Raw genomic sequence first — 57,671 nt, forward strand, 5'->3', positions numbered from 1 at the left:
CCTTAGTTATGGGCTATTGGTTAGCACCTGCATCATAACGGAGGGTCCTTTTTTATGCAATAGGCTTCATTCTGTTCTCACAGGAATGCTCCTGCGGGATTAGCGGGACAGGTGAGCCTCCTGGAGCGGAAATCAACCACTACTCTCATCGAAAATGTTTATGAAAAAAGCACAACATAAAAAACACAGGGGAAACACCCCCTGTGTTCGTTAAATCAAAAGATCATTGCTGCAATCCAACCAAATAAGATCAATGGAATATTGTAATGGAGGAACGTCGGGACAACTGTGTCCCAAATATGATTGTGTTGTCCATCAGCATTCAATCCTGAAGTTGGTCCAAGCGTACTATCGGATGCAGGTGATCCTGCGTCACCAAGAGCAGCTGCTGTTCCAACAAGTGCAATGGTCGCCATTGGACTAAATCCAAGCTCCATTGCAAGAGGTACATAAATGGCTGCAATAATCGGAATGGTTGAAAAGGATGAGCCGATTCCCATCGTAATGAACAAGCCAACAATTAACATAAGTAGTGCAGCGAGGGCTTTATTATCACCGATAATACCAGATGCCTGTGTAACAAGAGTTTGTACGTCTCCTGTTTGTCTTAGTACTTCTGCAAAACCATTAGCCGCAAGCATAACAAAACCGATAAAAGCCATCATCTTCATACCTTCTGTTAAGACAGCTTCAGATTCTTTTAGGCGAATACTTCCTGTTACATAAAGGACAATTATTCCTGAAAGCGCACCGAGAATCATCGACTCAGTCGGAATCTGCACTGCTAGGGTAACGATGACAGAAATGGCAGCAAAAAGAATTGAGCGTCTCGAATAAACGTGTTTCTCTGGAAATTCTTCCTGAGAAATAGAAAGCTGTTTGTACGTTCTCTGACCACGGTATGAAATGAATACGGCAATCAGTAGGCCAACTACTAAGCCCGCTGTTGGTAGTAGCATAGCAGTTGGGATGGAAGATAATTCGATCTCCATTCCACTATCCGCCATATTAGACTGCAGAATTTCATGAAATATTTTCCCGAAACCAGCAGGTAGCAGAATATATGGTGCAGTTAAACCGAATGTTAGTACTGAGGCTACCGCCCTCCGATCAATACCAAGTTCATTTAATACTTGTAAGATCGGTGGAATAAGAATCGGAATAAAGGCAATATGAACTGGAACAAGGTTTTGCGAGAAACATGAAATCAATAGAATAATGAATAGAATGAGAACCTTTGCTAGTCCTTTCTTACGATCGCCTCCCTGGCGATTAACTAATTTAAGTGCACGATCGACAATTAGTTCTGGTAACCCAGTACGGGTCAGACCTACAGCAAAGCTTCCAAGTAAAGCATAGCTTAGAGCAACGGTGGCTCCGCCTCCGAGCCCAGAACTAAATGCGTTAATCGTATCGTCAAGAGACAAACCGCCAAGTAAGCCTCCAGCAATCGCTCCTATGACAAGAGAAATAACAACATGTATGCGAAATAGGCTTAGACCTAGCATGATTAGAACAGCTATAATAACGGCATTCATAACGTAACAACCTTTCAACTAATCCTTTAGTTTGGTAAATCACTAATAAGTTAACATGCTGGAGTAATTGTGTCAATGGAATCACCTGATGTTGTTCTGAGTTCAGATAAATCAGCAAATTCTTAGGACATTAAAGTACAGAGTCTACACAATATGGTATAATTGACTGATAATTTCTGTTGCAATACTCGTTTGATCTGCGTAAAAGGGTTAAGCGTTATCGGTTTTACATAAGCTCTCTCACTCGATTGGACTGGAGTAACTTAGGGTAAACCACACATAGGATCAGTTTAGAAAGGAAGATGTTGTCACTCATGGATATTTTGTTTAACTTCCCACTCTGGGCAGCGTTATTTGGCGTCTTCTTTGCCCAATTTCTTAAAGTACCAATCTATTTTGTTGCGACAAAACAAATCAATTGGTCGCTAATCAATTCTACAGGTGGGATGCCAAGTTCTCATTCTGCTGCCACCACAGCGCTCGCAACAGGTGTCGCGCTTGAAGCTGGACTTGACTCGCCCGTTTTTGCAGTAGCGGCCATGTTTAGTATTATCGTGATGTTTGATTCTACAGGTGTTAGAAGACAAACTGGAGAACAGGCAATCGTTCTAAACCAGCTTGTTCTGAATTTCAATAGATTTGTATCAGAAGCGAAGAACTGGCAACAAAAGCAAGAACGAGAAAAAATTGAAGAATTAAAAGAACTTTTAGGTCATAAACCGATCGAAGTTCTTGTAGGTGGTTTACTCGGTATTATCGCTACTATTATTCTTTATTATGCCCTTCAAATTGGTTAGAAAGGAGACCATTGATGCGAATTGTTTCTCTCTGTCCAAGCAATACGGAACTTTGTGCTTTTCTAGGAATCGCGGATCAACTCGTTGGCGTTGATGATTTCTCAGATTGGCCAGAACAAATAACGGAATTACCGCGACTAGGTCCCGACCTTTCAATTGATATGAATAAAGTGGAAGAATTGAAACCAGACCTTATTCTCGCTTCTCTAAGCGTGCCTGGTATGGAGAAAAACATTGAGGCCCTCGATCAATTAGGGCTTTCTTATACGGTTTTGAATCCAAATTCTCTTGAAGATATTTGTGATGATGTTGTTACACTTGGCGAGTTAACGAATAAACAAAAGGAAGCGCGCTCCTTATCGCAACGTTTTAAGAAAGTCATTCAAGAATATAAAGAAATCAGTGATTCGATTGAAAGCAAGCCTGAAATCTACTGGGAATGGTGGCCGAAGCCTATTTTTACTCCTGGCCAAACGAACTGGCTTACTGAAATCAGTGAACTCGCTGGTGCTAAGAATTGTTTCCGTGATGTCGAGCTTGCATCCGTTCAAACAGATTGGAACGATGTTGTGAACCGGAAGCCTGACCATATATGCCTTGCTTGGGTTGGAGTAAGGAAGAATAAAGTGAATCCTGCAATTGTGAAGAAGCGAGAAGGATGGGAGAAGCTCAATGATTGTCCTATCCATGTTCTCGAAGAGTGGCTATACTGTAGACCATCTCCACGTCTTATCACAGGTCTCATCAAGCTTGCTGCCATTCTTCACCCTGATCGCTATCCGGCATATGAGGGCGAAGATTCATTCCTTCTCACCTAATCACATACAACAAAACGACGGAGGCTGCCTCCGTCGTTTACTTTTTCATTATACATATAGAATCATACCTACTTTTATTCTACCTTTTTCAGAAGCTCTTGCCTGAAAACCTGCATCGATTCTTCCTCATTCATTAATTGCAGCGCTTCTTCTGTTAACGTACCCTTCCCTTTTTGAATAAGGTACACATTAAGCGTCTTTTTACCCCATTCTTCATACACATCTTGAACCGTATCGTAGTACAGATCAATTCGATCACCCTTTATAGCACTTCCTGTATCTGCGACAACACCAAATCCATATTCAGGAATAAACAATACACTTCCAATTGGAAAAACAGAAGTATCTGCTGCAATTGTCGAATAAAGATCTCGTTTTACTTTCACACCGGAATACGTTATGCCGTATGCAGGATGATCTGGTGTCTTACCCGTTGACTCTTTTCCAGCAGTATATCCTGTTGCCGTCACTTTATGTGCAGGATACTGTGTCCAATCTTGAGATGTATCAAGACTTTGAGGTTTGTCTTCCTCGCTTAGTACAGCCTGATCTCGAAACATCCACTTTGTCGCCTCGTTTAGCGACACACCGGATAATAATAAATAAGTTGATAACAAAGCTGCTGCAAATAGACCTGTGAAAAACAAGCCTTTTATCATCAGCACAAAAACACGCACGTTCTTCACTCCTCTCATGGTCTATTCATTTCCAGAGAACAGTGAAGCTATTCATCAATTTACGAGTGGATCAAGCTCGTCTAGCTAAAAATGATTCTAGTGAACACATACTAATATGGTACCCACCAATATTTAGACAAATAAAAAAAGCTTCTGCCAGCTATTGGCGAAGCTTTTAGAACATTTGATAACCTCTAACACGAAGCATGCGTATGGCAACGCCTGCAAATACAGCTCCTACAAGTCCTGCTGATAAGATAATCGCGTCTGCACTACCAAGTGAGAGAAGATCAGTACCCAACGCTTTAAAGGCAGTACCTGGCATTGAGAAGTATTGGAAAAATGAAACGTTATCAATAATCATAATAACAATAATTGGATAGACAACCGCCATGATCCATGTTGAACGTAGCAGCATGTTAAGCAGAAATCCGATTCCAAAGAAAAGTACAATAAATAATAGCATTGAGATAATCAGCTGTGGAATAGCCATTACTTCACCCCCGTTTAATCATTGTTAGTTTACTGGATTCTTTCCAGTTAGTCAATGAACGGGAGGTGAACGGTTCCAACAGAAAAGCTAAGCGCAATCTGCGCTTAGCTTGTTGGATTATGCTTTTGCCCCACTTCCCGAACAGCTATCACATGTTTCTGATCCGCCTAGAAGCAGTTGAAAATACCCCTTCCCCTGGCAATAAGGACAGTCTGTTGCTTTCCCTTTATCCTGCTGTCTTCTCAATTCAACCACTCCTTTTGTTTCAATTTTCTGATAATATACCAAGAATCATTGAAAAAGAAAAACCCCAAATTTGCTCGTGATTGCTTGTGTAAGCGGATACATATTATATTATCAGAATATTTCGTCCTTTATCTAATCATTACTCTGATTTGATAACAATTTATAGGAGGTGTAGCCGAACTGAGCTCCAGGGTTCATTTCGGTGATGAATTCCTGCAATCCATTTAAAAAAGGAGGAATCATAGAAGAGGTTGCAGCGTCTGTTAGTAGCTCTTGCTTTGTTCGAAAAGAGCTCTCTTCAATCTCAGTTGCCTCTGACGCTAGTGTTCCTCCAACCATTCGCATATGAAATACAATTAAATTATCACTTACCTCATTCGAAATAACACCTGACCTAATTCCTGCAATACTTACCGTCTCTGCAATAATACCTGTTTCTTCAAATACTTCACGGACCGCAGCTTCGTCTACTGTTTCACCTGCATCTACAAAGCCTGCAGGAAACGACCACTGCCCCTTCAATCCACCGTATTTCTTCTTTACAACAAGGTATTTCCCCTCAGATTCAACAATACCAGCAGCGGCAAGCCAAACCTTTCCTCTTTCAGTCAAGATCGATTCCTCCCTGGCATATTCGATATCGTTCGAACATAAGCTGTACCATAGCCCCTATTCCTTTGAATAGATTAGAAAAACTGGCATATCGCCATTTCCTTTCTGGCGATAGCCTTTGTTTTTCTAGTACTGTCATTCCAAAAAAAATGCATGACTCTTGTAAAGTATGAAAAAGGCAAAGACATAATGTCTTTGCCCTCTTTATCCTGCAATCTTAAAATAACTTTAGTTTACCTTTTTTCCAGACAAGCCCTGGTCCACCCAGCATGAATAAATAACGGTTGTCGATAATTTTCTTCATAGCTGAAGCTGTTGAACCGTAAAGCTTCTTGTTTCCAACTTTACCGATTGCTTCACCTTTACCAAGTGAAGCTACTGTTCCCTTAATATCCGGAGTGAAGCTTTCAAGCTCCTTACCACGTACAAGGTTAAGTAGGTTCTTGGAAACCGTTCCAGCTGCTTGAATCGCTACCTGCGCAGTTGGAGGGAATGGACGATTAATTTCTTCGTTGATAAGAAGCGCACAGTCTCCTACAACAAAAACGTTATCGTAATCAGGCGTACGCTGGTCTTTGCGAACAGGTACACGACCACGGTTCGTTTCGAAGCCAGAATCCGCAACGATAGAGTTACCTTGAACGCCACCTGTCCAAACAACAGTTGCAGATTTTACTTCTTCGTCTTCACCAAGGATAACGCCATCTTCTGTTACTTCTTTAATCATTGTGTTCGTACGGAATTCAACGCCTTTACGCTCAAGAAGGTTCATCGCATATTCAACGAGCTCTTCATCAAACCCTGGAAGAACCGTAGGAGATGCTTCGACATTAATGATCTTTACACGGTCACGTGGAATATCGAACTCTTTACAAAGTTCAGGAACACGCTCTGCAAGCTCACCTACGAATTCAATTCCTGTGAATCCTGCACCACCAACGATAATTGTTAGAAGATCATCACGACGCTCTGCTTCGTTGTTATAGCTTGCGAATTGGTATTCAATGTGCTCACGGATTTTGCGAACAGAGTTCACACTGCGAATGCTGAATGCATTTTCCTTAAGACCTTTAATACCAAACGTTGCCGGTTCGAAACCTAGAGCAAGTACAAGATAGTCATATTCGAGCTCACCGTTTGAGAGAATCACGCGTTTCTCATCAGGCTTTACTTCTACAACTGTATCTTTAACAAAATTGATTTTGTTAGCATCAATAACGTCATTAATCATAATTCGTGTTTTGTCATGATGCATTGTGCCTGCTGCTGGCTCATGAAGCCATGTTGTTTGATAGTGATAGTCATGCTTGTTTACAAGCGTTACTTCAACTTCGTTTGTACCCATTTCTTTTTGAAGACGAGCCGCTGTCATAATACCGCCGTAACCTGCACCTAAGATTGCAATTTTGGGCCTACTCACTAGTATCACATCCACCTTTTACCGATATTTTTTAGGACATAGTTAGGGATTTCCCTTAAGTGTCCAACCGTGAAACGTCATAAAACGTTAAGAATAAGGATATTATCCCTCATATAATAGAAAATAATAGGATAGATCGAGAGACATTGTTAAGGATTTCACGTTCTAGACCAAAAGAAGATATCTAGCACGCACTTTGTCATAAATATTTCAAATCTGACGCTCAATTTTAATCATATTCTTTTTTATTTTGTTTTTCAACCCTTATAATGAAACTTCAGGCGTGTTTTCACGTTAGGGGTTTAGTTCCGTTTTTATTATGATTATAATAATGAAAGCACAACGATTAAATTCAAGGGGGACTGACAATGACAGACCAGCAAGAACTTTATGATATTACGATTATTGGCGGGGGTCCTGTCGGATTATTCACTGCATTCTACGGTGGTATGCGCCAGCTTCGCGTCAAAATTATCGAAAGTATGCCACAGCTTGGAGGGCAGCTCTCTGCTCTTTATCCTGAAAAATATATTTATGATGTTGCAGGCTTTCCGAAAGTACTCGCTCAAGATCTTGTCGATAATTTAAAAGAGCAAGCGAACCAATTTAATCCGGAAGTCGTTCTAGAGCAATCTGTTGAAGAAGTAAAGAAACTTGACGATGGCTCACTTTATTTGCGTTCTAATACAGGTGAGGAGCATTACACACGCGCGGTTATTATTACTGCAGGCGTTGGCGCCTTCCAACCTCGTCGTCTTAAAGTAGAAGGCGCAGATCACTATGAGGGGAAAAACCTTCACTATTTCGTGAATGACCTAACTAGATTCGCTGGCCAGAAGGTCCTCATTGCTGGTGGTGGAGATTCCGCCGTAGACTGGGCTAATATGCTCGAACCAATCGCTGAAGAAGTAACGCTCATTCACCGCCGTGATAAGTTTAGAGCACATGAACACAGTGTTGAGCAACTAATGAATTCATCCGTAAACATCCAAACTCCTTATAATATAAGCGAGTTCATTGGAGATGGTGAACGAATTAACCAGGTTGTACTTGAGCAAGTTAAAGGGGAAGAAACGATCACGAAAGACGTCGATACTGTTATTGTGAATTACGGCTTCATCTCTTCTCTTGGACCAATTAAAGAATGGGGTCTCGACATCGAGAAGAACTCGATCGTTGTTAATTCCAAAATGGAAACGAATATTGCTGGTATATACGCTGCAGGTGACGTAGCTACATACGATGGCAAAGTGAAACTGATCGCTTCTGGATTTGGTGAAGCACCAACCGCTGTTAATAATGCAAAATCCTATATGGATCCAGATGCGAAAGTTCAACCACTTCACAGTACAAGCTTATTCGATAAGAAGAAGTAATTTAAACGCGAGGAAGGGATAGTTATGGACGAAATTATTTTTATCATAGTCATGGCTGCAGGTCTTGGGTATTCCCTATTCCATAGCTTAAAAGAAACACCTAAACCGGATTGGAAATCTGTTAAAGACAACCTCTTCCATTCTTCACACTAAAGGTAATCATACATTCAAAATCGCACTGTGAATCCACAGTGCGATTTTTGTTATTACTTTAACGTTCTCTTAAGCGCCCAGCAGTTAACATCCCTGCAAGAAATGAATATGTTTGAACTGCTATTGCTACGTTGCAAATGGGAATTAAGTAGCTTCTTTATAATTGGCTGTTTTCGTAGATATTATTGTTTTGATTTGCTTTTGAAATTGTTATAAAAACCAACACATCGCTATTTGGAGAGGAAATGACGCCTCTCCTTTAGCTAACAAAAACACCCCCAAAAGTTAGTTTTCTACTCTAACTTTTGGGGGTCGATACCATTTACATAATCGTAAACGCACTCTTTTTTTCCTATATACAATTATTCATCAAAACGATGACTTCCGCTTTTAGTTACAGAAGCATTTCTTGATATGTATTACCAGCCAAGTCCAACTTTAGTCGTAAGTATAGATTCACCAGAATCTCCATGTAATGAAATTTCATAACGACCAGGTTTGTTTGAATAGGCTAACGTTTGTTTCTTGAATTCAACATTAGCACGATAGCGCACCTCAATACTCTCCGTTTCAAGATCACCTGAATCTTCTTCACGTATCTTTAATAAAAACAAAGTATATCCCCCCATAACAAGAATTAATACGTTAATTCTATCACCAGGAGAGCACTTGAGATATGAAAAATAGTTTACAATAAGTCCACTATTTTCCATGAAAATTAATTTCACACTGATAATTTTCAAAGGATTATTCTTTCGAGATAGCGGGTACTAGTCATACTAGTTGATATAAGATTTTAAGGAGGAGAATGTGTCATGAATAGACTACAAAACAAAGTTGCCGTTATTACTGGCGGTGCAACAGGAATAGGCAAAGCAACAGTGGAGCTTTTCTCAAAAGAAGGTGCAACGGTTCTATGTGCTGATATTAATAAAGAAGAACTGGAAACGACAGCGAAGGAATTAAACAAAGACGGCGGCAACGTTAAACCGTTTCAAGTAGATGTTTCTGATGAAGATAGCGTTACACGTTTCGCGAATCAAGTGAAAGAAGAGTATGGCACGATTGATGTGTTATTCAATAACGCAGGTGTGGATCAAGAAGGTGGTAAAGTTCACGAATACCCTGTTGAACTATTTGATCGCATTATTTCAGTTGACCTACGCGGGACATTCTTAACAAGTAAATACCTAATTCCACTTATGCTTGATCACGGTGGTTCTATTATCAACACCTCTTCTATGTCAGGTCGAGCAGCAGACCTTGATCGCTCTGGATATAACGCAGCAAAAGGTGGCATTACAAATTTCACGAAAGCGATGGCGATTGATTATGCTAGACAGGGAATTCGAGTCAATTCCATCTCTCCTGGTACAATTGAAACACCGTTAATTGATAAACTCGCTGGATCTAAAGAGGAAGAGATGGGCCAGAAATTTAGAGATGCAAACAAATGGGTTACTCCTATGGGACGATTAGGACGACCTGATGAAATGGCAAAAGTAGCTCTCTTCCTCGCTTCAGATGATAGCTCATATGTAACAGGTGAAGATATCACAGCTGATGGAGGAATTATGGCTTACACATGGCCAGGTAAGATGCTGATTGATAAAGAATGGAAAGAAGAAACAGAATAAAGCCTACCAAAAACCCCGACCTCCTATAAAAGGAATCGGGGTTTTCGTTAAACTTCTAAGCCCACCACATCTCAGTCGGTTGTTCTTCAATTAGTACAGATTGAAGGTTCTTTACAGCTCGCTGGAACCCTTCTTCAATCGACATAAGTGGATCTTCATGTTCAATACTAACGACATGATCATAGCCATACATGCGGAGTGCGCTCATCATATTAGACCATTCCTGATTGCTATGGCCACAGCCGACAGATCGGAACGTCCATGCGCGTGATTTCACTTCACCATACGGTTGCATATCAGTTAATCCATGCATGTTTACATTATCCTGATCGATATACGTGTCCTTCGCATGGAAATGATGAATGGCATTCTCTTTACCTAGAATCTTAATGGCTGCGACAGGATCAATTCCTTGCCACCACATATGACTTGGATCAAGGTTTGCACCAATTGCATCACACGTCAGCTCACGAAGCTTTAACATCGTGTACGGTGTATGAACAAGGAAACCTCCATGAAGCTCAAGACCAATCTTTACATTATGATCTTTAGCAAACTGGCCCCACTCTTTCCAATATGGAACAAGCTTCTCTTCCCACTGCCATGTCAGCACATCAGAATACTCAGCAGGCCATGGTGTGACTGGCCAGTTCGGAAACTTAGCCTCCTCATGATCTCCTGGTGTTCCTGAGAAACAGTTTACGACTGGCACATTCATGAGCGAAGCAAGCTTCACTGTTTTCACGAACGTATCATGACACTTCTCAGCAAACTCCTTATCTGGAGAAATAGGATTGCCATGACAGCTAAAAGCACTAATTTCAAGTCCTCTTGCCTGTACCTTTTCAAGATATTCTGACCGCTTTCCTTCGCTGTCCAATAACTCATCAAGATTACAATGAGCATCTCCAGGATAGCCGCCTGTTCCAATCTCAACCGCTTTTAGACCGGATGCTTTCGCATGATCGAGCATCTCTTCAAATGATTTATCCGAAAATAGAACAGTAAATACGCCGAGTTTCATCGTCTCACTCCTATGATTTCAAAATGGTATTACAATTGAACGCTTCTACCTGTAGCACAGCTTTCATAGATTGCTTCAATAACCTGAGAAACGGTTCGTGCTTCTTCTGCACTCACAATTGGTTTCTCAAGACCGAGGCAACTGTTTACAAAGTTTTCCGCCTGTGGCAAACCTGGATCTTCTTCACCAGGCACCCACTCGCTACTGCTGTTTAACAGCATGCCATACTGTGCTTTGTTCAGTTGAAAAGGAAATACCTCAAGACCACCATCGCTACCAGAAATACTAACTGACTCTTTATCTTCAGCAATATTAGCTGACCACGACGTTTCAAATAACATGGAAACATTGTTATCAAATTTAATATACGCTGTCACATGATCATCCACATCGAATGTTTCATGATCAAAAGCACCCCATAAATTAACTTGTTCAGGCGTTTTACTTAATCGATTATAGGTTGTGCCTGACACTTCTACTGGCTTTGGATTTCCCATAAGCCACATGCTTAAGTCAAGAAAATGACAGCCATAGTCGATTAAGCTTCCACCACCCTGAAGCTGCTTATTCGTAAACACACCCCAGCCTGGTACTTTACGACGGCGAAGAGCTTGTACTCTCGCTACCATCGGATCACCAATTTCTTTTGCTTGAATGACCTGACGTGCTGCGCGCGGTTCCTTCATAAAACGATAATGATAGGCAATTGAAAGGACCTTACCTGACTCCTTTTCCGCTTCAATCATGCGATCACACTCTTCTACGTTCATTGCCATAGGCTTCTCACAAAGAACGTGTACGCCTGCTTTTAGCGCCTCTACAGCAAGGTCAGCGTGGAATTTGTTTGGCGTACAAATCGTTACAGCATCAACTTCTTTTAGCATATCTTCAACTTGCTCGTATACATTTGTAATGTTAAATAACACTGAAGCTTCCTTAGCTCTCTCATAGTCAACATCATAAACACCAAACAACTCTACCTGTTCGGAGAGTTGTTGGTATGAAGGGATATGACGTGACTGAGCGATTCCACCAGACCCGATAATTCCCATTCGTAATTTAGTCACGTCATCACCTCAAACTAATCATTTTCTTCGTTTCATTTGATTCAAGAGCAGCTAGAACAACTTGAAGTGATTTCATTCCTTCAAGACCACTTACAGGTGACTCTTTATCAGATACGATACTATCTACAAAACGATTAATAACATGTGAACTCGACTGACCACCCTCGTCATTCGATTGAATTCCACCAAGTTCATACTTCACAACCTCACCCGTTTGATACTGAACGACTAGTGAATTCACTGGATCATCTTCTAGACGAAGAATGGCTTTCTCTGCATAAATGATAGTTGAGTTGTCTTCTTTCGCTGTATAAGCCCAGCTTGCTGCAAGCGTGCCAATGATGCCGCTTTCTGATTTCAAGATGCAAACTGCATTATCATCAACCGTCGCAAATTCCTTTGCACTCGTTTCAACAAAAGAACCTACTTCTACAATTTCTTCACCTAGTACATAACGAATGAGGTCTGTCTTATGAACACCAAGATCTCCCATTGCTCCAATAAATGCTTTCTCTTTCTCAAAGAACCAGCTATCTTTGCCATCAACGCTCCACGCTTCTGGTCCAGGATGACCGAAAGCTGTGCGGAAACTATACACCTTTCCTACTTCACCACTTGCTAGTATCTCTTTTGCTTTTGCGTGGGAAGGAACAAATCGTTGATTATGAGCAATCATAAGTTTTTTACCGCTCTCACGGGCTGCTTCAATCATCTGTTCTGCATCTTCTCGTGAGGTTGCCATCGGCTTCTCACAAAGAACATGCTTACCCGCTTTTAGTGCAGCAATGGAAATCGGGGCGTGCAAATAGTTTGGCGTACATACACTTACTGCATCGATTTGTTCGTTCTGAAGCAATTCTTCTACACTTTCATAAGAAACTGCACCATAAAGTGCTCCAATTTCATCTGCCCTCGTTTTAACGATGTCACAAACCGCAGCAATTTCTATTAGTTTGTTTGCTGCGTATTCTGGAAGGTGGCGATGCTTTGCAATACTTCCACATCCGATAACACCAACTTGTAGTTTTCTCATAGTTTCTCCTCCTCTATCTTTCTATTATTTAGACGTAATGGTTTCGAGTGGTTTTGCATTTCCATAGACTGGTTTTGCTATGCTCGTAGGTTTGGCCCAGGCAACAGCGTTCTTCATCACTCGCTGAATATCTTCGTGATAATAGGTCGGGTATGTTTCATGTCCAGGTCTGAAGTAGAACACTTTTCCTTGACCACGTTTATATGTACAGCCGCTTCTGAAGACCTCTCCCCCTTCAAACCAGCTAACAAATACAAGCTCGTCCGGTGCTGGAATATCAAAATGCTCTCCATACATTTCTTCTCTTTCAAGCTCAATTGTCTCTCCAAGTCCTTCTGCAATTGGGTGAGTAGGATCGATTACCCACATTCTTTCCTTCTCATCCGCTTCACGCCACTTGAGATCACACCCTGTTCCCATTAGCTTCTTGAAAATCTTGGAGAAGTGACCAGAGTGAAGTACGATTAGACCCATACCATCTAGGACGCGTTGATGAACACGATCAACGATTTCATCCGATACCTCTTCATGAGCAATATGACCCCACCAAAGAAGAACATCGGTACTATTTAATACTTCTTCTGATAGACCGTGTTCTGGCTCGTCTAGCGTTGCTGTTCTCACTTCGAAGTCTTCCTTCAAGAATTCAGCAATCGCTCCATGAATGCCGTTCGGGTAGACACTTCTTACTTCTTCACTTTTTTGTTCGTGTCGATTTTCATTCCATACTGTAACGTTAAGCATATAATTCACTCCTATTTTATCTATTCTTTAACTGAACCTGATGTTAAACCAGAAACAATTCTACGTTGGAAAATGAGTACCATAATAACAAGTGGAACCGTTACCACAACAGTTGCTGCTGAGATCTCGCCCCATGGAATTGTATATTGTCCCTGGAATAGAGCAATTCCGACTGGTACGGTTTTGAACTTATCAGCTGTGTTGATCGTAAGGGCAAAGAGAAATTCGTTCCATGCAGCGATAAACACGAGTATAGCTGTTGTGAAAATCCCTGGTACCGCAAGCGGCATAATGACTTTCCAATACGTTTGCCATAGTGATGCACCATCAATCCTTGCTGCTTCTTCAAGATCAAATGGAATCTTTCTAAAGAACGTCACGAGTAACCAAATGGATAATGGAAGCGTGATCGTCGTATACGGGATAATAAGTCCCAGGTAGCTATTCGTAAGCCCTAAGTTTTTAAGAAAGATGTAGATTGGTGAAATCGTTGCAACCTGTGGAAACATCGATACTGAAAGGACTACTCCAAGAATAATTGGCTTTCCTTTAAAATTAAGACGCGCAATCGCATAAGCTGCGAAAGATGCTACAAGAACGGTATAAACGGTTGTAATGGTAGCTACAACAGTACTATTCCAAAGATAGCGCATGAACGGATAATCTACGAAAACGGATACATAGTTTTGTAGTGTTGGGTTCGATGTGAATGGATTGAACGCTCTGTCTCCAAATAGCTCAGACAGCGGCTTAATCGAGCTTGCAAGCATCCATAGAAATGGAAACATAACCAAGAAAACAAACACGACTAGAAAGACATAAAACATCGGTCCAGCTTTCTTATTCATCTGGCAGACCCTCCTTCTTCATCATAAAATACATTATCATTATTTTCCAGAACCATCTTTGATCAAATCAGATCCAAGAAGTTTAATAAAGATTCCTGAAATGATGGCCACACAGATAAAGACGACAACTGAAATAGCTGATCCTTCTCCAAAGTTCGTTTGCTTAAACATAAGGGTATAAGCATACATGGATATGGTTTCAGTTGAGTTTGCTGGACCTCCACCAGTTAATACGTAAATTAAGTCAAATACTCGGAATGCATCAAGCGTACGGAATAATAGAGCTACAAGAAGGCTTGATTTAAGTAGCGGTAGCGTAATCGTAATAAACTGCTTCCATTTATTCGCCCCATCAATGGATGCTGCTTCATAAAGGGAACCAGATATTGTCTGTAATCCTGCAAGAAGAAGTAATGCCATGTAAGGCGTTGTCTTCCAAACATCCGCAAAAATAACAGAGAACATCGCACCTGTATCTGTTGTTAATAGCATCGCCATTCTGTCAACAAGTCCAACATCTTCAAATAGCTTCGCGACAATCCCGTTTTGACCATCATATAGAAACTTCCACATAAGGGCAGCAACTGCAGTCGGGATCGCCCATGGAATAAGAATACTCGCTCGAATTAATCCTCTTCCAAGGAAAGCTTTGTTAATAAGGAGGGCAATAGCAAGTCCAAGAATAAGCTCTGCTAACACGGAGATAAATGTAAAGACACTTGTGTTCCAGAGAGAGCGCCACATCCGTTGGTCAGTTAAATTCTCTTTATAGTGTTCAAATCCGACAAAGTTAGGCTCTACCACAATCTCAGTAAGTGCTGATGATAATCCAACGATTTTGTCACCTTGCTCTAGATTGCCGTTCTCATTTATCGTTTTTAAATTATCATTTATTTCTTTAACAGACGTAGTAAAATCTTTTGCAACTGTTTCGTCGATTTCAATATACTTCATGTCGGCTGGTATATTCTCAAAGTTATCTAATTTTGCATTAATAGTGTCGTAGTTCTCTTGTGCCTCAGGCTTTTCTTTAATACCTTCGTCGAGATTCTCAAGCGTTGATTTAATCTTTGTTAACTCTTCACTTGAATTACCTTTATCAATTTCAGAGTCAATGGCTCCGACTAGAAAAGGGAAGTTCTGTAAATAACGATCTAAATCGATTTGGTAATCTAGATGAACTTCTGATTTAGTCGGCTCATTGAGCTGAAGGTCAAAAAGACTAAAATAAAAGGATTGAATAACTGGCCAAATGGAAATGGCTAGAATTAGGATAAGTGCTGGCGCAACAAGTAAGTAACCTACAACAGAATCATTCTTTTTCTTCTTCTTAGGCCGCTCCTCAACTTTGATCGGCTCTTTCGGATCGATTTCCGTTTGCATACCACCGCTCCTCTCTTAGGAAAAACATTAGCCTTCGGTCAGAAGGCTAATGTACATCACATTTACTTTTCTAATTTCTCATTCATTTCTTTCTCCATAGCAGCAGCAGCTTCTTCAGGTGTTTCTTCTCCTGCGATCGCTTTTGATACATGGATTTGAATGATTTCAGAGATTTCAGGATAGTTCGGTGCTACTGGGCGGGAAACAGCTGCTTCAAGAGCAGTTTGGAACCCTTCTTCACCAAAGAATGGGTTTGCTTCAATGATCTCTTGGTCATCGAATAGAGCTGGAAGTGTTGGTGCGTGTGAACCTACAATTGCATCAATCTTCTGTCCTTCTTCACCAGTCATGAACTTCAATAGTTCCCAAGCTTCTTGTGGATGCTCAGAGAAGTTGTTGATAGCTGACATCCAACCACCAAGAGCCGCAGCAGAACCTGCGTCACCTTGAGGAAGAGGAGCTACTTCTACATTTCCAACAATCTTAGACTGCTCTTCATCATTAGCAAGAGCGTACTGGTACGGCCAGTTACGGATAAATGGAGATTGTCCTTCGATAAACGCAGTGTGAGATTCTACTTCAGTGAACGTGTTAATGTTACCTGGAACGAAATCTGAGTTTGCAATTTCAACCAACTTAGAAATTCCTTTAATGGCTTCAGGGCTATTGATGACAACTTCGCCATTCTCATCGATGAACGCGCCACCATAAGAAGCTACGAATTCTACAGCGTTTGTAACAAGACCTTCATATTGCTTCGCTTGCATAAGGTAACCAAACTTCGTACCATCTTGACCCTTTAGGTCAGAAGCTTGAGTCATAAGATCGTCCCACGTTTTTGGAGCTTCTGAAACCATGTCTGAGCGGTAGAAAAGCATACCTGCATCAATAAACTTCGGCATTGCCCACTGCTTACCATTAAATGTTGCTGCAGTAACTGGCCCCTGGTTATAGTCGTCCATGTTAATGCTATCTTTTTGAATAAAACGATCGAGAGGGAGTACATAGCCTGCCTGCGCGAATTCCGCTGGCCAGATTACATCAAGATCTAATACATCAATCTCAGAGGATTCAGCGTTCAACATCGTTACGTATGCATCGTGCTGTGCACCAGTATCTGTTGGCATTTCACGGAATTCTACTTCGATATTAGGATTCTGCTTCTCAAATTCTTCAATCATTGCATCTGTTGCACCTGTTGCATCTTTACCACGTGCATAAACGATTTTGACTTTTTCATCGTTCCCAGAGCTTGCGTTTTCGTCCCCAGAATTAGTGCCGCTGTTTGAAGATGAATTGTTTGAAGAGCTACATGCAGATAGAACAAGAATTAGAGCCAATACGATAAAAAGCAACTTACTATTCTTCAAAATTCTCATAACAGTTTGGTCCCCCTTAAATTTGGTTGAAATCGATTTCAATATGTTGTAATCGATTTCAATAAAGATAGCGCTTACAATATTATTATTATGTTGAATCACGAATAACTAATGATAGTGGTAGTTCAATAACGGCTTGACTCATTCGTTCTCGTATACCATGCAAACATTCAATGAAAACAGCCATCGCTCTTGCGCCTATTTCATCACCTGGTTGATAGATGGTTGTTAGTTCTGGTTCAATTAAACTCGCGATTGGTTGATCATCAAACCCGAGAATAGCTAGATCCCTCGGTACATGAAGACCATGTTTACTAGCTTCCTTCACCATTGCTGATGCAACCTCGTCCCCACCAGTAAAAACGGCAGTTGGCCGATCGGAAAGTTGAAGGATCTGCTGGAATACTCGTTTACCATCTTCCATCGTGTATGTATCACGGAAGATCCATTCTGACTTCATGTCAATTCCAGCTTCTTCTATCGCTTTGAAGAATCCAAGGCGTCTGTCAAAGGACAAACCACTCGTTGAGCCCATGCAGTATGCGATTTTCGTGTGGCCTTTCTCTATCAGATGCTGAGTACCTAAATAGCTCCCCTGTACCTGATCCAGACGAACCATTGGAACAGTCGCTTCGTGATGGTATTCATTACACAAGATAATTGGTCCATATGCTGTATAAGGCTGAATATAATCCCACTCATTTTCAATAGAAGTAAAGATAACGCCATCAACTTGTTTTGTTTGCAGCAAGTTAAGAAAGTCAATTTCCTTCTTCTTACTTGATTTAGTCTGACAGATAATCAGCTGAAATCCATTTCCTTCAGCTACTCTCTCAATTCCATCTAGGATTAAAGTGAAAAATGGATTAGTCAATCTTGGAATTAAGACAGCTACTACATTCGTTTTGCGATTCCTAAGATTTCTAGCAGATGTGTTGGGAAAATACCCAAGCTCTTTCATTGCATCATGTACTAACTTGCGCTTGTCTTCAGATACGTGTGGATAATCATTAATGACGCGTGACACAGTTGCACTTGATAAACCTGTGTACTTTGCGACATCAGCAATTGTAGCCATGTTTCATCCTCCCCCGAAAGTTCAAAAGACCCTCCCTTCACTTGTAATCGATTTCATGAAATCGATTACATTTATCTTAGCTCAAGTTCACAAAATGTTCAACACTATTATTAGAATTTTTTTACATATTATTTCTGAAGTTGAATGTTTCTTAAATACTTATAGCTTTGAGTCACACTTTTAATCGGATCATAATCACAATGATCCTGCTCAACAACCCACCACTTAACGCCACTTTCCTTTCCTTGCTCAAGTACTTCTTCAATTGGTATGTTACCCGTTCCAAGAATAACAGTCTCTTCCCTCTCATCGTCCGAGCGGTCTTTCAAATGGACGACTGGCGTTCTTCCAGCAAATTTCTTCATCCATTCAATAGGATCATGTCCGACCATATTAAGCCAATAAATATCAAACTCAGCTTGAATAGATTCATCTGCTTTAAGTATGTAATACAGTTCGCTTCCATCGAGATTACGTCCAAGTTCAAAATCATGATGGTGATAACACAGCTCAAGGTTATGCTCAGCACAAACGGCAGCTGCCTTTGTCATGATGTTAGCCACTTCTTTAAAATCCTCACTTGTTCTTCTTTCAGGTGGCAACCACGGACAAACGATACGAGAATTACCAAGCGCCACTTGCTCCTTAATCACTTCGTCTAAATCATTCTCTATTCGCTCAATTGAAACATGGTGCCCAATAACAGCTAAACCAAGTTCATCCAACTTCTCCTTTACTTCTTCAGGTTTATAGTTGTATAAGCCCGCTAACTCTACTCCTTCATATCCAATACCTGCTACTCTCTCAAGCGTTGCAAAGAAATTGTTCTCACATTCATTTCTCAATGTATAAAGCTGTAACCCAACACCTATTTCGTTCATTTGTCTCTCTCCTTTTTTCAATAACCGTATAATTAGAAATAGCTTAATGCAAAGGTCTAGTGGTGACCTACTCCACATGTTTCGAGAAAACGACTTGAAACCCTTTTTAATTACAAAAAAAACTACGTTTCATTATGAACTTTCTTTGCGTGCTGTCGAATCTGTTCACCGATAACTCTTAAGGATGCACTTGATCCATATGATCCATGACTTAATCCATTTACATCACGTTTGCTACCAAGACCAATCAATTGTTCAGAAGGTTTAAAATGTAAACCTAGCAACGGAATTTTCTCTGATGAATAGTAGCCTATTTGATAAGCTGCGTCTGGAAAGTCACTCGAAAACTGAACACCTCCAAAATATGTTTCCTTTTCAAAACGCAGGATCCTTTCACAATGTTCTTTTCCTACTATTATAATTAATGAAGGCTCTAGAAAGGCTAAAAGATCGACTACCGAATTCTTTACGAAGTCTGAGTTAAGCAATTCTTCTTTCCCCTTCATTCGTCCTATTTGCTTCCGAGTTGGAAATGGGAACAAATCCATGTGGATAACACGGGTGTATGCATTAGCATCATAAAACGATCCACCCATCCCATTCATAAACGCTTCGAGCTTACCTCCGCCTTTTCTTCCAAACCAACTCTTATAGGCAGTATCAAGGTCGAAATAGGTACGATAGTAATCGATTGTTTTCTCTAATTGACAATCATCCTTTTTATATTCCTCGAGGCTCACATAACGTTCCCTTATAAAAAATTTGGCTTTTTCGTTCTCTAATAACTCGTTATGTTGATTTAAAAACTCTTTAGCAGAAGGATTTGTACCAACCGTTACGATATTCCCTGGAACGTTCTCACCACGCCAAAGTACAGGTGTAGCTCTTTCAATTAATTCATCAGAATTAGCTGATTGACTGTATTCTTGTTGATAATCAACAGCTCGTGTGAGTAAGACTTTTGCCAATTTCATTTGTGATGGGGATAAAAAAGGAGAATGTTGACTCATTTCACTCACTCCAATAAGTATTAACTAGTGTCTTTCACTTCTTACCCTCTTTCCATGTAATCATTACTATCAAATATGCTCATATGTACTAATTAACGCAAAAAAAACCTTCTCTAGTTGTAATGTGCGTACCATTACTTTCGAGAAGGTTATAATCGTTCAAAGCGTATTTAGCAATTCTCCGGCGTACCAGCGTTCGTCGCTGTTTTAAACGAAGAACCGCAGCCGCATGATGCGATTGCGTTCGGATTGTCGATGGTGAATCCGCCGCCCATCATGTTTTGTTTATAATCAATTTTCACACCATCCAATACCGGTGCACTTTCTTTATCCATAATAATCGTAACGCCGTGCTGAGCATCAAGTGCCTCGTCGTCGACATTCATTTCTGTATCAAAGCCCATGCCATAGCTTAAGCCTGTACAGCCTCCACCTTTAACACCTACGCGAAGATAAAGGCTATCGCCTTCTTCTTGCTTCATCATTTCTTTTACCTGTGCTGCTGCAGCTTCAGATAAATGGATCATATAAATCCCTCCAATCACCGTATTGCTACTATTAGTATACCTTGCCTTTTAATTGAGCTCAACAGATGACCCTTATCTTACGGGTGCGCTCAAATCTTTAGACTGATATTTATATTTCAACTGCAATATTAGATTATGCGTCTCATCGAGTTTTTGACTATACTCTAGTACTTCGGGATGATTTAAACCAAGGACCATAGCCGTTTGTGTCATTTTTGCTCGTAGAATTTCAATTTCATCATTGTATCGCTGCATTGCTTCACAGTACAAGACTTAAGTCCCCTCCCTAATCACTTCCTTCTATTATTCTACATGATTATCCTTTTATTTACAAACCTCTTCTTGACTAAACGTGTGAATAAAAGACTCCTGTTGTAATCGTTACAGCAGGACCTGTCATCCAAACGTGATTATCTTCGTCCCATGTAATGAAAAGGTCACCACCAGCAAGATGAACCGTTACTTCAGTTCCTTTAGTCGTTTTGTTATTCAACACGCCAGCGACAACGGCAGCACAAGCACCCGTTCCGCATGCCTGTGTGATTCCTGAGCCCCGCTCCCAGACGCGGAAATGAAACTCTTCGTTAGAAAGCACTTCTACGAATTCCACATTAATACTTTCTGGGAACATCTCATGATCTGTAAAATAAGGACCGGCTGTCGTAAGAGGTGCTGCTTCAATATCGTCAACAAACATAACCATATGTGGGTTACCCATTGACACACCAGTCATGCTAAGCACTTGATCCCGAAATTGCACTGGTTCATTTACCACTATATCATTTGATTCACCAGTCATAGGTAAACTGCCTCTTGTCCACTGGGGTTTACCCATATCAATTGTCACAGTCTCCACACGAGCCTTCTTGAGATGAACTTCAGCCTGTACGAGTCCACCAAGTGTTTCAATCGCAAATTTCTTAGAGGAAACAACCCCATTCTCATAGGCATATTTCGCCACACAGCGTAAGCCATTTCCACAGTTTTTACCTTCGGAACCGTCTCTGTTGAAAATTCTCATTTTTACATCAGCGTGACTAGACGGGCAAATTAGAATCATCCCATCTGAGCCAATTCCAGTATAGACATTCGAAACTTCGATGGCGTACTGCGAAAGTTTCTCTTCTGGCAAATTTTCATCAAACTGATTTATATAAATATAATTGTTTCCTAATCCGTGCATTTTTGTATAAGTTATTTCACGCAATGCTTTCACTCTTTCTATAGTTTAATGGCCTTTCCGAACAGCTTCTATTGTCCAGAAATAATCATTATCGATTTTTTCAATATTAAGCTTCCCGTTACAGCAAGGCATCACGAGCCTTGTTTTAATTTCTTCACAGCCCTGTTTGTAATCTCGATCCGTCATAGGTGTTAGGACGTTCTCACTATGACAAAACGGACATTGCGGAATATAGATATCACCCATCATACGATCGTATGGAAGTGTATGTTCAAAGCTACTCATCAGTGATCCCCTCCTGTCTTTTATTTAGACAAGTATACCGTAATCAAACGAAAAAACAATATTCGTTTGCCTATATAAATTCGTTTAGGATTACTCTTGTGTGGAGATAAGGTCCTCCGGGGGATGACTCGCTTTCCGCGGGGCATGCGTTGAGCCTCCTCAGGCTCCGCCTTCCGGGGTCTCACCTGTCATGCTCATCCCGCAGGAGTCTCGCCATCCCCCTCGGGACCTTGCCGCAGTAGGCGCTTGAACTCTTCCTTGTGACGGCCTGAATAAAAATGTGAGAAAGTGACTTTTAGAAACCCCACTTCGATGAATGAAGCGCAAATCACCCCCCTCCTCATATTGCAACAAAGTATCCGAAGAGAGCCAATAAAAAAAGCCTCTATAAAAGAGGCTTCAAACTTAGAAAATAAGCATACCAGCAATTGCTGCGTTCAACAGGTTAGCAAGCGTACCAGCAAGGATCGCGCGCATTCCAAACTTTGCAATTTCAGGACGACGGCTCGGCGCAAGACCACCAAGTCCTCCAAGAAGGATTGCAAGAGATGAGAAGTTCGCAAATCCACAAAGAGCAAAACTGATAATAGCTACAGATTTGTCAGTTAGGGTTCCTGCACCAATTTCAGGACCGAATGCAGAGAAAGCAACGAATTCGTTAAGAATAAGTTTCTGACCGATATAGTTACCAGCCTGAACTGCATCCTGCCATGGTACACCAATGACAAATGCTAAAGGAGAGAAAACATATCCGAGAATTTGTTCAATCGTAATATCTCCGTATCCGAAGAGTCCGCCAATTCCACCGAGCAAACCGTTGAAAAGTGCGATTAGTGCGATAAACGAGAGAAGCATTGCCCCTACGTTTAATGCAAGCTTAAGACCATCAGATGCACCATGTGCAGCTGCATCAATAACGTTAACGTGCTCTTCATTTCGTTCCATTTTAATTTCATTGGCTGTTTCAGATTCTTCCGTTTCAGGCATGATTAGCTTCGCCATTAATAGACCAGCTGGAGCTGCCATGAAACTTGCAGCAAGCAAGTACTCAAGTGGAACACCTAGAAGAGAGTACCCAATTAGGACTGAACCAGCTACTGAAGCAAGTCCACCTGTCATAACTGCAAACAACTCAGATTTCGTCATTTTATCAATATATGGTTTGATCACCAGCGGTGCTTCCGTTTGACCTACAAAGATATTCGCTGTTGCAGAGAGTGATTCAGCTTTACTTGTTCCAAGCGCTTTTGAAATCGCTCCACCAAGAATCTTAATAACCCACTGCATAATACCAAGGTAATATAGTACTGAGATTAAAGATGAGAAGAAAATAATGATTGTTAATACTTGGAATGCAAATATAAAACCAATGCTCTCATTCCCAATTAATCCACCGAATAAGAACGCTATCCCGTCATTCGCATAATTGATAATATCCTGAACTCTTAATGAGAGCCATTTCAGTCCAGCTTTACCAGCTTCCCATTTAAGTACAACAAACGCAAATGCAACTTGGATTGCAAGTGCACCAAGCACCGTACGAAGATTAATCGCCTTGCGGTTTGTAGAAAAGATAAGTGCGATGGCAAATAGGACTGCCATACCACCTAATCCCCATAGAATTTGCATATTTTACACCCCTCGTTAAATATTGAATCCATTTATAAGCTTAGACTACCCCATTACCAGTTATAAAATAGAAATATTATAGCAACCAGCTAAATACAGCGCTTACAAACAGTGTTTTGTCGTCTGAAAATTCGACATTTTTCGCACATTTGCGAAAATAAAAAGCCTGCTCTCTCTCTATCAGACTTCAATGAACCTTTGTCATTATAACACAGAATAAAATGAATGAAAGCCCTTAATCGCGTTCATTTAATTTTCTAATTATTTTCTCTAATAATGCTTCAGAGGTATCCGCATGAATGAGAACGCCACCTACAATCGCAAAGGATTCAGAATAGCAATTCCCACAATAACCAAGACATCCATAATCGACTAATTTTGTGTTTGGTATTTTTTCTAATTCATTCCAAACAATTTTATTCTCTCTTAAATTGCCCGCACAAAATTCAATCGTAGTCAAACTAAAGCAACTCCTTCGCTATGCATTTCAGAAATTATATTGTACATATGTGACAGTTTCGCTATACTTTTAACTGTCAGAGCAGAAAGAATGTATAGTTTTATTATAGCGCGTGTCGCTTTCTATTTTCATATTAAATCCTAGATTCTTCGTACCATTTTGATCTAACAGGGACACAGCGTTATCGAATTTTATCAAAGGGGACCTCTTATCATGAAAAGGCTAGTGCTTTTAGGCGGCGGGTACGGTGGTATGCGCATCCTACAGAAATTATTTGCATCGGAACTTCCAGAAGACCTCACCATTACGCTTGTTGACCGCAATCCCTATCATAGTATGAAAACAGAATATTACGCCCTTGCTGCAGGGACAGCGAGTGATCACCATATACGTGTACAATTCCCCGTTAATGAGAAGCTTGAAATGAAGTACGGAGAAATTTCAGGCATTAACCTAGAACAAAATGTAGTCCATTTTAAAGATGATGACGATTTACCGTACGATATGCTCGTAATTGGATTAGGCTGTGAAGACAAATACCACAACGTACCTGGTGCAGATGTTCATACCCTCAGCATCCAAACTATCGATTCTTCCAGAAGAACATATGAAGTATTAAACAACCTTGGTCCACGTTCGGTTGTTGGCATTGTTGGTGCAGGTTTAAGTGGAGTAGAGCTTGCTAGTGAACTTCATGAAAGTAGACCAGATCTCCAAATTAAATTGTTTGACCGAGGACACACAATTCTATCTGCCTTTCCAGAACGGCTTGGTAAATATGTTCAATCCTGGTTTGAAGAGCGCAGTGTTGAAGTGGTAAGTGAGTCGAACATTACGAAAGTTGAACCACAAACCCTCTATAATCATGGCGAACCGGTTCATTGTGATTCCATTGTATGGACAGCTGGGATTCAGCCAAACAAAGTTGTAAGAGAGCTAGAAGTAGAGAAAGACGCACAGCAACGCATCATACTTAATGACTTTCATGCAATGCCAGATTACAACAACGTATTTGTAGTAGGAGACTGCGCAAGCCTTCCACATGCACCAAGTGCACAGCTCGCAGAAGAACAAGCTGAACAAATCGCACTTGTCCTACAAAAACAATGGAAACAAGAAGCACCACCCGCTCTCCCCCCAATCAAAATCAAAGGTACACTTGGCTCACTAGGAAGCAAACACGGCTTCGGAGTAATGGCCAACCGCCCTCTAACAGGAAGAGTACCAAGACTTTTGAAATCCGGGATACTATGGATGTATAAGAATCATAATGGCTAGAAAAGCGGAAGTGGGCGTTTAGACACGGCAGACACTGGAACCCTATAGATTGAACACGCTTTTTGTGTTCGATTTATAGGGTGAAGTGACCGAGTGTCTGCCCACTGCAGCTGGATCACGAAAGGCGGAAGTGGGCGTTTAGCCTCGACAAGCGCTGGAGCCTCACAAAAAGAACACGGTCTTTGTGTTCATTTTGTGAGGTGAAGCGATCGAGAGGCTGCCCACTGTAGCTGGCGTTTAGAAACGCAAATGTCGAAACGAAGCCCCATCAAACAAAAGCCAGTAAGCGAAAATTCGCTTACTGGCTTTTTACTATTCAAGCTGATGCAGAATGATCTTCTAATACAGCGTATAAATCTTTTAATTTCGGGTTTCCTTCAGAAACGATTTCATTTCGTATAACGACGACGGGATAGAACAGATCTTCATCAATTACTTTTGCAGCGAATGCAGCTTCCGTGCCTGAAAGCTTACTATGGATATCTACATACCTTACAGCTATTTGTCGATCAGGATATTTGCGTTCAAGTGCAGCTCTCAACCATTCAGCTGTTTCCTCTGAAGAGGGCAGATTAACACAGCTTGCACAACGTTCTCCTGCTCCATAGACAAGTACTTCCTCCATGATGCAAAACGCCCTTTCTGTATTATCACTTTTCTATATTGTACCTTATTCATCTTAGGACGAAAAGAACCATTCGCCTTTTTCCTTTTCCAATCTTGAATGTGATCCCATTGCGTGATAAAGTTATAGTGATAATTATAATCATTCCACGTTAGCACATAGATTTTTCAGTTAATTATCAGTATAATGGGAGTATGAAGGGAGTCGATGAATGATGCAAGAACAAGTACAGGATGTATTGAATAAACTGCGTCCATTCCTACTGCGTGACGGCGGAGACGTAGAGCTTGTAGACATCGAAGAAGGCGTTGTAAAAGTACGTTTAATGGGAGCGTGCGGCAGCTGCCCTAGTTCCACTATTACACTTAAAGCAGGTATCGAGCGCGCACTTCTTGAAGAAGTTCCTGGCGTAGTCGAACTTGAACAAGTATTCTAAATCAATCAAATTCATCCCCTCCAGTAGCTGGAGGGGATTTTTTAATGTATTTCATCTTTCAATTAGGCGCTTTATTGTTGCTTTTGATTGGAGCGGAAATTAACCACTACTCTACTAGCAATAATGATTACGAAAAGAGCCTTTCATTAAGATAACCACTCAATTTTTCTCATTTGGCTTCCACGATCACCAATTAATTCTTTAAATAACATACGATATAACTCTTCCCGCTCTCCTTCTCTTCTCACGAATTCCTTAATGTTAGCAAGACTTCTTTCCTTCTCCTTTAAGTTACCCTCACTATAATAATGCTCCACTGCTTCCACATAAGGTAGTGGAAACAATAACCTTGCGTAAAGCAGATTCCAATCCATCTGATTCAAAGTGCGTCTCTCATGATAATCCCAGAGAAATGCTCGAATGGATTCGAAATCACCATTGCTTTGAGCCAATTCACTCCTAATCCACTCCGCAAGGTCTCTTGCAGGATGATCAAGAATAAAATCACTTGGAAAGAGTGCTTCAGATGTTCTTTGTGAGGCAGGTGTATATCGATTAAACGCAAGTGTTCTCACTTGAAATGGATTTGCACCGGTGTCTATTCCTGAATCTACGATATATTGAATGGCATTTTCTGATACACCAGAATAATAAGGAAACGTTTCGATGAACCACTCATCGAACTCTCTTAAGCTTTGTTGCTGATTTATTAATTCCCCTCGAAATGCCTCGAGTTGATCCATTCGAAACTGCCATCTGATTTGCCACGGTTGAATCTCGGGTAAATCACTGTAAGCTGCTAGAAGGTTCCCTCCTTTGCGGTGCAGAAGGGCCAGGCGTTGTCCATCACTTAATCTGCTATACCCACGATTGATTGGTTTTTGATAAAGTGTATAGGCCTCATTGTTAATCGTTTCAATATACTTTCCACGTCTTGATTGAATCGGTAACATAGTAGGTTCATTTTGCTGATTATAATACTGAGCAACCATCACAAACCATGGAAAGTCACCTTCCTGTTCCATTATCGTGCGCCTCAGAATATATTCAGACATATCAGCTGTTCTGACATCATACCCATTATTTCTCTGGCTTTGCTGTTCAACCACGATGCCATACTGATGAAAAAGCTCTCGTTCAAGCATGTTTACCCTCCGGCATTACGTCATTATATTCGTAACCTATGCTCGAAACGCCCAATCTGTGTATTTCTTCATGTAATATTCATTGTCATATTTCAAGTGTTCTCACCATATACTAATAAAATCAATAACCTACAATACCAATTTACTATAAAGTTAGGTGGGACAAGAATGGGCGAAAAACCTATGGATCTTGTGGAGCAAGCAGCTAGAACAAAATTAAAAGAGCGCGGGGTTGAGATTAAAGATATTGCAGACCTAGTCTACTATCTTCAGGAAAAGTATCACCCGAACCTTCAGATAGAAACGTGCGTGGAAAATATAGAAAGAGTACTGTCAAAAAGAGAGGTTCAAAACGCTATTCTAACTGGTATTCAATTAGATGAATTAACAGAGAAAAACATGTTAGATCAACCTTTACAGGATATTCTAATGAAAGATGAAGGATTATATGGTGTTGATGAAATTATTGCTCTATCCATTGTGAATGTCTATGGATCAATTGGCTTTACAAACTATGGTTTCATTGATAAACAAAAACCAGGCATTCTTGAGAAACTTAACGACAAATCAACAGGAATGTGTCATACGTATCTTGACGATATTGTCGGAGCTATTGCAGCCGCAGCATCCAGTCGCCTTGCCCACCGAGCTCAGAACCTCGAATAGATTCAAGCAACAATAAAAACGCCCCTCGAGGCGTTTTTATATTTTCCATTCATCTAACGTTTGAACTGTGTAAGTTGGTTGTTTCTCTACTGATTCCAGATGCTCTTTGGTTGTAACACCGGTATGCACAAGCAGTGTATCAAGGCCTGCATTCAGACCAGCTAGGATATCGGTTCTATAGTTATCTCCAACCATTAATGTCTCTTCTTTCGGTGTTCCAAGTTGCGCAAGTGCTTGTTCCATAATAATCGGTTCTGGCTTTCCAATAAAAATCGGCTCTACCTCAGTCGATACAGTTACAACTGACGTTAACGAACCATTGCCTGGAAGCAGGCCGCGTTCAGTTGGAATTGCAATATCACCATTTGTCGAGATAAATGTAGCACCATTACGAACAGCTAAACAGGCTTTAGCGAATTTCTCATACGTAATCGTCCGATCAATACCAACAACTACATAATCTGGATAATCGTCTTGCAACGTTAATCCTTTATCTGTTAATGCATCGCGAATTCCCTCTTCACCTATTACATAAACAGAGGCATCACTCTTCTCATTTGAAATATAACTTGCTGTTGCCATACTAGTTGTAAAAACTTGGTCTGGAGTACACGGCACCCCAAATTGTTCGAGCTTCTCAGAAACCTGTTCTTTACGTTTTGATGAGTTGTTTGTTACGAATAAATACGGAATATCTGCTTCTTGAAGTCGTTTAACAAATTCTACCGCTTCATGAATTTTCTCAGTGCCACGATACATTGTACCGTCAAGATCTATTAAATACCCTTTATACTTTTTCAACTGACTTCCTCCTAACTTTTCTAACCATAAGAAAACCGCTTCCTTTTATGAAAGCGGTTGATTAATTGGTGTTGTCACATGAAGAACAAATGTATGCTGTTTAAATAAACCATTGCTGTCCATCATCCAAAACACCTCTCAAGTTTCTAACTACACACAGTTTAGCTTATATCACTATCTCTCATCAACTATTTATGGTCTTCAGGGATAAAGGCAGATACTGCTCCAAGCTCTTCATTTAAATACGTTCTCACGTAAGTAGGAAAGCTTTCAATCGCTTCGATATTCTTACTGAGATTCTCTTCAATCGCAGAATGGTCAATATCAACATAGGATTGCATCAGAGGTTTCCTCATCAAAACAATTTGCTTCAAAGCTTTAGAACTTTCAGCAGGTATGACTTTTTCATCCGCTAAAATTTCAATGATATCTTCATAGCTGCCGGGATCCCTCATAATAAAACCATCAATAAGATTATTCCCCACGTCAATCATGCTTTCAATAAACACATGATGAAGCCTCTCTAATCCTAATTTCTCAACCGGAGTCTGAAACATACTTTCTTTGTAAAGCGCAACACCATTATCTAAATACACTAGGTGCTTTTCAATTTTCTTTCGATCAACAAAATACATGGATATCCACCTGCCTATTGAACAAATTAACAGTAATATAAATAAGGCATTTAATGCGCCTTAACGGAGTACAAGACCATAGCTTCATTTTATCATAACCTAAAATGAAAAAGCTTACATTTTCACCGCAACTTATATGAGAAACCGTAAGAATTTGATATGATAACGGTAACTAGAAAAAGGAGGGTGCTACGATGGAAGACGACAGACTCATCTACGACGAACAGGAAGCAACTGAAGCCAGGTTCGTATGCTTTATGGGAAGCAATCACCGATTTGATCTTTGCATTGTAAAATCGGATCGTTTCTATGGAAAATCTCTCGTTCTTGACATTCAGGGTGGTAAATTTGCCATTATTGGTCACGACGATCTTAATGAGCCAGGTAACCTCGAACATGCTTATTCGCTTAATGAAGAAGATGCAGAGGAACTCCGAACTTTCCTTAGAGAGAGACTAGGCGCTTAATACTTAATAATTCATCCATGCAATGAATACACTACCTCTTAAAGGTGGTGTTTATTCATGTTTGATGATGAAAACTATACAGACTTTGCCAATGTAGAAAAGGGTCGGAATTACGTGTTACCTGAGGATACTCCTGAAGGACCATATGGTTCACCAGTTAATAAGAAACTGGGGAAAACGACTCCATGGCGAGAGGGCCAGCGTTCTTACAGTGCTTTCAATTATGAGAATAAAAATCTCCACCAGAACCTCCCACGACAAGATCCTGCCTCACACCCTCCACATGATGACCCTGAAAAAGACTCTGAGAAACCATATAAAGCATAAGCCTGTTGGCTTATGCTTCTTGCTGTTGTTGCTTCTTTGGCTTTTCCTTTTTTTGCTTCTTTAATACAAAATAAGGACATCCAAAGTTACAGTATTCATATAAATAATCCAGCACAGTGCTGAACTTTGTATCAAACGTCGCTTTCTGATTACGATCCTCGAAAAATCCTTTTAGCCTCAATTGACCATATCCCCAGTCACCGACGATGTAATCGTATTTATCCAAAATTTCGCTGTATCGGGCAGTGAACGCTTCTTCGTTCCAGCCTTCCCGCTCATCTTTGACCAGCTCAAATGTATGTTGATTAACTGTTATCACTATACTTCCCTCATTTCCATATGGGCTCATTAGTATTATGATACCTTTTTTATTCGAATTGTCCAAGTAATACCAGTAAAAAAGAAACGACAATCGGTCATGATAACAGTATGGAGGTGAATGTGAGTGAAAAAGCAAATGCTGTTAATTTTGCCACTTGCACTGGGACTTGCAGCATGCCAGGGGCAAGATGCAACTGATTCTTTTGACCATGCCGATTTAACACCAGTCAAAACAGATCCTGAAGAGTACGGAATGAATATGGCTAACTCGCAGGAAAGAACAAAAAAAGGGAATTTTGGATACGTTCGTGAATCAAGAAATACAAACAATATGAATTCACAGAAAAAACCGAGAGACGTCGTATATCTTGATCGTGAGCGATTGGCAGACATGATTACGTCAATGGCAATTGTTCTTCCATACGTAAATGATGTTGCCACACTCGTAACTGATGAAGAAGTATTAATTGGTTACAACTCAACAACAAAGGACCGAGATGCTACTGCAGACCAAGTTAAGAAAACAGCCCTTTCCGTTATTCCGCGTTATTACCATGTTTACGTTTCAGATGAACAGGGCATGATCGCCGAAGTTGAGCGCTATGAGAATGGTACAACTGCAAGTGGTGAACTCGATAAAAGCATCGAGCAAACCATCGCAAAAATGAAAAAAGCACCACAAGGGAAAATCGTTAGTGAAGGCGAAAATGAGAATGGTGAAATGAAGGGCGAAATGAATGACGAGTTAAATGATACAGAAGGAAAAGAAATGATGTCGAAATAAAAATCGGCCCTGGTTAAGGGCCGATTTTGTTATGTTTATTTCTGAACGCTCGGTTCCGCTTTCTTGGCTAGCTGCAGTGCCCAGCCTCTCGATCGCTTCACCTCACAAAATGAACACAAAGAACGTGTTCTTTTTGTGAGCCTCCAGCGCTTGTCGAGGCTAAACGGGCACTTCCGCTTTTCTTGTCCAGCTGCAACTCGCAGAAACTTCGATATTTCACTCTTTCACAGGAACACAAAAAGCGTGTTCCAGTTCAAGAGTTCCAATATCTGCGTTTCTGAACGCTCGGTTCCGCTTTTCTTGGCTAGCTGCAGTGGGCAGACACTTGGTCACTTCACCCTATAACTCGAACACAAAGAACGTGTTCAATTTATAGGGCTCCAGTGCCTCCCGTGTCTAAACGCCCACTTCCGCTTTTCTTATGCCTGTTTTGCGGCGTTTACTTGTTCGTCTGCATGGTAGGAAGAGCGTACCATTGGGCCGGATTCACAGTGTTTGAATCCTTTTTCTAGCGCGATATCTTTTAACTCAAGGAATTCTTGTGGTGTCCAATACTTCTCAACTTTCAAGTGTTTTTTAGAAGGCTGAAGGTATTGGCCAAGTGTCACAATATCAACATCATGTGCACGAAGATCGTCAAGTGTTTGAATGATTTCTTCCTTCGTTTCACCAAGTCCCAGCATGATACTTGATTTAGTAGGAATTTCTGGATTCATTTCTTTCGCACGTTGAAGAAACTCGAGTGTACGACGATATTTTGCACGTGCACGAACTCTTGGTGTAAGACGTTCTACCGTTTCAATATTATGGTTCATAATGTCCGGTTTCGCATCCATTAGGGTTTCAAGTGCTTCATATTGTCCACCCATATCGGAAGGAAGTACTTCAATGGAGCAGAATGGATTCTTTCTACGAATCGCACGAACCGTTTCAGCAAAGACTGCTGCTCCACCGTCTTTTAAATCGTCTCTTGCAACTGCTGTAATAACAACGTGTTTTAAGCCCATTTGTTCAACGGAATCTGCTACACGTTCAGGCTCAGCCCAATCAAGCTCAGTTGGAAGTCCAGTCTTAACCGCACAGAATCGGCACGCCCGAGTACAAACGTCCCCAAGGATCATAAAGGTCGCAGTTTTTCGAACAGCCCAACACTCATGAATGTTTGGACATTTTGCCTCTTCACATACAGTATGTAGCTTTTTCTCACGCATCATCTTTTTAAGACCTTTGTAGTTCTCGTTTGTATTCAATTTTATTTTCAACCACTCTGGTTTACGTAGATATTCTTCTTTCTTACTCACTATTATCACCCCACCAATTCCTTTTCTGTATTAAAGAATAACATATCCAATATGTGTATTTCTAGGAAAAGTATGAATCTAATGACGATTAGGGCTTTTTACCTTCCATTATTTAGATCTAATGTTTTAGAAAATGATAACCACACTAAGAGTAATGACAATTTACGAAAGGAGAAGAAACGCTTGAGAAAATACAGTTTTCTTATCCTTATTTTTTTCTTTCTCATACCAGCTAATATTTGCTTATCTGCAGAAGTAGACGAAGATCAATTAAGAGCTGAACGAATGATGCTATTTCATAAAATGGAGACACTGACACAAGTACCCTGGTACACTTACGCAGGAATTGATCAATATGAACGAAGTATTAGACGTTCTCAGAAAGACATTCCACGTGAAAAAGGTTCTATTGCAATCCATATCCCACCTGAAAAATGGGCCGGTGCCGCTAATCCAAATCAAGGAGATGATTCTCCAGAATCCATTTCTTTCTTTGGAGGAATTGGTCTTGATGGTAATGGGGACGGGAAAGCAGTGCTATCAGATGATGAAGATCTTCTTTATACGTTAGGGCATTTCTTGCAGTCTTACGGGACAACGACCGAAGATATACGCATCGGATTGTGGGATTATTATCAGCGTGACCAAGCCGTTCGAACGATCATGAGCAATAGCGCTGTCTATCGGACATTCGAGACCCTAAAGCTAGAAAAACATGCTTTTCCTGTTCCTCTTCAAGCAAATTATAGCTATCGAAGTACTTGGGGAGACCGTAGAGGATGGGGCGGTCTACGTATCCATGAAGGCACAGATATTTTTGCATCCTACGGAGTAGCTGTTAAATCAACAAGCTACGGAACTGTTGAAACAAAAGGGTGGAATCGATATGGTGGATGGCGTATCGGCATTCGGGATATTCAAGGGAATTACCATTATTACGCTCATTTAAATGGTTTTGAAAAAGGAATTGAGAAAGGCAGCGTCCTTCAACCTGGACAAGTGATCGGCTATGTTGGAAGCTCTGGATATGGACCAAAAGGGACTGCTGGGAAATTCCCTCCTCACCTTCACTACGGCATCTACAAAGATAATGGAAGAACAGAGTGGTCATACGATCCTTATCCTTCTTTACGCTTGTGGGAACGCCAAGAACGATCACGTATAAAGTAAAAGAGGAACTAACGGCTCGTTAGTCCCTCTTTCTCTTTTTTTTATTGTTTTCTAGATACCCTCACTGCATTAAGGATACTCGCTGCAAGACCACCCCATATAATCACCATACCAACAACCATCATGAAAATTGCACTTCCGCCCATATTAACTTACCTCCTTGTACTTTTGCTGTTCTGCTTTCGCGTCCCATTTCTTTAGGCTGAATAGAATTCCAACCAGAATGGCGAAAGCTGCAACAGCCCAGCCACTGTAAAGAATAAAGCCGTTTGAGTAATCTCCGTAGTTACCAGAAGGTGTGTCAAACTGACGAAGAAGATTTGTCTTAAAGAGATCGAACATCATGTAACCAAGAACAAGTGGTGTAATGACGCCAAGACAAGCTTTCCACCAGTATTTCAACGAAATGTCTGATATACCGTTTGCGTGTGTTTCAAGTGTATTAAGCTCACGAAGCACCCATGCTACGACAACTACTTCCACAAGTCCTACGAACGCAATTCCGAACTGGTTAATAAAGTAATCTGCTGCATCAAGGAAGAACAATCCGCCTTGCGTTGCAAACAATATAGAGATAATAGAGGAAACTCCTCCACCAATTAGAACAGCTTTTGTACGAGAAATACCAAATTTCTCCGACACACCCGCTACATATGTTTCAGAAATTGAGATTAGTGAAGATAAACCAGCAAGAACAAGTGATGCAAAGAATAAGAAACCGAACAAACCGTTCAACGCTGGGAACTCATTAATAATTTGCGGGAAGACCACGAATGCTAGTCCAACTCCACCACTTACAACTTCACCAACACTAAGTCCCTGCTGCTGAGCCATAAATCCAAGCGCCGAGAATACTCCAATACCTGCTAGAAGTTCAAACGCTGAGTTACCGAAACCAGTAATAAACGCATTATTTGTGATATCGGATTTTTTAGGTAAATAACTAGAATAAGTAATCATAATAGCAAAAGCAATAGATAAACTGAAGAAAATTTGTCCGTAAGCTGCAACCCAAACGCTTCCTGACGTAATGCTGTCAAAGTTCGGTGTGAAGAAAGCATTTAGACCTTCAGCAGCTCCTGGTAATGTCACTGCACGAATAACAATAATTAAGAAAAGAACGACCAATGTAGGAATGAAAATTTTGTTCGCACGCTCAATTCCCTTTTTAACACCTGCAAGAAGAACACCAAGTGTAATGATCCAAACCGCAATGAGTGGTAGGAAAACACCTGGAACAATACTACCTGTTTGTCCTGGGTCTACAGTAAGCTTTAAGTAATCATTGAAAAGAAACGCCTCTGTATCAGAACCCCAACTTTGATTAAACGCAAAGTAGCTATAAGAAATGGCCCACGCAATAATAACGGCATAATACGTCGAAATAACAAAAGCAACAATAACGCCCCACCAACCAAGCCACTCCATCTTTTTGTTCATTCTAAAGAATGAAAGTGGTGCAGATCCTCTAAATTTATGACCAATCGTGAATTCTAGTATTAAAATCGGGATACCAGCTGTAAGTAAAGCGAATAAATATGGAATAAAGAATGCCCCACCACCGTTATCATATGCTACGGCTGGAAATCTCCATATATTACCTAAACCTATTGCTGAACCAACAGCGGCTAGAATAAAACCAGCCCTTGTTCCCCACTGCGCACGATTTTCCAAATTAATTACCCCCTTAGACAAATTAAACCCTTTTTCACTCGAAGCCTCCTTCCAGAAAAAGGTTGTGACTTTTAAGTAAATTCAGATTATTTTGTTTATAGTATATCTAGTACGAATGTCCATGTCAAAACAATCTTTTCTTTTTTTTGGTATAATTTGTTCAATTTCCGATAAAAATCTACATTTTTTTGTGAATTCATATAAAAAAGCAGGAGGAATGTCCCCCTGCTTCATTAATTTTTAGCTACTTCAACTGGTCGATTGGCATATTTTGTTTTTAACATAAAAATCATTATTCCAAAAAGAACTGCTGTAGCAAGTAAGCCAAGTATTGAGCTGCCTGTAAATCCAAGTACAAGATAACCAAGCAAGGATATACCTGCGACAAGAACTGCATAAGGTAGCTGTGTCATAACATGATCAATATGGTGGCTTCCTGCACCTGTTGAAGAAAGAATCGTTGTATCTGAGATCGGTGAACAATGATCTCCAAAAACGGCACCTGCAAGTACTGCTGCAAGTACTGGAAGCATGAAGGTTGGATCAGTTGCGGCAGCAATCTCACCCGCTATCGGTAGCATGATGCCAAAGGTTCCCCATGATGTTCCAGTTGCAAACGCCATAACTCCTGCAAGTAGAAATAGAATCGCGGGCAAGAATCCAATCACAATATGTTCATTAACAAGTCCAGCTAAATACTGCCCTGTTCCAAGTGTTCCAATTATCTCGATCAGGGTCCACGCAAAGAAAAGAATATAGACTGCTGGGAGCATAGACTTAATACCTTCCCAAATTCCTTTGCCTAGTACAGCTCCTCCCATGCGCTTCATGAAGAAGAAAATAAGTGATGTAGCAAGTCCAATTAATCCTCCGTAAAGAAGCGAGGTCGCAACGTCCGTGTTTTCAAAAATAGATAGTGCCGTAACTGTTGTATCAGTACCACTTACAGCTTGAATACCAGTCACAATCATAAAAGTAACTGTCCCTGCTATTAACATGATAATCGGCCAAGCAAGATCAGCAACGGTTCCTTTGTTGCTTTCCGGTAGACCCGTTGTCTCACCAGGTACCGCACCTTTCTCAGGATCAAGAACTTCTCCTGTTTTCTGAGCACGATCTTCATGCACTTTCATTGCCTTAAGGTTAATATCGAAATAACTCACAAAGAAAACCATAGCTAGAGCGAAAAGTGCATATAAATTCATAGGAATCATTCTCATGAACGCTTCGAGTGCTCCAACACCCGTAATACTATGTGTAGCAAGTACGCCTCCAATAAGGGCAATGATATAAGCACCCCAGCTAGAAATCGGAGAAATGATACACATTGGTGCAGCAGTAGAATCAATAATGTAAGCAAGCTTCGCTCTAGATACTTTATGCCTGTCCGTTATTGGTCTACTAACGTTCCCTACGGCAAGAGAGTTAAAGTAATCGTCGATGAAAATAATAACTCCGAAAATGGCTGTGACAACTTGAGCACCTACTCTTGTTTTCACGCGCTTCATTGCCCACTCACCAAAAGCACGGCTACCTCCTGAAATGGAGATAAAGGCGGTCATCATACCAAGTAATAGTAAGAAGAAAATAATGTACATATTCCAAGTATTTAAACCACCGCTTTCAGTATCAACAATAATACCTTTAACAATTGTATAAATTTCCTTAATGGATGCTGTAACACTCCAATTATTGATCATAAGTGCACCAAGAATAATACCTACTCCTAGAGACGGGAGCACTTTCCTTGTCACGACTACCATTAGTAATGCAACAAGCGGTGGAATAATAGATAAAAATGAGTTTTCCACGGAAACCCTCCTTATATTTAATATTAGATTGCGATAGGGGTGGGCTCATAAAGCGTTCTTCATTAAATTCTGAATGATGCAAGCCATCATTGTTCAATTTACTGTACCTGTTATATAGATAACCAATATAAGAGCACAAAAAAACGAGCAATGATAGGATTGGTCCTATCATTGCTCGCTTCACCGAGTCAATGTTAAGTGTCCACCCCGATCAGTAGTTCACCATTATAAGTTAGACTCATAATGACAGTTCGACATTTATTCAATGCCGCCCCAACAAAAATAACGTGACAATTATTATTGCTTCGGCAGATCTCCCTTTCGATGCTGATCATTGGTGTCATTCTCCCAACACGTACTAATGAGGATCTGCTCCTCTACCTCATCGTAAAAGATAAGGAACGATATTAAGTTCAGTTTAAAAGTATACCTTACTTTCGTTTTTTCTGCAATTGTAGATTATTCCAGAGACACTTCTATAAGTTGTGAGTCATGATTAAGCAACTTATTTAGAAGATAAACATTTTTCTTAGGTATCGAAATTGAACGAAATTGAAAAGCGAGTGAAACTTAGATCTCACTAGAATCAGTCAATAATCAAGCAATGAACATGATAAGTCCTTACTTTAATTGGGCTTTGGTAAAACGATCGATGGATCCCCTCCATTTCCATTGTCACCATTATAGTAATAAGGAACGTCTCCCTGAATAAATAGATCTCCGATTTTTACTGAGTTTGAAACCTCTGTATTCTTTGTAGAGAAAGGAATAATCACGTTCATTTCAACTTTAATATTGATATAGACTTCAAGATAAGTGTTGTTTATTCCCGTTTCTTTCACCTTTGTATCAATATTAGAGACAACATCTCCTATCATTTCAAATCGCACGGGAATCCTTGGTCCGAAATTTGAGAGTAGGACATTATTTGTAGCCATCCCTAGTGGTATGAAGTAAACGATTCCTTGTTGATTTTTAGTACCTTCATAATCGATATCTATATCATTTTTAAATGTTTCCAACTTATCTAAATCACCAGCTTCAACATAATTTAAATAAGTTTGAACTCGTTCTGTCGCCTCAGCAATTAAACGATTATAAACTTGTGAGTTAAAGCTATAACTTGGTACCTTATCAGAACCATTGTCATGAACCATGATTAAATTCTCAACGTCAATACCGTCTGCGATCTTCTTTGAAATGGCATCATTTATTGCTTGTGCAGCAACCTGCCGTGTTTTTGTTTCAGCAATACTTATCAAACTGGGTTCAATTCCTTTGTTTACAATCCATAATCCTTGAACAGTTGTAATGATAAAAATAATAAAAGAGATGATAAAAACATATCGAAAGGGAAGTGGTCCCTTTCTAAAGAATTTTCTACGAGTTCGAAACAAACATGAACCCTCCCTTCTCTTCTTCATGTATATGCCAAGAAGGAGAGAAGTATGGACAATTTCCCCAGAATGCCGTTTCCATAGCACAAAGTGTCTTCCGGAGTAAAAGAAAGAAGCCGTAGCACTGCTACGACTTCTTTCACATCATTTTAAGCATGGCATCTCTGCCTATTGTACCAACTGTAATGCCCCTCGCTACTGCTTCATGTGTAACAGACTCAAGTGGAGCATCTAGCAGCTGTTCGATCGTCCTTACACCTACAGCTCTTCCTGCAATAATCTTCCGGTCACTCAATTTCTCGTTAAGTAAGGCCACATCAAGTGCTCCGCACATGATATATCCATTCTCATTCATAACCGCAAGAAAATTCGTTTTCGGAAGCTGCATACTAACAGCTGTAAAAGGATGACCGTCAATCATGATCGGTGACATAGTAATCACTTCATTCTCGCCTCCTGACTTGAATGATTATCACTATATCTATATGAAAGTTTCTAGTATCTGTTCTCAAGTCTCCATGCAAGAAGATCCCTTAGCATTTCAGGTAAATAGTATTTCTTTTTGGCATGCTTCATCTGAGGATAGAATTTCCCAAACGTAAACATATCAGCTGTAGCCACAGCATATTCTTCATCAGATGCTAGCTGCTGGCCATTATGGAGAATGTCCGTTACATGTTGAAGACCATCTTCCATTAAAACAGTTTTTACTTCTAAGCCATCAAACGCCATAATACCCATTACTTCTCCTCGAAAGCCAAGCCCCTTAAAACTTAGATTCACAATGTCATCTGTCATAGCGTAGGAAATAATTTCTCGAAGCTCACTACCTTTGAGGATAACTTTACAAGGATTAACCGGATGCGGACAAATACGATGAATGTTTTCGCGAGAAATGTTGCCTTCAGAAAGCCCATCAAGTAGCATACCAGAGTTAATCATACCGATATCAGCATGACACCACTCTCTTAAGGCTGCGGCCAATTCATCGGGTAATACGGATCGTTTAAACCACTCAGCTTCTAGCGGTTGTTCCAGTCGACATACTACCTCGTCTAATAGATTTTGTGCTTTAATACTCAAATGTTGGATGTATTTTCGTGTAGGATCGTCTTCTTTACGATTACGAACAGACACAGCATATGCTTCTTTTTCAAGAACATATTCACGTTCTATATCGTAAGAAATCGTTACTTCCCCAACATAGTTGCCGTTTTTTCCGGCCTGGGTAATGAGCGTATCATTTACAACAACACCGTGCTTTAGAACATGATGAGTATGGGCACCGATGATGACATCTATCCCTGTCATCTCTCTTGCTAATTGCTCGTCATTCCCTAGCCCCATATGAGACATAAGAATAACAACGTCAGATTCCTCTCGAACGTCATTCACAAGCTCCTGAAGGTAGTTATAAGGTGAATCGATTGTCCATCCTAGAAGAGAATAGAACTGCTCATACGGGATTGTAATCCCTATGATGCCTACCTTTACACCACTCAGTTCATGAATTTTATATGGAATTGCCCACGAAGGCCTTGTACCATCTTGATGATAGAGATTGGATACAATCACTTCGAACTCTGCTTCTGTGTATAATTCCTCAAGTTCCTTCTTAGAGAACGTAATTCCTTCATTGTTTCCGATCGTAGCATAGTCATATTGAAGATCATTGAGTAACTGCACATTACCTTTCCCAACCGTTCCTTCTGTGATTGGATGGACTTTATCAGAATGGTCACCAAGATCAAGAAGTAAGTAAGGTGTTCCCTGGAGTTCATGCATCCTCTTTTTCTCTTTGATAAAAGAAGACACTTTAGACCAGTTCTCAAAGTGACTATGAAGATCATTTGTATAATAGATATTTAGTGTTTTACAAGTCAAGTCAATCTTCCTTTCCTACCCCATAGTTCCCTGCCAGATCAGTCGAATTCCAACAATGATTAACATCCATCGTAAAATAACTACAACGGTCTGGTCTGATAGCTTTTGATTAATATATGCTCCTAACTTGGCTCCAACCCACGCTCCTGGAACTAATCCGATTAAGAGAAAGCCTTCCACGTTTCCAAGTGCTAGATGGGTAAGTGTACCCGTTATGCTTGAAAGGAAGATCATAAACATTGAAGTTGCGACTGCCACCGTCATAGGGAAGCCAAATAGCAAGATCATCGCAGGAACCATTAAGGACCCTCCACCAATCCCAAACAATCCTGAGATAACTCCTACAAAGAACGAAACCACGACCGCTGCAGGAGCTGAAAATTGATAGGTTTCTTTCTTACCTTCAGAATTAGTAAAAGAACGAGTGAATTGTCCATTCAATTTCATTGGGCGTAAACGATTCCTTATCATTAATAATATGGAAACAAGCACCATAAATACCCCAAAATAGATAGAAAAATAATCTACTTCAATAAATTTATTTAACCAGGCTCCCAAAATGGCTCCTGGTCCACTTCCTAGAAAGAAGAGCGCTCCACTTTTATAATCCACACTTTTCTTCTTCATATATGCTAATGTAGATGAAAGTCCAATTGCAACAAGTACAACGATCGAACTTCCTACAATTAATTGAGGAGATAAAGGCGGTAGCCAATTTGTGTATTGATCAATGATGAGAAGTACTGGGACGATTATAATACCACCACCAAGACCAACAAGACTACCGATTGTACCGGCAGCCAGACCAATAAGAACTAATAAAATCCAGGTTATCATCTTAAAATCTCCTTATTCTTCAAAAAGATCAAGTTGCTTCGGATTTAGATTTGTATACTCTATACCAAGCATTTGAATCATCTTCTTCGCATTACCTGCAGCATGACCACCTGAATTATTGTTAAATAATATAATGACATTCTCACATTCTTCTTCCAACTGACGAATACGCTCTTTCCATTCCATTAACTCTTCATGGTTGTAATCATACAAATAACGAACGTCTCTCCAATTATGGCGATTGCCTGGATTTGTCCATCCATTCACATTTCGTCCATGTAAACGTACGAGGACTTGATTCGAATCAATCGTTTCCATAACGAGAGGAACAGATCCTTCTCCTGCCTGTGGCTCATCGCAAATTGTGTGGATAAATCCCTGTTCTTCGAGAAAACGAAGCGTTTTTTCATAGAAAGCTTCATGATACCAGGATTGATGACGAAATTCTACTGCACAAGGAATGTCCCCCATTCGTCGCTTACAGTCTCTTAATATGTCCACGTTCTCCTTATTCACATCAAACCACGGTGGAAACTGAAACAGCACCATCGCAAGCTTACCTGCTTTCTGAATAGGAGTCAGAGAATCTATAAAAGCTTGGAACATTTCTTCTCTTGTATCGAACGGTACATCTCCACGTTGATGACCTGTCATACCCTGATAAGCCTTCACTACAAAACGAAAACTTTCAGGTGTTTCATCCGCCCACTTCTGAAAATTCCTTGTAGGCTGAACAGCATAGAAAGATGAATCTACTTCAACAATTGGAAAATGGGAACCATATATTGAAAGCTTCTCATTGCTTTTGACTCCAGGTGGATATAAATCATCATGATCGCCCCATCCTGTAACGCCTATGTAAATCATGCAACCCTTCCTTTCATCTTCAATGGAACATTCGAAATTATTCAATCGGTAGTCGATATAACTAAAATACTTCTACTTCTATTTTCATGTGAAGGTAAGAAAATAGCAAGGAAGAAGCAGAAGAGCCTTTCCAAAATGCTCTTTTAAAAACATTGTTGCTATAAAAGGAGTGGTTGATTTCCGCTTCAGGATGCTCGCTTTCCGCGGGGCGGGCGGTGAGCCTCCTCGTCGCTTACGCTCCTGTGGGGTCTCACCTGTCCCGCTTATCCCGCAGGAGTCGAGCACCTTCCGCTCCAATCAACGTCGAAGTGTGTGTGTTTTCAAAACCTCTTTTAAAACAACAATCTTTTAGAAAAGAGCCTTCCAGTAAGCTTCATTCAAGATAATCATCTATTCCCGCATACTAAAAAAACGAACCGGAAAATCCGGTTCGTTTCATAATAATGCTTAACCGATTGAACCTTCCATCTCAAATTTAATGAGACGGTTCATTTCAACCGCATACTCCATAGGAAGTTCTTTCGTAAATGGCTCGATAAAGCCCATTACGATCATTTCAGTTGCTTCTTCTTCAGACACACCGCGGCTCATCAAGTAGAAGAGCTGCTCTTCCGAAACCTTCGATACTTTCGCTTCGTGTTCAAGTGATATGTTATCGTTAAGGATTTCGTTGTAAGGAATTGTATCAGAAGTAGACTCGTTATCCATAATTAGCGTATCGCACTCAACGTTCGAACGAGCGCCTTCAGCTTTACGGCCAAAGTGTACGATACCACGGTATGTTACTTTACCGCCTTGCTTCGAAATGGATTTCGATACGATTGTTGAAGATGTGTTAGGTGCTAAGTGAATCATCTTAGCTCCTGCATCCTGGTGCTGTCCTTTACCCGCAAGAGCAATTGAAAGGGTCATGCCTCGTGCGCCTTCACCTTTCAAGATAACAGCTGGATACTTCATCGTAAGTTTTGAACCAATGTTACCATCGATCCATTCCATCGTTGCATTTTCTTCCGCAACAGCACGCTTCGTAACAAGGTTAAACACATTGTTAGCCCAGTTCTGAATCGTTGTATAACGGCAGTATGCGTCTTTCTTAACGATGATCTCAACAACAGCACTGTGTAGAGAGTTTGTTGTATAAACAGGTGCAGTACACCCTTCAACGTAATGAACAGAAGAACCTTCGTCTGCAATGATAAGCGTACGCTCAAACTGTCCCATGTTTTCAGAGTTAATACGGAAATACGCTTGAAGAGGCGTATCTACTTTAACACCTTTAGGAACGTAGATGAACGACCCACCAGACCATACAGCAGAGTTTAGAGCTGAGAACTTATTGTCCGTTGCAGGAATTGTTTTCGCGAAATACTCTTTGAAAAGGTCTTCGTTTTCTTTAAGAGCAGTATCTGTATCTTTGAAAATAATACCCATATTCTCAAGATCTTCTTGCATGTTGTGGTAAACAACTTCAGATTCATACTGTGCAGAAACACCTGCAAGGTATTTTTGTTCTGCTTCTGGGATACCAAGCTTATCAAATGTTGCTTTGATTTCCTCTGGTACTTCATCCCAAGATCGCTCAGACTTCTCAGAAGGCTTTACGTAGTACGTAATTTCATCGAAATCAAGATCAGCAAGATTACCGCCCCACTGAGGCATTGGCATGCTGTAGAAATGCTCTAGCGATTTCAAACGAAAATCAAGCATCCATTTAGGCTCATCCTTCATACGAGAAATTTCTTTAACGATTTCAGGAGTTAACCCACGCTCTGAGCGGAAAATTGAAACGTCTTTATCACTAAAACCATACTGGTATTCGCCAACTTCAGGCATTTTTTTAGCCATTATATTTCCCTCCTTGACATTACACATGTCAGTGTTTGGCTGTTGTTCTCTTTCAACCATTCTAGTATGAAAAAGAAACGATGACAACACCTGGAAGCGAGTTAAGCCTCACCCTGTTCCTTGAAACCCTTCTCCATTGCTTTCCAAGAGAGTGTTGCACATTTAATTCGAGCAGGAAATTTCGAAACGCCTTGAAGTGCTTCAATATCACCAAGATCGAATTCTTCTTCGTCATACTCTTTGCCCTGCATCATATCAGAGAAAATTCCAGACAATTTCATAGCCTGATCAACTTCGAGCCCTTTGACTGACTGTGTCATCATTGAGGCAGATGCCAGGCTTATAGAGCAACCTTCTCCAATAAACTTCGCATCCGAAATTTTCCCATCATCGACTTTCAACTGTAGCTGAATTGTGTCACCGCATGTAGGGTTATTCATATTTATTTTAAGGTCGCCTTCTTCAAGCTCCCCTTTATTTCTTGGATTCTTATAATGATCCATGATGACCTGTCGATATAACTGGTCTAGATTGTTAAAAGACATTACCGAAAAACTCCTTTGCTTTTCGTAATCCTGCTACAAATGTATCCACGTCTTCTTCTGTGTTATATAGATAGAAGCTAGCACGTGCTGTAGCCGATACTTCAAGCCACTTCATTAGCGGCTGAGCGCAATGATGTCCGGCGCGCACGGCGATGCCTTCTGTGTCTAGTACAGTAGCCACATCGTGTGGATGAACTTCGTCACTATTGAAGGTTACAACGCCAGCACGATTTTCAGGTCCGTATATTGTTACGCCTTCAATTGTGGATAGCTGCTCCATTGCATACTTAGCAAGATGTGACTCATGCTGCTGAATGTTATCCATTCCAACTTCATTTAAGAAATCAATGGCTGCTCCTAGACCGACTGCACCTGCAATAATCGGAGTACCGCCTTCAAACTTCCAAGGAAGATCTTTCCATGTTGAGTCATATAGACCTACATAATCAATCATTTCTCCTCCGAATTCAAACGGATCCATCTCTTCTAGTAATTGTTTCTTACCATAAAGAACACCGATTCCAGTCGGACCGCACATCTTATGTCCAGAGAAGGCAAAGAAATCACAATCGAGATCCTGCACATCAATCTTCATATGTGGTGTGCTTTGAGCCCCATCAACAACCATAACGGCACCGTTTTGGTGAGCAATGGCCGCAATTTCCTTAATCGGGTTAATTGTTCCAAGCACATTAGAAACCTGCATAACAGAAACGATTTTCGTGTTCGCTGTTACCGTTTTTTCTACGTCTTCAAGTGCAATTGTTCCATCAGGTTGAAGAGGAATATATTTAAGAGTGGCTCCAGCTGCCTTCACAACCTGTTGCCACGGAATGATGTTACTGTGATGCTCCATCGGTGTGATAACAACTTCATCACCCTCTTGAAGATTTGCACGTCCATAGCTTGACGCTACCATATTAAGCGCTGTAGTTGTTCCGCGAGTAAAAATGATTTCTTCTGTTGAAGAAGCATGAATAAACTCACGTACCTTTTCACGTGCACCTTCATAGGCATCTGTTGCATGTGTGCCAAGCGTATGAACACCACGGTGAACGTTTGAATTAATTTCCTTGTAGTAACGCTCAACTGCATCAATCACTTGAGCTGGTTTCTGAGACGTTGCTGCACTATCAAGGTATACAAGAGGTTTCCCATTTACCTCTTGATGTAAAATGGGAAACTGCTTGCGAATGTCCTGGACATTCATCATTAATTTACTTTCCCTTCAGTAACCTCAACCGCACGTTTACGAACGCCTTCAATCGGAAGTTCGTTAATAACTGGTGCAAGGAAACCGTGGATAATTAAACGTTCTGCTTCATGGCGAGAGATCCCGCGACTTTGCAAGTAATAAAGCTGAATCGGATCAACTTTACCCACAGACGCTGCGTGACCAGCCATAACATCATCTTCATCAATTAGAAGAATTGGGTTAGCATCTCCACGTGCTTTCTCATTCATCATAAGAACGCGCTGAGTTTGCTCACCGTTTGATTTCTTCGCGCCATGCTCGATCTTTGTAACACCGTTAAAGATCGCACTTGCACTATCTTTTTGAACACCGTGTACAAGTAGAACACCTTCAGAATTTTTACCGTGGTGGAAAATCTGATTCGTGAAGTTCTGCTTCTGATCTCCGCGACCAATCGTGACCGTCTTAGAGTCAGCGTTCGAACCATCACCAATAAGGTGTGTTGTATTTGTAGATACCGTATTACCATCATTCATTTGAGCGAGTGCCCAGTCTACTTTACCGTCACGAGCAACGTTCGCACGACGATTCACGTAAGTTGTAACTCCCTTAGCAAAGTTATCAACAGAACCAAATGTTACACGAGCGTTTTGCCCTACGTGTACTTCAGCAATGATATTGGCAACAGACTCTACATCATTTCCGTAAGAAAGATAGTTCTCCACATATGTGACTGAACTATTATCTTCAGCAACGATAATCACGTGATTGAATAGACCTGCTTCAGGATCTTCTTGCCAATATAGAGCTTGAATAGGAACGTCTACTTCAACGTTACGAGGTACATATAAGAATGTTCCACCGTTTAGTAGTGCCGCATGAACAGCAGTTAGACGATTCTCGTCTACTTTCATAACGTCCTTCATGAAGTACTTCTCGACAAGGTCACCGTGCTCTTGTAGAGCTGTTTGAATATCTGTGAAAATAACTCCCTGTCCTTTCAGCTCATCAGAAAGCTGATTAAAAACAGGTGTAGCGTTACGATGCACGAGAAGATTACCTGATTGCTGATCTTTAGCAACGAGATCACGTACGTCTTTTGGAAGATCTTCCAGTGAAGAAATAGCGTCTGCAGGTACATCGTGTTTAAATGAAGTGAAGTTCCACTTATCGATTTTCGTTTTATCAGGCTTTGGCATAGGAAGGTTTTCTGACTTCTCTAAAGCCTTTAAACGCAGGGATTCCATCCATTTCGGTTCCTGACGTTTCTCTGAAAAAGATTTAATGTAATCTTGATCGAATGCAATCTTCGTATCCACTGACATTGTCATCCTCCTTACCGCTTACGCTTCTTGACCAACTGTTTCGTCTTTAATTCCAAGTTCTTCTTTAATCCAATCATAACCTTCTGCCTCAAGACGCTGAGCTAGTTCCGCGCCACCAGACTTCACAATACGACCTTGCATCATGACGTGTACTTTATCAGGTGTAATGTAGTTCAATAGACGCTGATAGTGTGTAATGATTAAGCAACCAAAGTCATCGCTACGCATAGCGTTAACGCCTTTAGAAACAACTTTAAGTGCATCGATATCAAGACCAGAGTCAATCTCATCTAGAACTGCGATTTTTGGTTCAAGCATCATAAGTTGAAGAATTTCGTTACGCTTCTTCTCACCACCAGAGAAACCTTCGTTAAGGTAACGCTGAGCGAATTCTTCTCCCATATCAAGCTCTGCCATTTTCTTGTCTAGCGTCTTGATGAATTTCATTAGTGAAATCTCATCGCCTTCTTCTCGACGAGCATTAATTGCAGAACGAAGGAAATCAGCGTTTGTTACGCCACTTACTTCACTTGGGTATTGCATAGCAAGGAAGAGTCCAGCTTTTGCACGCTCATCAACTTCCATTTCAAGTACATCTTCATTATCAAGGAAGACACTGCCTTCAGTGATTTCGTATTTTGGATGTCCCATAATTGCTGACGCGAGAGTAGATTTACCTGTACCGTTCGGTCCCATTACTGCGTGGATTTCTCCACCATTTATTTCAAGGTTTAATCCTTTAAGAATCTCTTTTCCCTCAATGGAAACATGAAGATTTTCAATCTTAAGAGTTGATGCTGCCATTTGTGAATACCTCCAATAACGTTTATACTATTCCTTCCTTATTGTAGTATCTATAAGGTGTATGTCAAGGAATGTGTGCTGAGTCATTCTCAATCTATTTTCATTCTAATTTTATAACAAATCCAAACTAATATCAAGGAACCGAAGGATCATACTTTCTAGCGTTCTCTACAAGATCTATCGCTATTCCTGAATGAGAATGAAAGGTGATTATTTTCGATTTATCCCTTGTTAAGACTACCATTTAATAGTAGACCACACAATGAATGAACTACTTTGCTCAATATAAAAAACCAGTCGGTCGACTGGTTTTTCAAGTTATGTTACTTCTGGATGCTGATTCATTTAGATAGTCTACGGTCGAATTCACTTACCATTTTAAGACTTCGACGGTGATTCATCTCACGGTCTCGTTCAATTTCCATTCGTTTGTTGAAATTCCGGCTATACTCCGCATAACCTACTCCGTGAGACTGGTACATCGCCTTTTCCATTTCAGGTGTGTGGTTTAACCGCATGGGGCTAATAATGAATCAATCCTTTCAAATCTTTTTTGCTTACAAGGATACTTTACCACGTTGAATTAGTAGCTACAAACAGCATTTACAGGGTTGAGGAAGTCTATAGAAGCATAAGTAGAGTTCTGAATTAATAAAAAACTCTTTTTCTTATTTTCTCTCTCATATCCACCCTATTTCAATATCTTCTGTATAGACCGCATATATAATAGAAGAAACTCGTTTTATTAATGCGTCATTTGACCTAGATCTTTGATGCATTCTTGAACAAGCGTAACTGCCTGACTCATCGCTGCTCCACCGCCAAAAGCAGCTGTTACACCAACCGTTTCAAGGATTTCTTGTTCAGAACATCCCTGATCAAGACAGCCCTTTGTATGGTAGATAATACAATACTCATCCTGTGAAAAAATTGAAATTCCAAGTGCAATCATTTGTTTCTCTTTCTGACTTATTGCCCCTTCTTTAAAACATGCTTCTGTAAATGCACTGTACTTCTTAGCAAGCTGAGGCATTTTCTCAGTAAACATCCCAAGTCCTTCTTTATAATCATGCAGCGCCGCTTCTGAGAAATTGTTAAATTCTTGTTCTTGCTTCAAGACGCATTCCTCCTTCTATTTATTCCATGTTAGTATGAGAAGACAAGAACTAAGCTATCCATGAAATTTTCAAGGAGTCTGTTTTATTGAGAGGTAGTGGTCGATTTGCGCTCCAATCAGCGAAATGTGGTTTTCTCACAAAACTTCTTTCAAAAACAATTTGCTTTCAGAAAGAGCTTTCCAGAAAAAGAACTAGCGAGTGTTCCCATGTGAGCGACGCCCAATTAATGGGTAGAGTATTACTTATAACCTTGGTACTAAACCTAAAAAGGAGTGGATCTCATGTCTGAAGGAAAAACGACTCGTGTTGCACTTATTGGAACAGGTTTTGTTGGAACAAGCTATGCCTTTTCTTTATTAAACCAAGAACTTGTGAATGAACTCGTGTTAATCGATTTAAATAAAGAAAAAGCAGAAGGTGAAGCGAGAGACTTGAATCATGGACTTCCTTTTGGTGCTCCAATGAAAATATGGGCCGGTGATTACGGAGATTGCACTGAAGCAGACATCGTTGTTATTGCTGCTGGAGCAAACCAGGCTCCGGGAGAGACCAGACTTGATCTGATTGATAAGAACGCTGCAATTTTCGAAAACATTGTTTCAAGTGTGATGAAGAATGGTTTTGATGGGATCTTTATCGTAGCGACGAACCCTGTTGATGCTCTCTCTTATGCAACTTGGAAGTTCTCTGGTCTACCAAAGGAACGTGTGATTGGCTCAGGTACTATTCTTGATACAGCTAGGTTTCGATACTTATTAGGTGAGTATTTCAAAGTGGATTCGAGAAATGTTCACGGCTATATTCTCGGAGAGCATGGTGATACTGAAGTGCCAATTTGGAGTCATACGACAATTGGAAGCAGACCAATTCTTTCTTTAATCGAGAACAATAGTAGTGCAAAAAACGAGCTTGATGACCTTTTTGTTAATGTACGCGACGCTGCTTATCATATCATTAATCGCAAAGGTGCTACCTACTACGGAATTGCGATGGGACTCGTTCGATTAACAAGAGCCATCATTCGGAATGAGAATTCGATTCTTACCATATCCACCCTTCTTCAAGGAGAATACGGACAGAACGACATTTACATCGGTGTTCCTGCCATCGTAAATAACAGTGGGGTAAGAGAAGTGATTGAACTAGACCTCGATCCTAATGAAAAAGAAAAATTCCATCACTCAGCACAAACATTAAAAAAAGCCATGGAGCCTATTTTCCAATATAAATAAATGAAAAGGTTCTCCACATTTGTGGAGAACCTTTTGTTCTTTATTCGTTTACTGGTACAACAGCACCGTCATACTCTTCTTTAATAAAGTTCTGAATTTCTTCAGAACGAAGAACTTCAACTAGTGTTTTGACAGCTTCTTTGTCTTCGTCACCTTTGTTAACGGTAATCACATTCACATATGGAGAATCAGAATCTTCAAGTGCAATCGCATCTTCTTGTGGATTTAATCCAGCGTCAATGGCATAGTTTGTGTTGATCATAACTGCATCGCCTTCCCCTTGCTGATAAATCTGTGGAAGAAGAGATGCTTCAACATCTGTTTTAAATTCAATATTTTTAGGATTCTCAGCAATATCTTCTACCGTTGCATCTGCTGCTTTCACACCCTCTTTAAGCGTGATAAGTCCCTGTGCTTCGAGAAGAGAAAGCATACGTCCGTGGTCAGAAACTGAGTTACTCATAATAATTTGTGCGCCTTCTGGAAGTTCTTCTAAGCTTTTATAATCTTGTGAGTACACACCGATTGGTTCAATGTGAATTCCACCAGCATTTACAAAGTCATAATTCTCGTTCTCTTCCATTTGAAGTTCCATGTAAGGAATCGTTTGGAAATAGTTTGCATCCAATTCTCCATTAGCAAGTGTTTTGTTTGGAAGAATATAATCTTGGAACGTCTTAATTTCAAGATCGACGCCTTTTTCTTTCAGCATCGGCTTTGCTTCCTCAAGAATTTCTGCGTGTGGAATATTTGATGCACCTACTACAAGCTTGTTCGATTCTTCTCCCTCGCCTGATGAACCTTCACTGTTACTGTTGTTAGCACCACATGCTGCGAGTACCGCTAAAGCAAGAACTGCTAAGATTGACAATATCTTCTTCATAACTGAATCTCTCCTTCTCTCCTCTTTATCTTTTATCTATTGCTCTTGTTGTTAAGTCTCCAGCAATCTGAAGAATAGCAACAATAACTAATATCAAGACAGTAGCAACTAACGTAACATCAGGGTTATTTCGTTGGAAGCCTTCGAGATATGCCAAGTTTCCAAGGCCACCTGCTCCAACGACACCTGCCATCGCCGTATAACTGACGAGCGCAATTGCTGTTACAGTGATACCAGAAATAAGTGCTGGCATCGCCTCAGGAAGTAGTACTTTAAAAACAATAGCACCATTTGATGCCCCCATAGATTGAGACGCTTCAATAACTCCCTTATCTACTTCTCTTAATGCAATTTCAACCATTCTGGCATAGAAAGGTGCTGCCCCAGCAATTAGTGCTGGTAATGCGGCATTAGCCCCTAACATCGTACCGATAATGTAAACGGATAGCGGGATAAGCAATATAATCAGAATAATAAACGGAATGGAGCGGAATAAGTTAACAATGCCAGCTATTATTCCATTCACAAGCTTATTTTCCCAAATATTCCCTTTAGTTGTTAGGAATAACAGAAGACCAAGAGCAATACCTAATATAAATGTTGCCAGGACAGATATGGCCGTCATATACATCGTTTGAAGTGTAGCTTCCCACATATTGTCCCAATTCACGTTTGGAAATAGTGACTCAATCATTCGAAATCACCTCCGCTTCCACACCTTGCCCACGAACATAGGCAAGTGCCTCATCTATGACAGGTTGGTTCCCTTTCATAAACACAGAAAGCTTTCCGTAAGGACCATCTTGCGTATGTGAGATCTTTCCTTGAATAATGTTCACTTCGACATCATATCTACGAATTAACTCTGTAACGAGTGGTGATCCTGTCTTGCCTTTAATAAATGTGAATTGAACAAGTTCTCCATCTTTACTAGCTGCTAGATGTGCAATCGATTCCTTCATTTCTTCAGGTTCACTCAATTGATTCACAAAGTCTTTTGTAATTTCTTCTCTCGGGTGATGAAAGACTTCTAGAACAGATCCTTCTTCAACAACATTGCCATTCTCCATAACAGCTACCCGATGACAAATTTTACGAATTACGTGCATTTCATGAGTAATTAATACGATGGTAAGTCCTAGTTTCTTGTTGATCTGCGTCAATAGTTCAAGAATGCTATCTGTCGTTTTAGGGTCAAGGGCAGATGTAGCCTCATCACACAATAGAACTTTTGGATTGTTGGCGAGTGCTCTTGCGATACCTACCCGCTGCTTTTGACCACCGCTCAACTGCGCGGGATAAGCATTTTCACGACCTTCAAGTCCAACAAGCTGGATCAACTCGTCGACACGTTTTTTACGCTTTTCCTTCGATACGCCAGATATTTCAAGCGGAAACGCAATGTTATCTCTTACTGTTCGAGACCACAAAATATTAAAGTGTTGAAAGATCATCCCAATTTCCTGTCTTGCTAATCGTAGCTTCTTTTCATTTAAAGAGGATAAGTTACTACCAGCCACCGTGACAGTACCATCCGTTGGTCTTTCCAACAGATTTAGCATCCGAATGAGCGTACTCTTACCAGCACCACTGTATCCAATGACTCCATAAATCTCTCCCTTTTCAATAGAAAGGTTTACGTTTTTTACGGCTTCCACTTTCCCAGATTTCGAAAAGAAGGTTTTATTAATGCCTTTTAGCTCAATCACATGTCTCACTTCCCTCATATAGAAAGATAATCGCTTTCGTTATCTTCATTATTTATCTTTAGCACTTATAAAGAAAAAATGCCTTCCTGCAATGAGCAGAAAGGCATGGAATAAACGATGTCTTCCTCTCATTTCTCAAAGCATATGCTTTGCAGGAATTGGCACCTTCTCAAACAGTTGTTTGACGGTTGCCGGGCTTCATAGGGCCAGTCCCTCCACCTCTCTGAATAAGAGATATAAAATTCAAATTACTTTACTGTGGTTAAGTACTAAACTGAATTTTAGCATGGGACTATGTGACTGTCAATTACTGAGCAAAAAGTCGGAATAATCTAAAATATTACGTTCATAACGGCAATGAGAAAACCATCAGCTTATTTTTCTGATGGTTTTGGCACGCTCAGCAAGCTTTTTATAAGAAGAAAATTTCTCGATATCCGCATTTCCTCCACTAATAACTGCGCCAACTCTAAGACTTTCCATCTGATTTGCTTTGCAAAGAATAGCTGCTAAGGAAGCTGCCCCCGCACCTTCAACGAGCGTTTTATGCCGCTCAAGCATAAATATGATCGCAGTAGCAATCTCCTCTTCTGATACTGTTACCATGTCGTCTACTAGCTGCTCAATAATAGGGTAGGTTAATTTACCAGCTTCTTTAACAGAAATTCCATCTGCGATTGATCGAACAGAGTGAAGGACTTTAGGCCCAGTACCCTTAAAGCGATTCCATGTTGCAGATGCTTCTGAAGCTTGCACACCAATGATTTTCACGTGTGGAAAGTACGACTTAACAGCTAATGCCATACCAGCGAGTAAGCCACCGCCTCCAACTGGAACAAGAATGGTATCGAGATCAGGGCACTGTTGCATCATTTCGAGTGCTACTGTACCTTGTCCTGCCATTACATCCGGGTCATCAAAGGCATGAACAAATGTAGCTCCACGCTCTTTTTGCTCTCGCTCTGCACCTTTGAACGCTTCATTGTAAGATTCACCTTCAAGCACAATTTCTGCACCGTACGAACGAGTTGCCTCAATTTTACTAATTGGGGTATGAACAGGCATGAAAATTTTCGCTTTAATTCCTCGTTCACTTGCAGCAAGAGCGACTCCCTGAGCATGGTTTCCGGCAGATGCTGCAACAATTCCTCTCGCTGCTTCAATATCCGTTAGCATAGATACTTTATTATAGGCACCCCGAATTTTGAAGGAACCTGTTCGCTGTAAATTCTCCATCTTCAGAAAGACATCTTTATGTGTGATTTCATTTAATGTTGTTGACTGCTGTAGAGGTGTTCGATGAACAGCTTGCAGCAAATTTTCCATTGCATTTACGACATGGACGCCATATTTCTCCTGGTAATTCCCAACGTCATTCACTCTCCTACAAATTGTTTTTCTTCATATAGTTTAATTTGATCTTCTAATGAAAGGGTTCGTGACACTTCATCCCATCCATTTAATAACATCTCTTTCCAGTAAGGATCAATTTCAAATGAATCAATCGGGCCATTCTCATCACTGACTTGTTGCTTATCTAATTCAACAAAAAGTTCATAACCGTTTCTTGCTTTAGAGAATAGTTGTGAGATGGTTTCTTGCTTTAAAGCAATCGGTAGAATACCATTTTTCACACAGTTATTATAGAAAATATCAGCGAAGCTTGGAGCGATTACAACTTTAAATCCATAATCGAGTAGTGCCCAAGGGGCATGTTCTCTTGACGAACCGCAACCGAAGTTCTTTCCTGCTACTAAAATTGAAGCATTTCTGTACTGTTCTTCGTTTAGATTGAAATCGTCACGAGGATGACCATCATCGTCAAATCGCCAGTTATAGAAAAGGAACTGCCCGAAGCCCTGTCGCTCGATCCGCTTCAAGAACTGCTTTGGAATAATTTGATCTGTATCAACGTTAACCTGTTCAAGGGGATAAACAACACCCTTGTATTCATTAATTGGTTCCAGGACTACTCACTCCTTTTACACTACTAACGGTTTTACTTTCCTTGCATCCGTAAATCTTCCTTCTATCGCAGCTGCAGCAGCCATCGCTGGACTGACGAGATGTGTTCTGGCTCCATTTCCCTGTCGGCCTTCAAAATTCCGATTTGACGTTGAGGCACAACGCTCACCTGGAGGAACAATATCATCGTTCATTGCGAGGCACATACTACAACCAGCCTCGCGCCACTCAAAGCCTGCGTCCTTGAAAACTGTATCAAGACCTTCAGCCTCAGCAGCATCTTTAACAGATTTGGAGCCCGGTACAACTAGGGCGGTTACCCCTTCATGAACTTTTCGCCCTCGAACGATCTCAGCAGCTGAGCGAAGGTCACTCAATCGAGAATTTGTGCAAGATCCAATGAATACATATTGGATTTCAATATTCTGTATCGGTGTTCCTGGTTTAAGATCCATATAAGCAAGTGCTTGTTTAATCGCTTTTTGATCACCTGGATCCTCATAATCTTCTGGAAATGGAACTCTTGCATATACAGAAGATCCCATTGAAGGATTCGTTCCCCATGTCACTTGTGGTTCAATTTCTTCAGCACCAATCTCAAGCACTTCGTCATACTCTGCACCTGGATCTGTAGCTAGCTTTTTCCATTCAGCTACTGCTTCATCAAACGCGTCTCCTGAAGGAGTGTGTCGTTTCCCTTTCAAGTAGGAGAATGTTGTTTCATCAGGACTGATGAGCCCCGCTTTCGCGCCAGCTTCAATGGACATATTACAAACCGTCATTCGTTCTTCCATTGTCATATTACGAATTGCTTCACCAGTATACTCAACGACAGCACCTGTTCCAGCATTCACACCAAACTTAGCGATTACAGCGAGGATTAAGTCTTTAGCGGTAACACCTGACCCTAAACGTCCGTTGACACGTACTTCAATCGTTTTCGGCCTTGATTGCCACAGCGTTTGTGTCGAGAGCACATGCTCAACCTCACTCGTACCAATTCCAAAAGCAAGGGCACCAAAGGCACCGTGTGTGGACGTGTGACTATCGCCACAAACAATTGTTTTTCCAGGCTGGGTTAAGCCAAGTTCAGGTCCAATAACATGAACAATCCCTTGATCTGGGTGGTTTATATCAGCAATTTCAACTCCGAATTCATTACAGTTCTCTTCAAGTTTCTCCATTTGAACTTTAGATACAGGGTCATTAATAATATGACGCGCTATCGTTGGAACATTATGATCCATCGTTGCAAAGGTTAAATCAGGTCTCCTAACGCGGCGGTTATTCATCCGCAGGCCTTCAAAAGCCTGCGGTGAAGTAACCTCATGAACAAGATGCAAATCGATATATAATAGATCCGGGCTACCTTCTTCTTCATGAACAACGTGTTTATCCCAAATCTTCTCAATAATTGTTTTCGGCTCCACACCCATCCTCCTCTTACCTTTCGTCATCAAGCGTATGCTTCCATGATGCCAGCTGTTGCATCAGCTTCTTCTAACTGATAAATGACTTTCTTAATCATGGCATCTGTTCCAAGTGCTTTTGTAGAACTATTTGCAAGGTCAGTTGTGTAGTAACCTGCATCAAGCACTTCTTTAACTGCCTTCTCAATCGCATCTGCTTCGTCATGCATTTCAAAAGAATACTTTAGCATCATAGCGCCTGATAAAATCATCGCAAGCGGATTCGCAAGGTTTTTACCGGCAATGTCTGGTGCGGAACCGTGGACGGGTTCATACATTCCAAAGCCATCACTCCGTAAGCTAGCAGAAGGAAGCATTCCTAGCGATCCGGTAATCATAGAAGCTTCGTCACTAAGAATATCGCCGAATAGATTTTCTGTTACGATAACATCAAAGTGAGATGGATTTTGAACCATTTTCATCGCTGCAGCATCGACAAGCATGTGCTCAACTTTCACTTCTGGATAAGCTTTTGCTTTCTCATCCACAACTTCTCTCCACATTCGGCTTGATTCAAGAACATTCGCTTTATCAACACTTGTTAACTTCTGACGTCGTTTACTTGCTGCTTCAAATCCTTGCTCAACAATTCGTTCAATTTCTGACCTTGTATAGTGAAGGGTATCAACAACTTCGTCTCCACCGTTTCGACGTTCACTTGGTGTACCGAAATAAAGGCCACCTGTTAACTCTCGAACGATTAACATATCAACACCTTTAATACGGTCAGGCTTAAGCGGAGATGCATCTAGTAAACTGTCAAACGCTGTAACTGGTCGAAGGTTAGCAAATAATCCAAGCTCTTTACGAATACCAAGAAGACCTCGTTCAGGACGAAGATGACCGGGAAGGCTCTC

Annotated in this window: 64 protein-coding genes and 2 riboswitches (1 of these 66 running past the window's edge); of the genes, 13 read left to right on the forward strand and 51 right to left on the reverse strand. The window is 40.7% G+C overall.

What is annotated here, in order from left to right; genetic code table 11:
* Positions 1-215 precede the first annotated feature (215 nt).
* On the reverse strand, positions 216-1,538 hold the full coding sequence (locus JI666_RS14040) for a Na+/H+ antiporter family protein (RefSeq protein ID WP_206892932.1): 1,323 nt from the start codon (positions 1,536-1,538) through the stop codon (positions 216-218).
* Between the two features lie 314 nt (positions 1,539-1,852).
* On the opposite strand from JI666_RS14040, the gene JI666_RS14045 reads away from it, so the two are divergent.
* A complete protein-coding gene (locus JI666_RS14045) occupies positions 1,853-2,335 on the forward strand; it encodes a divergent PAP2 family protein (RefSeq protein ID WP_206892933.1) in 483 nt (160 codons plus the stop codon).
* 14 nt (positions 2,336-2,349) lie between these two features.
* Positions 2,350-3,153: a cobalamin-binding protein gene (locus tag JI666_RS14050; RefSeq protein WP_206892935.1), complete on the forward strand. Its 804-nt coding sequence runs from the start codon at positions 2,350-2,352 to the stop codon at positions 3,151-3,153.
* Between the two features lie 74 nt (positions 3,154-3,227).
* On the opposite strand, the gene spsC is transcribed toward JI666_RS14050, so the two are convergent.
* The 5 genes from spsC to JI666_RS14075 all read right to left on the reverse strand — a co-directional run bounded on the left by spsC (position 3,228) and on the right by JI666_RS14075 (position 6,601).
* Positions 3,228-3,812, reverse strand: a complete 585-nt coding sequence (spsC, locus tag JI666_RS14055; protein ID WP_286170848.1) for a stationary phase survival protein SpsC — start codon at positions 3,810-3,812, stop codon at positions 3,228-3,230.
* Between the two features lie 193 nt (positions 3,813-4,005).
* On the reverse strand, positions 4,006-4,323 hold the full coding sequence (locus tag JI666_RS14060; RefSeq protein ID WP_206892938.1) for a YuiB family protein: 318 nt from the start codon (positions 4,321-4,323) through the stop codon (positions 4,006-4,008).
* Positions 4,324-4,440: 117 nt separating this feature from the next.
* Positions 4,441-4,569 carry a YuiA family protein gene (locus JI666_RS14065; RefSeq protein ID WP_161797390.1) on the reverse strand — a complete coding sequence of 43 codons (129 nt, stop codon included), beginning with the start codon at positions 4,567-4,569 and terminating at the stop codon, positions 4,441-4,443.
* Positions 4,570-4,701: 132 nt separating this feature from the next.
* Entirely contained in the window at positions 4,702-5,181 is a 480-nt protein-coding gene (locus JI666_RS14070) for an NUDIX domain-containing protein (protein ID WP_206892940.1), read from the reverse strand.
* A gap of 217 nt (positions 5,182-5,398) precedes the next feature.
* Positions 5,399-6,601: an NAD(P)/FAD-dependent oxidoreductase gene (locus JI666_RS14075; RefSeq protein WP_206892942.1), complete on the reverse strand. Its 1,203-nt coding sequence runs from the start codon at positions 6,599-6,601 to the stop codon at positions 5,399-5,401.
* Between the two features lie 368 nt (positions 6,602-6,969).
* Between JI666_RS14075 and JI666_RS14080 the strand changes: the two genes are divergently transcribed.
* Both JI666_RS14080 and JI666_RS21760 read left to right on the forward strand, forming a co-directional pair.
* Complete coding sequence (locus JI666_RS14080) at positions 6,970-7,977, forward strand: NAD(P)/FAD-dependent oxidoreductase (protein WP_206892944.1); 1,008 nt, start codon at positions 6,970-6,972, stop codon at positions 7,975-7,977.
* Positions 7,978-8,001: 24 nt separating this feature from the next.
* Positions 8,002-8,130, forward strand: coding sequence for a hypothetical protein (locus JI666_RS21760; protein WP_286170834.1), 129 nt, complete (start codon positions 8,002-8,004; stop codon positions 8,128-8,130).
* Positions 8,131-8,549: 419 nt separating this feature from the next.
* On the opposite strand, the gene JI666_RS14085 is transcribed toward JI666_RS21760, so the two are convergent.
* On the reverse strand, positions 8,550-8,744 hold the full coding sequence (locus tag JI666_RS14085; RefSeq protein ID WP_206892945.1) for a hypothetical protein: 195 nt from the start codon (positions 8,742-8,744) through the stop codon (positions 8,550-8,552).
* Between the two features lie 201 nt (positions 8,745-8,945).
* On the opposite strand from JI666_RS14085, the gene JI666_RS14090 reads away from it, so the two are divergent.
* Positions 8,946-9,767: an SDR family oxidoreductase gene (locus tag JI666_RS14090; protein WP_206892946.1), complete on the forward strand. Its 822-nt coding sequence runs from the start codon at positions 8,946-8,948 to the stop codon at positions 9,765-9,767.
* A 55-nt stretch (positions 9,768-9,822) separates the two neighbouring features.
* Here the strand turns inward: JI666_RS14090 and JI666_RS14095 are convergent, their stop codons facing one another.
* The 16 genes from JI666_RS14095 to JI666_RS14170 form a co-directional block, all read right to left on the reverse strand.
* Positions 9,823-10,791: a sugar phosphate isomerase/epimerase family protein gene (locus tag JI666_RS14095; protein WP_206892947.1), complete on the reverse strand. Its 969-nt coding sequence runs from the start codon at positions 10,789-10,791 to the stop codon at positions 9,823-9,825.
* Positions 10,792-10,820: 29 nt separating this feature from the next.
* Positions 10,821-11,858: a Gfo/Idh/MocA family protein gene (locus JI666_RS14100; protein ID WP_206892948.1), complete on the reverse strand. Its 1,038-nt coding sequence runs from the start codon at positions 11,856-11,858 to the stop codon at positions 10,821-10,823.
* Between the two features lie 4 nt (positions 11,859-11,862).
* Complete coding sequence (locus JI666_RS14105) at positions 11,863-12,891, reverse strand: Gfo/Idh/MocA family protein (RefSeq protein ID WP_206892950.1); 1,029 nt, start codon at positions 12,889-12,891, stop codon at positions 11,863-11,865.
* Positions 12,892-12,915: 24 nt separating this feature from the next.
* Entirely contained in the window at positions 12,916-13,635 is a 720-nt protein-coding gene (locus JI666_RS14110) for a ThuA domain-containing protein (RefSeq protein ID WP_206892952.1), read from the reverse strand.
* A 20-nt stretch (positions 13,636-13,655) separates the two neighbouring features.
* Positions 13,656-14,483: a carbohydrate ABC transporter permease gene (locus JI666_RS14115; RefSeq protein ID WP_048312008.1), complete on the reverse strand. Its 828-nt coding sequence runs from the start codon at positions 14,481-14,483 to the stop codon at positions 13,656-13,658.
* A gap of 39 nt (positions 14,484-14,522) precedes the next feature.
* On the reverse strand, positions 14,523-15,866 hold the full coding sequence (locus JI666_RS14120; RefSeq protein WP_206892954.1) for a carbohydrate ABC transporter permease: 1,344 nt from the start codon (positions 15,864-15,866) through the stop codon (positions 14,523-14,525).
* 62 nt (positions 15,867-15,928) lie between these two features.
* The gene (locus JI666_RS14125; RefSeq protein ID WP_206892955.1) at positions 15,929-17,245 is read right to left on the reverse strand and encodes an ABC transporter substrate-binding protein; all 1,317 of its coding nucleotides are present in this window, start codon (positions 17,243-17,245) and stop codon (positions 15,929-15,931) included.
* An 88-nt stretch (positions 17,246-17,333) separates the two neighbouring features.
* A complete protein-coding gene (locus JI666_RS14130; protein ID WP_206892956.1) occupies positions 17,334-18,323 on the reverse strand; it encodes a LacI family DNA-binding transcriptional regulator in 990 nt (329 codons plus the stop codon).
* Between the two features lie 128 nt (positions 18,324-18,451).
* Positions 18,452-19,204: a sugar phosphate isomerase/epimerase family protein gene (locus tag JI666_RS14135; protein WP_206892957.1), complete on the reverse strand. Its 753-nt coding sequence runs from the start codon at positions 19,202-19,204 to the stop codon at positions 18,452-18,454.
* A gap of 122 nt (positions 19,205-19,326) precedes the next feature.
* Positions 19,327-20,214 (reverse strand): hypothetical protein, encoded by an 888-nt coding sequence (locus JI666_RS14140; protein ID WP_206892958.1) that lies wholly within the window; start codon positions 20,212-20,214, stop codon positions 19,327-19,329.
* Between the two features lie 170 nt (positions 20,215-20,384).
* Entirely contained in the window at positions 20,385-20,741 is a 357-nt protein-coding gene (locus JI666_RS14145; protein ID WP_206892959.1) for a HesB/IscA family protein, read from the reverse strand.
* A gap of 72 nt (positions 20,742-20,813) precedes the next feature.
* The gene (locus JI666_RS14150) at positions 20,814-21,011 is read right to left on the reverse strand and encodes an aspartyl-phosphate phosphatase Spo0E family protein (RefSeq protein WP_286170836.1); all 198 of its coding nucleotides are present in this window, start codon (positions 21,009-21,011) and stop codon (positions 20,814-20,816) included.
* 76 nt (positions 21,012-21,087) lie between these two features.
* Positions 21,088-21,948: a diaminopimelate epimerase gene (gene dapF / locus JI666_RS14155; RefSeq protein WP_206892961.1), complete on the reverse strand. Its 861-nt coding sequence runs from the start codon at positions 21,946-21,948 to the stop codon at positions 21,088-21,090.
* Positions 21,949-21,969: 21 nt separating this feature from the next.
* Positions 21,970-22,209: a hypothetical protein gene (locus JI666_RS14160; protein WP_206892962.1), complete on the reverse strand. Its 240-nt coding sequence runs from the start codon at positions 22,207-22,209 to the stop codon at positions 21,970-21,972.
* 405 nt (positions 22,210-22,614) lie between these two features.
* Positions 22,615-23,838, reverse strand: coding sequence for a NupC/NupG family nucleoside CNT transporter (locus JI666_RS14165; RefSeq protein WP_136947962.1), 1,224 nt, complete (start codon positions 23,836-23,838; stop codon positions 22,615-22,617).
* 235 nt (positions 23,839-24,073) lie between these two features.
* Positions 24,074-24,298, reverse strand: coding sequence for a DUF1450 domain-containing protein (locus tag JI666_RS14170; protein WP_206892964.1), 225 nt, complete (start codon positions 24,296-24,298; stop codon positions 24,074-24,076).
* Between the two features lie 213 nt (positions 24,299-24,511).
* Here JI666_RS14170 and JI666_RS14175 point away from each other — a divergent pair, with 213 nt between their 5' ends.
* Complete coding sequence (locus JI666_RS14175) at positions 24,512-25,576, forward strand: NAD(P)/FAD-dependent oxidoreductase (RefSeq protein WP_206892966.1); 1,065 nt, start codon at positions 24,512-24,514, stop codon at positions 25,574-25,576.
* A 316-nt stretch (positions 25,577-25,892) separates the two neighbouring features.
* On the opposite strand, the gene JI666_RS14180 is transcribed toward JI666_RS14175, so the two are convergent.
* Positions 25,893-26,201: a DUF1462 family protein gene (locus JI666_RS14180; RefSeq protein ID WP_206892968.1), complete on the reverse strand. Its 309-nt coding sequence runs from the start codon at positions 26,199-26,201 to the stop codon at positions 25,893-25,895.
* Positions 26,202-26,412: 211 nt separating this feature from the next.
* Between JI666_RS14180 and JI666_RS14185 the strand changes: the two genes are divergently transcribed.
* Complete coding sequence (locus tag JI666_RS14185; protein ID WP_048311987.1) at positions 26,413-26,637, forward strand: NifU family protein; 225 nt, start codon at positions 26,413-26,415, stop codon at positions 26,635-26,637.
* 146 nt (positions 26,638-26,783) lie between these two features.
* Here the strand turns inward: JI666_RS14185 and JI666_RS14190 are convergent, their stop codons facing one another.
* Positions 26,784-27,782, reverse strand: coding sequence for a YutH/CotS family kinase-like spore coat protein (locus tag JI666_RS14190; protein ID WP_206892970.1), 999 nt, complete (start codon positions 27,780-27,782; stop codon positions 26,784-26,786).
* 168 nt (positions 27,783-27,950) lie between these two features.
* On the opposite strand from JI666_RS14190, the gene JI666_RS14195 reads away from it, so the two are divergent.
* Entirely contained in the window at positions 27,951-28,448 is a 498-nt protein-coding gene (locus JI666_RS14195; RefSeq protein ID WP_206892972.1) for a phosphatidylglycerophosphatase A family protein, read from the forward strand.
* Positions 28,449-28,484: 36 nt separating this feature from the next.
* On the opposite strand, the gene nucF is transcribed toward JI666_RS14195, so the two are convergent.
* Positions 28,485-29,249: a 5' nucleotidase NucF gene (nucF, locus tag JI666_RS14200; protein ID WP_206892974.1), complete on the reverse strand. Its 765-nt coding sequence runs from the start codon at positions 29,247-29,249 to the stop codon at positions 28,485-28,487.
* A 188-nt stretch (positions 29,250-29,437) separates the two neighbouring features.
* Positions 29,438-29,884 (reverse strand): DUF86 domain-containing protein, encoded by a 447-nt coding sequence (locus JI666_RS14205; protein ID WP_206892975.1) that lies wholly within the window; start codon positions 29,882-29,884, stop codon positions 29,438-29,440.
* A gap of 194 nt (positions 29,885-30,078) precedes the next feature.
* On the opposite strand from JI666_RS14205, the gene JI666_RS14210 reads away from it, so the two are divergent.
* Entirely contained in the window at positions 30,079-30,351 is a 273-nt protein-coding gene (locus JI666_RS14210; RefSeq protein WP_206892977.1) for a DUF3055 domain-containing protein, read from the forward strand.
* 57 nt (positions 30,352-30,408) lie between these two features.
* Positions 30,409-30,678: a hypothetical protein gene (locus JI666_RS14215; protein ID WP_136947970.1), complete on the forward strand. Its 270-nt coding sequence runs from the start codon at positions 30,409-30,411 to the stop codon at positions 30,676-30,678.
* Between the two features lie 10 nt (positions 30,679-30,688).
* Here JI666_RS14215 and JI666_RS14220 read toward each other — a convergent pair whose 3' ends face one another.
* Complete coding sequence (locus tag JI666_RS14220; RefSeq protein WP_206892979.1) at positions 30,689-30,997, reverse strand: YutD family protein; 309 nt, start codon at positions 30,995-30,997, stop codon at positions 30,689-30,691.
* Between the two features lie 126 nt (positions 30,998-31,123).
* Between JI666_RS14220 and JI666_RS14225 the strand changes: the two genes are divergently transcribed.
* The gene (locus JI666_RS14225) at positions 31,124-31,783 is read left to right on the forward strand and encodes a YhcN/YlaJ family sporulation lipoprotein (RefSeq protein WP_206892981.1); all 660 of its coding nucleotides are present in this window, start codon (positions 31,124-31,126) and stop codon (positions 31,781-31,783) included.
* Between the two features lie 419 nt (positions 31,784-32,202).
* Here the strand turns inward: JI666_RS14225 and lipA are convergent, their stop codons facing one another.
* Entirely contained in the window at positions 32,203-33,084 is an 882-nt protein-coding gene (lipA, locus tag JI666_RS14230) for a lipoyl synthase (RefSeq protein ID WP_206892983.1), read from the reverse strand.
* Positions 33,085-33,267: 183 nt separating this feature from the next.
* Here lipA and JI666_RS14235 point away from each other — a divergent pair, with 183 nt between their 5' ends.
* Positions 33,268-34,254: a M23 family metallopeptidase gene (locus JI666_RS14235; protein ID WP_286170838.1), complete on the forward strand. Its 987-nt coding sequence runs from the start codon at positions 33,268-33,270 to the stop codon at positions 34,252-34,254.
* A 41-nt stretch (positions 34,255-34,295) separates the two neighbouring features.
* On the opposite strand, the gene JI666_RS14240 is transcribed toward JI666_RS14235, so the two are convergent.
* The 15 genes from JI666_RS14240 to JI666_RS14305 all read right to left on the reverse strand — a co-directional run bounded on the left by JI666_RS14240 (position 34,296) and on the right by JI666_RS14305 (position 49,486).
* Positions 34,296-34,400 (reverse strand): methionine/alanine import family NSS transporter small subunit, encoded by a 105-nt coding sequence (locus tag JI666_RS14240; RefSeq protein WP_206892984.1) that lies wholly within the window; start codon positions 34,398-34,400, stop codon positions 34,296-34,298.
* A 1-nt stretch (position 34,401) separates the two neighbouring features.
* The gene (locus JI666_RS14245; protein ID WP_206892985.1) at positions 34,402-35,928 is read right to left on the reverse strand and encodes a sodium-dependent transporter; all 1,527 of its coding nucleotides are present in this window, start codon (positions 35,926-35,928) and stop codon (positions 34,402-34,404) included.
* Between the two features lie 233 nt (positions 35,929-36,161).
* A complete protein-coding gene (locus JI666_RS14250) occupies positions 36,162-37,739 on the reverse strand; it encodes a Na+/H+ antiporter NhaC family protein (protein WP_206892989.1) in 1,578 nt (525 codons plus the stop codon).
* 207 nt (positions 37,740-37,946) lie between these two features.
* A riboswitch (Lysine riboswitch) is annotated at positions 37,947-38,127 on the reverse strand.
* Positions 38,128-38,365: 238 nt separating this feature from the next.
* The gene (gene yunB, locus JI666_RS14255; RefSeq protein ID WP_286170839.1) at positions 38,366-39,136 is read right to left on the reverse strand and encodes a sporulation protein YunB; all 771 of its coding nucleotides are present in this window, start codon (positions 39,134-39,136) and stop codon (positions 38,366-38,368) included.
* Positions 39,137-39,275: 139 nt separating this feature from the next.
* Positions 39,276-39,569 carry a YunC family protein gene (locus JI666_RS14260; RefSeq protein ID WP_211201520.1) on the reverse strand — a complete coding sequence of 98 codons (294 nt, stop codon included), beginning with the start codon at positions 39,567-39,569 and terminating at the stop codon, positions 39,276-39,278.
* Between the two features lie 62 nt (positions 39,570-39,631).
* Positions 39,632-41,020, reverse strand: coding sequence for a bifunctional metallophosphatase/5'-nucleotidase (locus JI666_RS14265; RefSeq protein ID WP_206892990.1), 1,389 nt, complete (start codon positions 41,018-41,020; stop codon positions 39,632-39,634).
* A gap of 15 nt (positions 41,021-41,035) precedes the next feature.
* A complete protein-coding gene (locus JI666_RS14270) occupies positions 41,036-41,854 on the reverse strand; it encodes a sulfite exporter TauE/SafE family protein (RefSeq protein ID WP_206893142.1) in 819 nt (272 codons plus the stop codon).
* Positions 41,855-41,869: 15 nt separating this feature from the next.
* Positions 41,870-42,724, reverse strand: a complete 855-nt coding sequence (locus JI666_RS14275) for a DUF72 domain-containing protein (RefSeq protein WP_206892991.1) — start codon at positions 42,722-42,724, stop codon at positions 41,870-41,872.
* Positions 42,725-43,171: 447 nt separating this feature from the next.
* Positions 43,172-44,569, reverse strand: a complete 1,398-nt coding sequence (gene sufB, locus JI666_RS14280) for a Fe-S cluster assembly protein SufB (RefSeq protein WP_206892993.1) — start codon at positions 44,567-44,569, stop codon at positions 43,172-43,174.
* Between the two features lie 101 nt (positions 44,570-44,670).
* Positions 44,671-45,114, reverse strand: coding sequence for a Fe-S cluster assembly sulfur transfer protein SufU (gene sufU / locus JI666_RS14285; RefSeq protein ID WP_206892994.1), 444 nt, complete (start codon positions 45,112-45,114; stop codon positions 44,671-44,673).
* Positions 45,104-46,324 (reverse strand): cysteine desulfurase, encoded by a 1,221-nt coding sequence (locus tag JI666_RS14290; protein WP_206893144.1) that lies wholly within the window; start codon positions 46,322-46,324, stop codon positions 45,104-45,106. The genes sufU and JI666_RS14290 overlap by 11 nt, the downstream gene beginning before the upstream one ends.
* Before the next feature lie 2 nt (positions 46,325-46,326).
* The gene (gene sufD / locus JI666_RS14295) at positions 46,327-47,634 is read right to left on the reverse strand and encodes a Fe-S cluster assembly protein SufD (RefSeq protein ID WP_206892995.1); all 1,308 of its coding nucleotides are present in this window, start codon (positions 47,632-47,634) and stop codon (positions 46,327-46,329) included.
* Positions 47,635-47,652: 18 nt separating this feature from the next.
* Positions 47,653-48,438, reverse strand: coding sequence for a Fe-S cluster assembly ATPase SufC (gene sufC, locus JI666_RS14300; RefSeq protein WP_206892996.1), 786 nt, complete (start codon positions 48,436-48,438; stop codon positions 47,653-47,655).
* A 341-nt stretch (positions 48,439-48,779) separates the two neighbouring features.
* Positions 48,780-48,956 (reverse strand): YuzK family famiily protein, encoded by a 177-nt coding sequence (locus tag JI666_RS22075; protein ID WP_169749943.1) that lies wholly within the window; start codon positions 48,954-48,956, stop codon positions 48,780-48,782.
* A gap of 227 nt (positions 48,957-49,183) precedes the next feature.
* Positions 49,184-49,486, reverse strand: a complete 303-nt coding sequence (locus JI666_RS14305) for a carboxymuconolactone decarboxylase family protein (RefSeq protein ID WP_206893145.1) — start codon at positions 49,484-49,486, stop codon at positions 49,184-49,186.
* A gap of 351 nt (positions 49,487-49,837) precedes the next feature.
* Here JI666_RS14305 and JI666_RS14310 point away from each other — a divergent pair, with 351 nt between their 5' ends.
* Complete coding sequence (locus JI666_RS14310) at positions 49,838-50,788, forward strand: L-lactate dehydrogenase (RefSeq protein WP_206892999.1); 951 nt, start codon at positions 49,838-49,840, stop codon at positions 50,786-50,788.
* Between the two features lie 40 nt (positions 50,789-50,828).
* Here JI666_RS14310 and JI666_RS14315 read toward each other — a convergent pair whose 3' ends face one another.
* The 7 genes from JI666_RS14315 to leuB form a co-directional block, all read right to left on the reverse strand.
* Positions 50,829-51,671: a MetQ/NlpA family ABC transporter substrate-binding protein gene (locus JI666_RS14315; RefSeq protein WP_206893001.1), complete on the reverse strand. Its 843-nt coding sequence runs from the start codon at positions 51,669-51,671 to the stop codon at positions 50,829-50,831.
* Positions 51,672-51,696: 25 nt separating this feature from the next.
* The gene (locus tag JI666_RS14320) at positions 51,697-52,365 is read right to left on the reverse strand and encodes a methionine ABC transporter permease (RefSeq protein ID WP_206893003.1); all 669 of its coding nucleotides are present in this window, start codon (positions 52,363-52,365) and stop codon (positions 51,697-51,699) included.
* Positions 52,358-53,380 (reverse strand): methionine ABC transporter ATP-binding protein, encoded by a 1,023-nt coding sequence (locus JI666_RS14325; protein WP_206893004.1) that lies wholly within the window; start codon positions 53,378-53,380, stop codon positions 52,358-52,360. The genes JI666_RS14320 and JI666_RS14325 overlap by 8 nt, the downstream gene beginning before the upstream one ends.
* Before the next feature lie 125 nt (positions 53,381-53,505).
* A riboswitch (SAM riboswitch) is annotated at positions 53,506-53,614 on the reverse strand.
* A 135-nt stretch (positions 53,615-53,749) separates the two neighbouring features.
* Positions 53,750-54,760, reverse strand: a complete 1,011-nt coding sequence (ilvA, locus tag JI666_RS14330) for a threonine ammonia-lyase (RefSeq protein WP_349769341.1) — start codon at positions 54,758-54,760, stop codon at positions 53,750-53,752.
* Positions 54,757-55,347: a 3-isopropylmalate dehydratase small subunit gene (gene leuD / locus JI666_RS14335; RefSeq protein ID WP_206893150.1), complete on the reverse strand. Its 591-nt coding sequence runs from the start codon at positions 55,345-55,347 to the stop codon at positions 54,757-54,759. The genes ilvA and leuD overlap by 4 nt, the downstream gene beginning before the upstream one ends.
* Before the next feature lie 15 nt (positions 55,348-55,362).
* Positions 55,363-56,775 carry a 3-isopropylmalate dehydratase large subunit gene (gene leuC / locus JI666_RS14340; protein WP_414635144.1) on the reverse strand — a complete coding sequence of 471 codons (1,413 nt, stop codon included), beginning with the start codon at positions 56,773-56,775 and terminating at the stop codon, positions 55,363-55,365.
* A gap of 26 nt (positions 56,776-56,801) precedes the next feature.
* Positions 56,802-57,671, reverse strand: partial view of a 3-isopropylmalate dehydrogenase gene (leuB, locus tag JI666_RS14345; RefSeq protein WP_206893005.1) — the 3' portion only. Its footprint extends 237 nt past the window's final position; only the last 870 of its 1,107 coding nucleotides appear in the window; its start codon lies beyond the right edge, outside the window — the gene reads right to left on this strand; the stop codon is at positions 56,802-56,804.

It is taken from the genome of Bacillus sp. NTK071 (assembly GCF_017303315.1).
Lineage (GTDB): Bacteria > Bacillota > Bacilli > Bacillales > Guptibacillaceae > Guptibacillus.

Excerpts from the sequence above, each read along its gene's own strand:
- JI666_RS14040 (WP_206892932.1), bottom strand. The coding sequence starts at position 1,538 with ATGAATGCCGTTATTATAGCTGTTCTAATCATGCTAGGTCTAAGCCTA.
- JI666_RS14045 (WP_206892933.1), top strand. The coding sequence starts at position 1,853 with ATGGATATTTTGTTTAACTTCCCACTCTGGGCAGCGTTATTTGGCGTC.
- JI666_RS14050 (WP_206892935.1), top strand. The coding sequence starts at position 2,350 with ATGCGAATTGTTTCTCTCTGTCCAAGCAATACGGAACTTTGTGCTTTT.
- spsC (WP_286170848.1), bottom strand. The coding sequence starts at position 3,812 with ATGATAAAAGGCTTGTTTTTCACAGGTCTATTTGCAGCAGCTTTGTTA.
- JI666_RS14060 (WP_206892938.1), bottom strand. The coding sequence starts at position 4,323 with ATGGCTATTCCACAGCTGATTATCTCAATGCTATTATTTATTGTACTT.
- JI666_RS14080 (WP_206892944.1), top strand. The coding sequence starts at position 6,970 with ATGACAGACCAGCAAGAACTTTATGATATTACGATTATTGGCGGGGGT.
- JI666_RS21760 (WP_286170834.1), top strand. The coding sequence starts at position 8,002 with ATGGACGAAATTATTTTTATCATAGTCATGGCTGCAGGTCTTGGGTAT.
- JI666_RS14090 (WP_206892946.1), top strand. The coding sequence starts at position 8,946 with ATGAATAGACTACAAAACAAAGTTGCCGTTATTACTGGCGGTGCAACA.
- JI666_RS14095 (WP_206892947.1), bottom strand. The coding sequence starts at position 10,791 with ATGAAACTCGGCGTATTTACTGTTCTATTTTCGGATAAATCATTTGAA.
- JI666_RS14105 (WP_206892950.1), bottom strand. The coding sequence starts at position 12,891 with ATGAGAAAACTACAAGTTGGTGTTATCGGATGTGGAAGTATTGCAAAG.
- JI666_RS14110 (WP_206892952.1), bottom strand. The coding sequence starts at position 13,635 with ATGCTTAACGTTACAGTATGGAATGAAAATCGACACGAACAAAAAAGT.
- JI666_RS14115 (WP_048312008.1), bottom strand. The coding sequence starts at position 14,483 with ATGAATAAGAAAGCTGGACCGATGTTTTATGTCTTTCTAGTCGTGTTT.
- JI666_RS14120 (WP_206892954.1), bottom strand. The coding sequence starts at position 15,866 with ATGCAAACGGAAATCGATCCGAAAGAGCCGATCAAAGTTGAGGAGCGG.
- JI666_RS14125 (WP_206892955.1), bottom strand. The coding sequence starts at position 17,245 with ATGAGAATTTTGAAGAATAGTAAGTTGCTTTTTATCGTATTGGCTCTA.
- JI666_RS14130 (WP_206892956.1), bottom strand. The coding sequence starts at position 18,323 with ATGGCTACAATTGCTGATGTCGCAAAGTACACAGGTTTATCAAGTGCA.
- JI666_RS14135 (WP_206892957.1), bottom strand. The coding sequence starts at position 19,204 with ATGAACGAAATAGGTGTTGGGTTACAGCTTTATACATTGAGAAATGAA.
- JI666_RS14140 (WP_206892958.1), bottom strand. The coding sequence starts at position 20,214 with ATGAGTCAACATTCTCCTTTTTTATCCCCATCACAAATGAAATTGGCA.
- JI666_RS14145 (WP_206892959.1), bottom strand. The coding sequence starts at position 20,741 with ATGATCCATTTATCTGAAGCTGCAGCAGCACAGGTAAAAGAAATGATG.
- JI666_RS14160 (WP_206892962.1), bottom strand. The coding sequence starts at position 22,209 with ATGAGTAGCTTTGAACATACACTTCCATACGATCGTATGATGGGTGAT.
- JI666_RS14165 (WP_136947962.1), bottom strand. The coding sequence starts at position 23,838 with ATGCAAATTCTATGGGGATTAGGTGGTATGGCAGTCCTATTTGCCATC.
- JI666_RS14175 (WP_206892966.1), top strand. The coding sequence starts at position 24,512 with ATGAAAAGGCTAGTGCTTTTAGGCGGCGGGTACGGTGGTATGCGCATC.
- JI666_RS14180 (WP_206892968.1), bottom strand. The coding sequence starts at position 26,201 with ATGGAGGAAGTACTTGTCTATGGAGCAGGAGAACGTTGTGCAAGCTGT.
- JI666_RS14185 (WP_048311987.1), top strand. The coding sequence starts at position 26,413 with ATGATGCAAGAACAAGTACAGGATGTATTGAATAAACTGCGTCCATTC.
- JI666_RS14190 (WP_206892970.1), bottom strand. The coding sequence starts at position 27,782 with ATGCTTGAACGAGAGCTTTTTCATCAGTATGGCATCGTGGTTGAACAG.
- JI666_RS14195 (WP_206892972.1), top strand. The coding sequence starts at position 27,951 with ATGGGCGAAAAACCTATGGATCTTGTGGAGCAAGCAGCTAGAACAAAA.
- JI666_RS14205 (WP_206892975.1), bottom strand. The coding sequence starts at position 29,884 with ATGTATTTTGTTGATCGAAAGAAAATTGAAAAGCACCTAGTGTATTTA.
- JI666_RS14210 (WP_206892977.1), top strand. The coding sequence starts at position 30,079 with ATGGAAGACGACAGACTCATCTACGACGAACAGGAAGCAACTGAAGCC.
- JI666_RS14215 (WP_136947970.1), top strand. The coding sequence starts at position 30,409 with ATGTTTGATGATGAAAACTATACAGACTTTGCCAATGTAGAAAAGGGT.
- JI666_RS14240 (WP_206892984.1), bottom strand. The coding sequence starts at position 34,400 with ATGGGCGGAAGTGCAATTTTCATGATGGTTGTTGGTATGGTGATTATA.
- JI666_RS14260 (WP_211201520.1), bottom strand. The coding sequence starts at position 39,569 with ATGTCACCGATCATGATTGACGGTCATCCTTTTACAGCTGTTAGTATG.
- JI666_RS14275 (WP_206892991.1), bottom strand. The coding sequence starts at position 42,724 with ATGATTTACATAGGCGTTACAGGATGGGGCGATCATGATGATTTATAT.
- sufB (WP_206892993.1), bottom strand. The coding sequence starts at position 44,569 with ATGGCTAAAAAAATGCCTGAAGTTGGCGAATACCAGTATGGTTTTAGT.
- sufU (WP_206892994.1), bottom strand. The coding sequence starts at position 45,114 with ATGTCTTTTAACAATCTAGACCAGTTATATCGACAGGTCATCATGGAT.
- JI666_RS14290 (WP_206893144.1), bottom strand. The coding sequence starts at position 46,324 with ATGAATGTCCAGGACATTCGCAAGCAGTTTCCCATTTTACATCAAGAG.
- sufD (WP_206892995.1), bottom strand. The coding sequence starts at position 47,634 with ATGTCAGTGGATACGAAGATTGCATTCGATCAAGATTACATTAAATCT.
- sufC (WP_206892996.1), bottom strand. The coding sequence starts at position 48,438 with ATGGCAGCATCAACTCTTAAGATTGAAAATCTTCATGTTTCCATTGAG.
- JI666_RS22075 (WP_169749943.1), bottom strand. The coding sequence starts at position 48,956 with ATGCGGTTAAACCACACACCTGAAATGGAAAAGGCGATGTACCAGTCT.
- JI666_RS14305 (WP_206893145.1), bottom strand. The coding sequence starts at position 49,486 with ATGTTTACTGAGAAAATGCCTCAGCTTGCTAAGAAGTACAGTGCATTT.
- JI666_RS14310 (WP_206892999.1), top strand. The coding sequence starts at position 49,838 with ATGTCTGAAGGAAAAACGACTCGTGTTGCACTTATTGGAACAGGTTTT.
- JI666_RS14315 (WP_206893001.1), bottom strand. The coding sequence starts at position 51,671 with ATGAAGAAGATATTGTCAATCTTAGCAGTTCTTGCTTTAGCGGTACTC.
- JI666_RS14320 (WP_206893003.1), bottom strand. The coding sequence starts at position 52,365 with ATGATTGAGTCACTATTTCCAAACGTGAATTGGGACAATATGTGGGAA.